The sequence below is a fragment of the Poseidonibacter ostreae genome (assembly GCF_009208075.1).
GTDB lineage: Bacteria > Campylobacterota > Campylobacteria > Campylobacterales > Arcobacteraceae > Poseidonibacter > Poseidonibacter ostreae.
Genome location: NZ_WFKJ01000018.1, coordinates 1 through 51,278 on the forward strand (window position 1 = coordinate 1; position 51,278 = coordinate 51,278).

The following is a 51,278-nucleotide window of genomic DNA, read 5'->3' on the forward strand; positions in this document are numbered from 1 at the left end:
AACCTGTAATATTTGCAACAAGTTAAATAAATTAAGCTACGTCATAATTTTGTAACTTATCTGTATACATGCCTAAAACTCTGAATAGTCTCTTTTTTAGACGAGAGCTTTTTTAATCAGAAAAGTTATATATTTTTAGAATCTTTACAAAGTTCAATAATCTCATGATATCTAAATTCATCAATTCTTGTTTTTATATCTTCTGTTAATTCTTTAGATAATTGTTCTTTATTTAACAATTCTAAAATTACTTTATTATCCATATTTTTACAAGCTTCAATTAGTTTTTCTAAATTTTCTTTTGAAATACTTTTATAATCTAGTTGTTTTGATTCTTCATTATTTTCTTCATATTTTAAATTTGCATCTATATGTTTTTCTAGCATTAATAAAAGTTCACCCTCTTCTATTGGTTTTGTCATAAAGTCATTTGCCCCATTATCAAAAGCATTTTTTTTATCTTCATTAAATACATTTGCAGAAACTACAACTATTGGTATTTTATTATCCTTTATTCTAATTCTTTTTATAACTTCTATTCCATCTAATTTAGGCATTAAAATATCCATAAAGATTAAATCAATATTCTCTTTTTTATAGATATCCAAAGCTTCAAGACCATCTCTTGCTTCATAAGTTTTAATTCCATAATAATGTAACAATTCAACAAGTAGTTTTCTATTTTCAATAATATCATCTACAACTAAAACTGTTTTTGTAAACTCTTTATTTTTAATACCAACAATCAAGTTTTTATCTTTTATTATTTTGATTAAGTCTTTTGTTGTATTCTTATAATCAACAGAAAAATAAAACTTGCTACCAACACCCTCTTGGCTTTTTGCATAAATAGTCCCACCCATTAAACTTACAAGTTCACTAGTAATTGATAAACCTAAACCTGTACCATTTTTATTATAATCTTCTTGTTTAATTTGCTCAAAAGGCTTAAATATTTTTTTTAAATCTTCTTGTTTTATCCCAATACCCATATCACTAACTTCAAAGAACAATTTATTCATACTTTCATATATATAAAGATTTATTTCACCTTTTTTTGTAAATTTCAAAGCATTACTTAAAAGATTAATTAATATTTGTTTTAATCTTTGTTCATCTAAAGTTATGTATTTAGGTAGATTATCATCATACTTAATATTAAATTTTAAACCTTTTGCTTTTGATCTAAATAAAAATAAAGCCTCTATTTCTTTAATAGTTTCATAAAAATCTATTGCTTTTGGAACAATTTCTATCTTACCTGCTTCAATTTTTGATAATTCTAAAATCTCATTTATTATATTTAATAGATAATTTGCACTCTTTCTTATAGTCTGAAGATTATCTTTTTCATTTGAATTTATATTTTTAGATTTTGAAAGTAGATTTGAAAATCCAAGTATTGCATTTAAAGGTGTTCTTAATTCATGACTCATTCTTGCTAAAAAGATAGACTTTGCTTTATTTGCACTTTGTGCATTTCCAATTGCACGTTTAAGTTCACTTTCACTTGCAATTAACTTTTGTGTATTATCTTTAAAAACCTTAACTGCACCTATCATATCTGCTACTTCATCTTGATATTTACTTTTATCAAGTTCTACATCCATATCATTTGATGAAAGTTTCAACATTAAAATTCTTAGTAAATCAATAGGATAAACAATTCTAAAAAGAACAATAAATGACGATAATAAAAAGATAATTATAGAAAATAAAACAATAACATTTACAGAAAATTCTAACTCTTTAACTTCTAATCTTGATTTATCTACTTCTGCTTTTGTTCTTGACTCAAAAGCCTTATAAAATTTATCTAAAGGTTGCATTATTCTAATCTTTGCTTCATGATATCTATCTGAATGCATAAGCTCTCGTGCAAGTTTAAAATCTGGTTTTTCTTTTATTGTATACTCACCTTTTTCATCTTGAAAAATACCTTTTATTGCATTCATAGCTTTGTGTTCTAAGGAAGTTAAAGAATCAGATTCTTTTTGTGATTGAATAAGTAAATCAAGCTCTTTTTTTGAGAAGTTTGCTCTTTTCATAAGTTCACGTAAAGATACCTTTTCTCCATCAAGTAAAGGCTCAATATCTTCCAAGGTATAAAAATCCCAAAAAATGCCTTTATATCTTTTAGGTCTAGGAAGTACTCCATTTCTAATATCAAGTACAGTTTTAAACTGTTTTTTAAACATATCATTACCAGTAATTACATATGTTCGTGCCATTCGTGTAAGGTCATCACTACTTTGTCTTAATTCTTGAGCTAATAATAAAGAGTTATACTGCATTTGATAGGCATTTTCTAATTCAAGTGTAGCTTTTTGGTATTTATTAACCATTACGGCTACAAAAATAAATGAAACTGTATTTAAAATAAACAGAAACATAAAAAGTTTCTTTAAATTCAAGCTATTTCCTTATATATATCTTATTTAATTTTTCTTATAATCTTAACGAATACGAAATCTATCAAGAGAAGATACAATGGATAAAAAATATACAATACTAATAATTGATGACAAGGCTGAAAATTTAAAATATTTAAAGGAAGTATTAAAAGAAGAAAAATATAAAATAAAAGCAACAATAGATGCACAATTTGCAATAGATTCAATTTTAGAAAATCCAGTTGATTTAATTCTTTTAGATATAAAAATGCCTGTATTAAATGGCTTCGATGTTTGTAAAATCATAAAACAAAACGACAAATTAAAAGATATTCCAATAATATTTATTAGTGCTCTTGATGATGTTGATATTAAAGTTAAAGCTTTTGAAAATGGAGGGGTTGATTATATTACTAAACCTTTTGAAGAAAGAGAAGTTAAAGCTAGAATTAAAACTCAATTAGAACTTTCAACAAATAAAAAAACTATTAGTACTTTATATAAACAGCAAGACTTTTTTTTAAAAAAAATCATTCATGAGATGAATACACCACTTGGAATAATTACTTTAAATGTAAATAGCTTAGAATCAAACCTAGGATTAAAAGATGAATTTGAAGCAATAAAAGCTTCTTGTAAATCGCTATCTTCAATTTATGAAGATATATACTATTTAAGTAAAAAAGAAAAAAGAATATTAGCATTAGAAGAAATTGATATGATGCTTTATTTATCTAAAAGAGTCTCTTTTTTTGATGAGTTAGCTACTGTTAAAGATATTGATATTGAATTGCATTTAGAAGATGACTTTTCTATAAATATGAATAAGTATGAGCTTGAAAGAGTAATTGATAATACACTATCAAATGCAATAAAACACTCATTTAATGAAACAACTATTGATATTTATTTAGAAAAAAATAGGGTTAGAGTTCAAAATTATGGACATGAAATAAAATCTAAAGATGAGATTTTTAAAGCTTTTCATCAAGATGATAATGAAAAAGGATTAGGATTGGGATTGAGTATTATAAAAGAGATATGCGAAAAATATAATATAAAAATAGAACTAGAAACAAATAAAAAGTATACAGAGTTTTCTTATGATTTCTCACATATTATAGTAGGATAGAGAATGAAAGTTTTTTTACTAGAAGATGATTTTGCATTAAATAAAATTATTACAAATTCACTTAAAAATAGAGGTTTTTTTGTCCATAATTACCATGATGGATATAAAGCCGTAGAGATGATTTTAAATAATTCCTATGACCTTTTTATTTTGGATTTAAATGTAATTGGCTTTGATGGCCATCAAATTTTAAAAATTATTAGAAAAAACAATAAAGACATACCTGTTATAATTATTAGTGCTCAAATTGATATTGAAAATATACAAAAATCATATAATCTTGGCTGTAATGATTATATAAAAAAACCTTTTGATTTTGAAGAGCTATTTTTAAGAATACAATACCATGTGCAAAAACTAAAAGTTACTGACAAATTCTTAACAAACTTAGATAACTCATTCTCATATGATTTATTAAAACAAGATTTATACTATAAACAGCAAGCTATTGAATTAAGTATAAAAGAGAAGCTTTTAATGACACTTCTTGTTCAAAACTTAAATAAGGTAACTTCAATAGAAATGATTCATGAATATGTTTGGGACTCAAAAGAGATGGAAGCGGTTAGTATGAGAAGTTTAATTCATAAGTTAAAGAAAAAACTTAAAAATGGTATGATAATAAATGTAAGAGGTGAAGGCTATAAGCTAATTAAACACTAGCTCTTTTATGTTTTATTAAAAATATTATAAAAAAGAGGTATAATCTCGTAATTATTACAATAGGAGACATAATGTCGCAAGAAGAAGAAATCCAAGTAGACGAAATTCAAGAAGAAGCTACTGAAATCATTCCAACTCCAGCTGTTGAAAAAAAAGAGTGGGATGTTCCAAAAAAACCAAGAAAACCAAAAATTACAAAGCTTAACAAAAAAAGAAAAGCTAAAAAAGAAGATAAAAAAGCTTTTGAAAAAAGAAAAGAAGCTAAGAAAAAGAAAGCTAAGAAAAAATCTAAACTTAAAAAAAATCATAATAAATAAGCATTAATAACATGCTTATTTATAGATAATTATCTATTATGTAAGAAACCTCATCAACTAATCTACATTTATCTTTTGGTAATGTTCCAGCTAGTGCTAAGCTATTTGAAGCATGATTTGATCTAAATATGACTTTATTCATAGGATTTAAAAGTTCTAAAAAGTACTTTTGTTCTTTAAGCATTTCTTTAGTAGACAATAACTCAAACTCTCCATCAAAGTTTTTAATAAACCTCTGTTTTGTATGTTGTTCAAGCATTAATTGTAAAGTAGAAAGATATGTTATTTTTATTTGATTTAAGATTTTTGCAGTTTCTTCAATATGCAATTTTGAATATTTTTTTCCAGCAACTCCAAGTATTACAGTTACTGATATTTTCATTCCTGCTTCATAAGCTTTATTTAAACCATCACACATTTTTTGATTTGAAATTGGTTTTTGTATTCTTTTTAAAACTTCATAAGAACCACTCTCAATTCCATAGTAAATTAAGTTTAAACCTTTTTCTTTTAATAATTTAAGCTCATCTAAACTCTTATCATGTAAATTAAAAGCAGAGGCATAAATAGAAACTCTTCTTAACTTTGGAAACTTATTATATGCATATTCTAAGATTTTTATTAAATGTTCTGTGTCGCAAGCAAGTGCATCACCATCTGCTAAAAACATTTTATTTGCATCACCATAAGAAGTTGCCATTTTATCAATATCTAAAAAAACTTCTTCTAATGGTCTTACTACAAACTCTTTTGATTCATACATAGTACAAAAGGTGCATTTGTTAAAACTACATCCTAATGTTGCTTGTATGATAATAGAGTTTGCTTCTGCAGGTGGTCTATATAAAGGTTGGTTATATGCTATCATTTAGCTGTTAAATCTACAACTTTTTCTTGTTTATTATGTTTTTCTTCTATTTCTTGCTTTCGTTCATCTTCCATCTCTTCATACTTCTGTTTTTTCCCAAATAGATACTTTTGAGATGTTTTTACAGAAAGATATCTAACTCCCAATAAAAAAACAATAACTCCAGCTAAAACAAATAAGTTTAAATTAACTGCACTTGAAAATAGCTCTTCAATTGTAGATAAATTCTCTTTATTAACTTTTACAACATTTACAATAAACTCTCGTAAAGCTAATATTATAAAGGCATCAACTAATAAAGATAAAGCAACTCTCTCTTCCCTGACATAGTTAACAACAGCTCTTACAATTTCTAAAAATATAATAAAATAAAGCATATAGATAATAAAATCCATAAGCATATTTGTTACAAGTGCTATTATAAAAAGAACACTTGCTATTGATATTTCTATATATAATTTATCAGAAAAAAAGTTTAATATTGTCTTTTTCATTCTATCCCTATTTTATATTACTTCTTTGATTGCTAACCAATTTTGTGGTATTTGACTACTTGGCTGATTTGTCATAAAAATAATAGCTGCAATCATACCTCTAGCACTAGAATCTCCACCTGCTTTTGCATTACAAATTAACATATCTTTTAAGTTTGAATACTTACTTAAAAGATGAATGATTCCTGAGAATCCCTCTGCTACATCACAAGCAGGACCAAATTCTCTAATTGTTTCAAAAGTATCACCTGCTTTACTATCAAGACCTTTTTGAACAAACTCTTGTATATTTCTATTTGATTCTTCTTTTATACTCTCAATCGCACTTATTACATCTTTTCCATTTAAGCATGATAATAATACTTTTGCAAAAAATAGTGTTGCACTTACAGATTTTTCTGAGTTATGAGTAAGTTTTACAAATTTTTCTACATTTTGTAAAAACTCTTCTTTTGATTTTGAAACTAATAGTAAAGGTGCAATTCTTCCAACTATTGATAAGTCTGTTGAATTTGAACCACTAGGAGTTACATTGTTTTTAATATTCTCTAATGTTTCTCTAGTAGCTCCATCTATATAACCATTATAAGATTTAACTTTTTCTTGCCAAAAAGATAAATACTCTTTTTCATCAAAAGCATCTTTATCTTTTACAAATTCATAAAGCCAATAAGTTTGATCTCCATAATGAGTAAATTCACCAGCATTTTTACCTTTATGCCAAACAGACAAAGGTTTGTTTAATTCATTCCAATTTAAATCATTATCTTTTAATTGTTTTTCATCATAGACCCAATGTGCACCTAAGCAGTATGCATCTGTAACTAATGATGTTAATATTAATTCTTCTATTTTTTTTCTATCAAACATATAAAATTTCCTTTTTATTTTTTATAAGGTTTTTCTACAATATATCCAAAATCAATTATTTTTTCTTCACTTGGTTTTAAAGTTATATCATAGCTTATTTTACCATTATCTTCTTTTTTTGTGTAGTTAGTGTTAGGAATTAAAGTAACTTTAATATCTTCATGCTTACTAACAGGTAATCTCTCTACTAAAGTTATAGTTTTTTCTTCTTTGCTATTATTTGTAATTGTATATTTCCATAATTTTTCTGTTTTTAATTTTGACATTGAAAAGAATGGTTTTTCTTTCATATCTTTGATTAAATCTTTTTTTACATCAATAAAACTATCAATTCCTAAATAAAGAGAAGTTTTTTTGTCTTTTTTTATTTCACCTATATATGATTGACCTATAAATGTTCCATCTAAATAAAGCTTAGTATTTTGAGTACTATATAACTTATCACTTTTAAAATCTACTTTATAAAATGCATTTGAACTTGAGTAACCATCTATTTCAATCTCATTTTTAGCTTTATATGAGTCATTTGAAAAAGTAACTGCATTTTTAATACCACTTAATAAATCAATATGTGAAGCTTTAAAAAATGCTTTTGTTGTTGTTTCATTATATGAAAAAGATGGAGCAACTCTAGAAGACTTCATCATAGCAGGTGCTGACATTTCCATAACTGCATCTGCTTGTGCATATGTTTTTTTCATAATTCGTGGGCTTACTATATCTAAATATTGAGGTCTAAATATTTGTGGATTTACTGCATTTGTATAGTTATAAGTATACATATTTATATTAATATTCTTAAAATCATATCCTGAAGCTTGTGTTATAAAAGATTTGTTTTTTATTTCTACTTTTTTATCTTTTGAACTTGTGTTTATTTCATAAAAACTATTTTTTGATATATTAAATGTAGGATATGAAACTACTAAATTTGAGCCATTTTTACAAGTAGCATTATAATTTAATTTTGAATATACATTTGAATTCTTTTTATTTGTTAATTCATTTAGTTCTTGATTATATTTTCTTAATTCTAATTGTAGTTTATAAACTAAATTATAGTTTGCTTCAACCTCTTTTTGAGTGTAAGTAGAAACTTCTTTTATATTTTTTAAATTTACTGCATCTTTTTCAAACTTGATTGAACTTAAATTTTGTATTACATTTTTTACACTTGTTATTTCATTTGTTTTAAATGCAATTTTTTGTTTGTACTCTTGGATTTTTGATGATATTGTATCACTTGAATAGTTATTTGAGATAATTGAAACATTTGATACTTTACACTCACCATTATTTAAAAACCTAATATCTTCAAATCTAACTTTTCCTATTAGGTCTACACTACTATCATTAGTATTTAATTTCTGATTTATAAAAGTTCTATTTTTATAAATATCTAAACTTTTTACATCTATATTTGCATATACACCTGTACTTAATAATGAGACGATTAATAAACTATTTATTTTTTTCATGACTTTTACCTATTCCAATTTTTATAATTTGTAAATGACGGAAACTGTTTAAGAAACTCTTCTTTATCAAAGGAAAAACAGTAAGAATCCATATATGCATTTAATAAATCATAAGATTTTTTAATCTCTAAAAACTTTTCAGGACTACCTTCGGGCATATCAGGATGGTACCTTTTTGATAGTTTTAGATATTTTTTCTTTACTTCATCTTTTGATAAACGAGATAAGATACCTAAGGTATCAACAGCTTTTTCAAATTCTTCATAATCCATATAATATTTCCTTTAAATTATGAATAACATTCTACTATATTTTATTTAAACGAATATAGTATGTTATCATTGTGCAATTATTGTAAAATACAATTTAACATTTAACATAATATAAAAAGGATTTTTATGATTTATACACTATACCATGTACATGACCCTATGTGTTCTTGGTGTTATGCTTTTAAACCAACTTTAGATGAATTAAGAAAAAATTTAAAAGATAATATTAAATTAGTTCATGTTGTAGGAGGCTTAGCAAAACATTCTAATGAAGATATGCCACTTAATCAACAAGAAATGATTTCAAATATTTGGTATGAAATAGAAGCAAAAGTAGGAACAAAGTTCAATCATGATTTTTGGAAAAACTGTAAACCAAGACGTTCAACTTATCTTTCATGTCAAGCTACTATGCTTGCACGATATGATAATAAAGAAGATGAGATGATTGAAGCTATTCAAGAAGCTTATTATTTAAAAGCAATGAATCCAAGTGATTCATCAACTTTAGTACAACTTGCAAAACAAATAGGAATGGATGAAGTTAAATTTGAAAAAGATTTACATTCAGAGAAAATAGAAAAAGATTTAATGGATGAGTTAAATTTAAGACGTTCTATTAATGTTAGAAGTTTTCCCTCTTTAGTATTAAAATATAAAAAAGAGACATATCCAATAAATATCCAATTTGGAGACTATAAAGCTATGCTTGCTCAAATTGAAGATATGATTGAAAATACTTATTTTTAAAAAGAAAAGATAGATAATCTATCTTTTCTTCTTCATTTGTAATTACTTAATTAGTGGGTCAACTAAGTGTAATGAATACATTCCAATTAAACCTATAATTCCAGCAAGTAAACAATAATAAATAGTAGGAATTATTGTTCTTCTTAAAGTCTCACCTTCTTGATCAAGTAATCCAACAGTAGCAGATGCTGCAACAACATTATGAATGGCAATCATATTTCCTGCAGCTGCTCCAACAGCTTGTAAAGCTACCATAAACGCAGTTGAAATACCTAAAGCATCAGCAACTCCAAACTGATATTGAGCTAACATCATATTTGAAACTGTATTACTTCCTGCAATAAATGCTCCAAGTGCTCCAACCATTGGAGCAAATAATGGATAAATTTCACCAACAGAAGATGCTACAAAGTTTGCCATGGCTACAGGCATTGAATCAAATCCTGAATCATTAATTCCAGAGTTAATTAAGATTCTAACTAATGGAATTGTAAAAATAAGTACAAAACCAGCACCTAACATTACTTTTGAAGATTCACTAACAGCAGCACCTATTTCTTTTACTTTCATACCATGTAAGAAATAAGTAATTAAAACAACAAATACTAAAATTCCACCTGGTAAATATAATGGAGTAATAGAATAACCTAAGCCCTCACCTAAAATATCTTTAAAAGGAATAACCCATGATTTAACAAAAGCTTTTGCTTCATCAGATACTCTAGTTAATACTAAAATAGCAGCAACTAATACATAAGGAATCCATGCTTTTGTTAAGCTCATTGGTACTTTTGAACTAAGTTCATCTAATTTAAACTCAAATTTTGAAACCCACGAAACAGGCCATTTCTCTTTTGGAGCAAAATCCCATGTGTTTTTAGGAATTAAAAAACCTTTTTTAGCTGCAAATGTTACAATTGGAAGACCTACAAGTGCTCCTATTAATGATGGAAATTCTGCACCTAAATAAACACCTGTTAAAGCATAAGGGATTGTAAAAGCAATACCTGCAAAAATCGCAAATGGTAAAATAGATAAACCCTCACTCCATGATTTATTTTCACCAAAAAATCTTGTTAGCATTACAACCATAAACAAAGGAATAAAAGTACCAACAATTGCATGAGTAATTGCAACTTGTGATGTAATTACTGACAAGTATTCATCCCAAGAAGAACCCATAGTTTGTAAAGTAAGTCCAATTCCTTCTGAATCTAAACCTTTGTTAATACCTATTAAAATAGGAGTACCAACTGCACCAAATGAAACAGGTGTACTTTGAATCATCATTCCAACCATAACAGCAGCCATTGCTGGAAAACCAATAGCAACTAATAAAGGAGCTGCAATAGCAGCTGGTGTTCCAAATCCTGAAGCACCCTCAATAAATGAACCAAATAACCACGCAATAATAATTACTTGAACTCTTCTATCTGCACTAACGTTATTAAACCCTTGTCTAATTACTGCAATCGCACCTGAATATTTTAGAGTATTTAAAAGTAAAATTGCTCCAAATATAATCCATAAAACAGCAACTGTAATAAGTAGACCTTGAACTGTTGAAGCAAGAACTCTATTAAAAGAAACTTCCCAAACGACAAATGCAACCGCAACTGTTGCAATATAAACTAAAGGCATTGCTTTTTTAGCAGAAACTCTAAGTCCTACTAATAATATACCTGCTAATATGATTGGTAATGCAGCAAAAAATGCTTGTAAACCTATATCCATTAGATTCTCCTTGATTTAATTTCAAAAAAAGAATAATCCTTAAATATGATATTTTTATGATAAAAAATAAAATAGCAATAAAATAGCATTACTTTATATTTTAATTGATTACTTTTGTAACAAAACTACATTTATAATTTAAGTTTAAGATAAGTTTATATGTTTAATTTTATTCTAGAGTAAACAATACTATAATACCTGCTATTATAAAAAGGATTTATATTTTATGCCAAACAATACAGTTATATATATTTTTAATAGAATAGTTAGATTATCAATTTTATTTTTTATTCTTTATCTAATCTTTACAAATTTTGGAACTTTTTTAATGATTATAGGTATTTTTCTAATACTTGGATTTATGTTTGTTTATAATCTAAAAAAGAAAATGAAAACGAATGGTTTCAACTTCCAATTTAAACAAGGTGCAAACTTTAATCCAAATGACTTTGCTAATTTTAATAATGCAAACTTTAATAACTCAAATTTTAATGGTTTTGCAAATGCACCAAGAATGGATGAAGTACAAAAAGCAAAAGATTTCTTTGGATTTACACACTCACCTACAAAAGAGGAAATAAAAAAGAAATATAAAGAATTAGCTAGAAAATATCATCCAGATATAAATGACCATGACGACACTATGATGAAAGATTTAAATCATTATAAAGATGTTTTAATGAGTACTGTTGAATAAATAATGTTTATTCAACAGCTTAGAAAACTCTTCTTAATAGTTGTTATTCTTGCATCCATTTTACTTACATATCTTTGGTATGAAGACTATTCATTTGCTTCAAACCCTTTATCAAAAAACATACAAAATAAAATATATAAAAAGCATCAAGAGTTAAGAGTTTTAACATATAGACATTTTAATATAAAAAGAGTTTTTCCTATAATAGTTTCAGACCAATTAGACTCTAGTAAGTTTGGAATGGCAGTATATTCAAAAGATAGACAAATAAATATCTATTTGAATAAAAATAGATTTAAAGAGAATGAAAACTATATGATAGATGATGTTATGCCACATGAGTATGCTCACGCAATTATGTTTGCATTAGGAAACTTTTCAAATGAAAATAATGGCCATCCAAAAGTATGGCAAGATATTTGTAAAAAACTAAATGGTTTAAGATGTGATAGATTTGTAAATCATAAAGATATATTAATAGAAAAAACCAATATATTTAAATAATTTAAAATAATCTTCATACACAATAATTATACTTTTTAGATATACTATTGCTTTTTTAAAGGATATATATGAAATTTTTATTAACATTATTACTACTTACAAACTTTGCCTTTGCAAGTTATACTATAAAATATCAAGGCTTGACACTTGGTAATATTGAAAACTTTGATACTATAAAAGATAATTACTTAGAAGCAACAGTTACAAATAAAATTGCTAGACTTTTATTAGGAAAAGATAAGTTTGTATTTTACAATGAAGATTATATTGGTAAAAAAGATGATGAAAATACTAAATATAAAAAAGATAAATATGCAATAGTTTATATACTAAAAAAAGCAGCAGCAAATAATACAAAAGATGAAAGAATAGAAGTAAAAAAAGATAAGTTTATTGATGTTAAATTTGATAAAAACTTTAACTTTATTTATAACTCTAGAAATAGAATAAAAAGTAAAGGTTATTTTGAAATGAAAGATGGAGAATTAGAAACTTTAATAGAAGAAATCAACTCAATAAAGATAATCAAGAATAAGTAAATTTAAATAAAAAAACAAAATACCCTTGACAAAAGTTAAAAAAAATACTAAAATTCCGTCCTATTAAACGTCGGAGTGTAGCGCAGCCTGGTAGCGCACCTGGTTTGGGACCAGGGGGTCGAAGGTTCGAGTCCTTTCACTCCGACCATTTTCACTTCCCTTTTTTAAATCACAAAATTAACAAAATCAAAATATCAATTTATTAAACTAATATATAAAATATACTAATTAACAATAATTTAGGCTAAAATACAAATAAAAAGGAATGTCTAATGATTCAAAAAATTATACTAATATTTATTCTTTCATTTTCATTTTTAATAGCTAAGGAAAATAAAATGTCAATTTATGATTTTAATGTAAAAGATATAAACGAAAATGAAGTTTCAATGTCAAAATATAAAAACAAAGTTTTACTAATTGTAAATGTTGCAAGTAAATGTGGTTTCACTGGCCAATATGAAGGTTTAGAGAAATTATACCAGACTTATAAAAATGAAGACTTTATGATTTTAGGTTTTCCTTCAAATCAATTTTCAAATCAAGAACCAGGAACTAATAAAGAGATTCAAGAGTTTTGTACTTTAACTTATGGTGTAGATTTTGATATGTTTGCAAAAGTTGATGTAAATGGAGAAAATGAGATTCCATTATATACATACTTAAAAAAAGAAGCTTCAGGAATTTTAGGTACAGAGAGTATCAAATGGAATTTTACAAAGTTTTTAGTAAATAAAGATGGAAAAGTTGTTGATAGATTTGGTTCAACTACAAAACCAAAAGATATTGAAGATGATATAAAGAAGCTTTTAAATAAATAAATTAACACTATAAATGAAAATACAAAAAGTTAAAAAATACGATTTATTCAAAAACAAAGAAATTTTAAAGCTAGAAAAATTAAAAAATCAAGGTGTTTGTAATATTTTATATAAAATACAAACACCTAAAAAAAACTATATTCTAAGAGTTTTTAAATATACTCATACAAATAAACAATCAAGAAAAAATGAAATCAAGATACAAAATAAAGCTTATAAAAAAGGTTTGGCTGCAAAAGTCTATATTCATGATAAGAATAAGTCTTTAATGATTTGTGATTTTATAAAAGGTGGGCATAAAAAAAGACTAAAGAAAAAAGATATAAAAACTTTAGTAAAAACTCTTAAAAAACTACATAATATAAAAACTAAAAATAAGCCATATAAAATAAAAAACGATTTTATAAACTATAAAAAAATATTAAAAGATAAAAAATCAAAACAGATTATCAAAGCATCTTTAAAAGAATTCAAAAAAATCAAGAAATATAAGTTTGAGAAAGTTTTATGCCATCATGATTTAAATAAAGAGAATATTTTGTTTAATAAAAACAAGGTCTTATTTATAGATTGGGAGTTTGCATGTGTAAATGATAGATTTTTTGATCTTGCAAATATTTGTATTGAGTTTGACTTAGACAAAAAACAAGAAGAAAGACTTTTAAAAGAGTATTTAAAAAAAGTCAGAAAATCTCATATTAGAAAGTTAACTTCATATAAAATAGTATATAAAAACCTTTGGAGTTTATGGTTTAAAGCTTTAGAACAAAGATAATTGACCTATTTCTTTTTTCTCTTCTTTTTTTTCAGTTAATTTTCTAGAAACTTTTTTAATACAAATAACCTCATCAAATAAAACTTTATTTACTTCATTTGTAACTTCATAGATATCTATTTTTTCATTTGGGTATATTTTAAATAAACTATTTACTTCTTTTATATCATCACTCTTTAACCAAGTAGCAAAATCTTTTTTTTCTAAAACTACGGGCATACGATGGTGTATTTTTCCTAATTTTTCATTTGCATCACAAGTAATTAATGCAATTGTAACTATCTTCATATTTAATTGTTTATCAAAATATTCATCCCAAATACCTGCAAGCGCTAAATAATCATTTTTTATATCACTTACAAGATATGGCGTTTTCTCTTTATTATCTTTTTCCCACTCGTAAAAACCATTTATAGGAATAATACAACGTCTATATCTAAAGGAGTCTCTAAAAGTTTTCTTTTCATAAATACTTTCACTACGAGCATTAATGTTCATAGAAGCCTTAGAACTTGCCCAAGAAGGCAAATAACCAAAGTGAGTATACAAATAGTTACCATTGTTTAATAAAGCAGGTATAGGAGTTGTAGGAGGAATATTATATCTAGGGTTTAGCTCTTGTATCATATCATTTTGTATTAGACTTGAAGCATCAATTTTAAATGCTTTATCATCATAAATACTTAATCGTCCGGGCATATTAATCTTCTTATATTTTTTTTGAAGTATATAATAATAAAATTTAAATATCTTCATTTAGAAAAAGGTTTATTTTGGTAAAATTCGACAATGCAATTAGAAGAGAAACTAAAACAACTACCAAACGATGCTGGCGTTTATCAATACTTCGATAAAGATGGAAGATTACTATATATTGGAAAAGCGAAAGTACTAAAAAATAGAGTTAAATCTTATTTTAAATTTACTCCAAAACTATTGCCATCTGATAAATTAGGTCCTAGAATTTATAGAATGATTAGCCAAACAGCTTGGATTGAATGGATTGTTGTACCAAATGAGCATGATGCACTAATCTTAGAAAATTCTCTTATTAAACAACTAAAACCAAAATACAATATTTTACTTCGTGATGATAAAACCTATCCATATATTTATATTGATTACACTGAATTATTTCCAAGACTTGAAATTACAAGAAAAGTTTATAAAAACAAAAATATAAAATATTTTGGTCCCTACTCTACAGGTGCTAGAGATATGCTTGATAGTATTTATGAGATAGTTCCTCTAGTTCAAAAAAAATCCTGTATAAAAGGAAAAGAAGCTTGTCTTTTTCATCAAATAAAAAGATGTCATGCACCATGTGAAGGTAAAATATCAACAGCTGAGTATTCAAAGATAGTTGATACTGCAATTGATTATATCTATAATAAATCTAAATTAATTTCAAAACTTCAAGAAAAGATGATGGAGTATTCAGAAGATTTCAGATTTGAAGAAGCTATGAAACTAAGAGATAGAATAAAAACAATAGAAAAATCTCAAATTAAATCTGGTGTAGATTTAGCAACAAACGAAAATATTGACCTTTTTGCAATTAAAGCCTCAAATAAAAAAGCTGTAGTTGTAAGAATGTTTATAAGAGATGGAAAGCTAACCTCTTCATCTTATGATTTTATAAAAATCAACTTTTTAGATGAAGATTTGAATATAGATTTAGATGAAGCCTATAAAAGAGCTATAATAAACTATTATGACAATGAAATTCCTGTATTGCCAAAAGAAGTGTTAACTGGAATTGAACTTGAAGATAAAGAGGATATTGAAGAGTTTTTATATAATAAATTTTCTAAAAAAATAAAAATTGTACATCCTAAAAAAGATAAGAAAAAAGACTTAGTAAAAATTGCTTTAAATAACTGTGATGAACTTCTTAGAATTGATTCATCAAGAAATCAAACTACAATATATGATGAACTTAAAAAACTATTCTCACTACAAACTATACCATCAAGAATTGAATCATATGATAACTCACATATGATGGGACAAGCAACTGTTGGAGCTATGGTTGTATGGAATGATGAGATAAATGGTTTTGAAAGAAAAGATTTTAGACACTATAACTTAGAATCAAAAGATGAATACTCACAAATGAGAGAGATGTTAATAAGAAGAGTTGAAAGTTTTGAAAAAAATCCTGCACCTGATTTATGGGTTATAGATGGAGGTTCTACTCTTTTAAAATTAGCCTATGATATTGTAAATTCAAGTGGAGTAAATCTTGATGTTATTGCAATTGCAAAAGAGAAAGTTGATGCAAAAGCACATAGAGCAAAGGGAGCGGCTAAAGATATTGTTCATTATAAAGATGAAAAAGGTGAATATAGAGCTTTAAAACTAGAAACAAGTGATCAAAGATTACAGTTTGTGCAAAGACAAAGAGATGAAGCTCATAGATTTGTAATAAACTTTCATAAAAAACAAAAAAGAAAAGAAGATAAACAAATCTCACTACTTCAAATCAAAGGAATAGGAGAAGCAAAGGTAAAAAAACTTCTTTTATATTTTGGAGAATTTGAAAAAATCAGAAGCGCATCAATAGAAGACTTGAAAGAAGTTTTAAACGAAAAGGATGCTACTGTTATATCTAATTATTTTAAAGAAAATGAGGATTAAAATTGGCAAAAATTTTAATAAGTAAAGAAAATTTGTTTCATAATTTAGAACTTATATCTAATCATGCAGGAAGTAAAGAAAAAGTTGCAGTAGTTTTAAAAGATAATGCTTACGGTCATGGATTATTAGAAATTGCAAAATTAGCAAGTGAATTTGGAATTAAAAAAGCAGTAGTAAGAACACTAGATGAAGCACTTATTATAAAGCAGTTCTTTGATGATATATTAATTCTATCTCAAAGAACTTTTAATACTTATTCACATACTTTTCACATAGCTTTAAATTCTTTAGAAGATATAAATAATTTACCTATGGGTTGTAAAGTTCATATTAAAGTGGATACCGGAATGCATAGAAATGGAATTTTACCAAAAGAACTAAAAGAGGCTATTTTAGGGCTATTGAAGCGAAACATTATAATAAGTGGTATCTTTACTCATCATAGAAATGCTGATTGCTTGGCTACTGATTTTTTCTGGCAAAGTTCGGTTTTTAGGCAAGTTAAAGAAGATGTGAAAAGTATATGTGAAGAACTTTCACTAGCTATTCCTAGCTTTCATTCATGTAACTCTTCTGCCCTATTTAGACATAATAATTTTAATGAAGATTTTGCCAGAGTTGGAATTGCAACTTATGGATATATTGAAAATGATTCTACATTTAATTTACCCAATTTAAAACCTGTTTTATCTCTTTGGGCAAAGAAAATTTCATCTAGAGAATTAAAAAAAGGTCAATGTATTGGATATGGAGCAACGTATAAAGTAAAAGAAGATATGCAAGTATCAACTTATGATGTTGGATATGGAGATGGTTTTTTAAGACTAAATGAAAATCAGGATTATTCAACACCTAAAGGATATAAAATTCTTGGTCGTGTTTCAATGGATAGTATCTCATTAAATAGTAGTGATGAAGAAGTTTGTATTTTTGAAGATGTAAGAGAATTAGCAAAACTACAAAATACAATCTCATATGAAATAACTACAACTTTAAGTAAAGATATAAAAAGAGTAGTAATATGAAAAAAAAGCTTACATCTTTAGTACTTCTTTCTACTCTTATAAATGCTACAACATTAACAAGTTTAGATATAAGATATGAGTTAGCAAAAGATTATGCTTCAAAAAAAAGTATAAATTATGATATTAAAAAAGCATACAACCTTTTAGTTGATAATGTAAATGAAAATCATGCAAAATCTCAACTCTTAATTGGAAGATTTTTTTTAATTGGTCTTGCTGTTGATAAAGATTATGAAAAAGCTCTTTATTACTTTAAAGAAGCATCAAAACAAAAAGAGTATACAGCAAACTGTTATATTGCATATATGTATGCTAGTGGAAAAGGCGTATTTCCAAACTTTGGTAGAGCTCATGTATTTGCTAAGAGTGAATATAAACAAGGTAATAAGGTTTGTAAAAAAGTTTGGAGAGATTATAACTTAGGGAAATACCCAAAAGACAAAGGTTGGAATATAGGAAAATATAATAACCCTATAGAATAAGGTTTATTATATTGTTTTTATTTTCTAGTTAAATTACAGTTTTCAACAAGGACATTATCTAAATTATTAAATACCTCTTTTGTAGCTGCTTCAATATTAACTGATAAATCAGATAGAGTATTATTATCCTCTTTATTTGCATTTGCATTAATATAGTTTTGAACACCTTTATGAACTTTTTCATGTGCAATTTTTAATTGGTTCCAAGCATTTCCTGTAACAAATATTCTAGAGTTACTTTCACAAGAATCAATCCATTTTCCTAAATTACAAGAGTGACAATCAACTACTGTCCAAGACTCAAATGTATCTAGTTTTTTGAAGTTATTATCTTTAAAGTTAATATGATCATTTTTATATTTTGCAATATCAGATATAAGCTCAACATCACAAACTTGTTCTAGAGTACTATTATCAATTTGTGCACTTCGTGTAAGTTCAATTAATCTTCTAGATAAATCTTTAACCTCTAAAGATAAAGTATCAATAGAAGATGCTGTTTGTGCATTTTCCTGTGTAACCGTATCTAAATCATTAATAGCTGTATTAATTTGAATCATTCCAGACTCTTGTTCCTTACTAGAAATAGATACATCATCAATAATATTCTTTGTTTGAATAATTTTATCATTAAGTTCAATATATCCCTCAATCATTTTAGATGAAATTTCTTTACCATGTTTTGATTTAGAACTTGCATCTTCAACTAAAGCTTTAATATCTTTAGCTGCTTCTGCTGATCTTCCAGCAAGATTTCGAACTTCTGCTGCAACTACTGCAAACCCTTTTCCTGCCTCACCTGCAGTTGCTGCTTCTACTGCTGCATTTAATGAAAGAATATTTGTTTGGAACGCTATTTGATCAATTACTTCAATAGCATCATTAATAGCTATTACTTTATCATTAATCTCTTCCATTGATGAAGAAGTTAATGATGCTAACTCTTTACCTGTTCTTGAAGAGTTATTTAATTCATCTGATAAAGATGCCATTAAAATAATATGCTTATTATTTGATTGAATTGTAGCTGTTATTTCTTCTATTGAAGCTGCTGTTTCTTCAAGAGATGCTGCTTGATTTGTAGAAGAATTTGATAACTTTTGTGCTCCATTTGATAAGATATTCGTTGAACTTGATAATTCAGTTCCTGAATTTGTAATCATTGCAATTAATTGAGAGATATTTGAACCTAAAAGAATAGTAGAAGTAACTAAAGATCCCATATCTCCACCCATTTGATTTAACTCTTTTTCAGCAATTGTAAATTTATAATTTCCACTTGCATAAGCATCAAGTAATTTATTTATATGATCAAATTTTATTTTTGTATCTATTAACATCTCATTAATATTTGTTCTTAATGCTTCAACTTCTTTTGTTGCACCATGAGATTTTATAGTATAACAGAAGAAACCATTCTTAACTTTTTTCATTACATCATCAATCTCTGAAACAACAATTCTATCTTGTTCCATAGATTCAGATGTTCTTTTGATTTGTTTATTGATTTCTTCAGACATTTCAGAGAATTCATCTTTACCTTTTATAGTAAGTAATGTAATATCATCTTTTTCTCTTAGTGTATATTTAAAGAAATTAGATAAACCTTCTTTAAATGTTTCTAAAGAATTAATAATATTTTTCGTAATATATGAGGCAGTTATAAATACTATTAGTAATAAAATTAATGTAATTAAAAGTGTACTTATAAAAGTTTTATATAATGAATCTTCAATAGAAATTACATTCTTTATAAGTTCAGAAGATAAATGATCATCTACTTTTTTTAATAAATTTATTTTCTTTGTAATTTGACCAAACCAATAAGTTGGTTCATCACTAAATAGATTTATACCTAATTTATATAAAGCTACCATAGCAGGACCATCACTAACTTTTATAATTTTATCTAACTCTCGTATATCAATATTATTAGTAGACGCAGCTGCAACTTTTGGTAAGCCATCATGATATTTTGCAAAAGTTTGCTCTACTGTTCTAATTAGTTCTAGCTCAGCTGATTTAAGATTTGGAAACTCTTTATATTTATCTAATAACTTTAACAACTCATCATATTGAGCATTAACATTATTTTTATATTTTTCATCTCCACGAATAACAAAGTTTTTAAAGTTATGAATAATACCACCATATCCAATATACTCTCCAACAGAAGCTATTAATTTATGCTTATTAACAGAATTAAGTAAAGTAGCTCTTATTCTATTTACTTCATCAACTTCTTTTCCTTTTACTGTTTTATTAAAAAAATCAATTGAATCTTTTGTTGCATAATGTTTAAAAGTATCAAGATATGAGTCTTGTTCTGAAACAAGTTTTCCTAATTTTTCTCTCATTCCAGGAGCAAAAGAGTCTCTACTTAAAGTATTTGCTCCAACAGCACGTTCAATACCAGCTCTTTCTTTTGATAATAAAAAACTCACAAATGCAGTAATTCCTTGTGATAATTCTGTATTATCTGTAAGTTTAGAAAGAACTACAACACTATCAAGTAAGCTTGCATTTGTATTTGTATAATAAGAAATAGCTTTTCCAACTTTAATAGATTGAGTATCTACTTGTTTTCTTATTTGGGATATATTTTCTAATCTAGAAATTATCGTTTCTATATTTTTTTCTAAAACTTTAGAATTAAAAGATTTAGAAATATCATCTTTAAAACTCTTATATATCTTGAATCGTTCATTAGTAAGTTTTCTTTGCTCTACTAACTCTTTTGCAAATTTTTTGCCTTTACTACCAATAAAGCCAGCAGTCATTCCTCTTTCTTTTTGTGTTTCATGCAAAAGTGCTGAAATAGACTTTGAAAATTCTATTCCTACTTCTATTTTTTCTACTTTTTTTATTTCTTTATACATTGAAATATTTTGAGAAACTGCAAAAAACAACAACCCCAATAATGGTAAAGAAACAAGTAATAATAACTTTTTCTTTATGGTTAAATTATTAAATAAATTCATGACTATCCCCGTTTAAAATAAATTATGAGTACATTATAATTCAAAAATAATATTTTTAAGATAAATTTTTGCAAAAGATTTTTATATTTAATAGAAAATAATTATTTATAGCAGAAAATAATTATTTGATTTGACTAATGTCTTTTAATATATATTCGATTTTATTGTTATCAAGATATTTTGTAAATAATTCAAAGTTTAAAGCAACATCACTTTTATCAAATCCAGCTATTGAAATGACTACTTTTCTTTTCTTATCAATAATTTTAGGTAAGGATGAGAGTTCTAGTTTTTTTGATACTTCAATCATCACATCAATTAAATCATTTTCTCCACAAGAGGCAGTTAAAGTTAATCTATATTTTGATTTTGATATTGGAAAAAACTTTTCTAAAGCTTCAATAACCATAGATTGACTCATTGAGGGAAAACCTGGAGTAAAAAAGAATCTTTCCTCTAAATAAAACCCAGGAACATTGTTAACTACATTTTTTAATAGTTTTGCATTTGAAGGAAGATATGCCATATTAATTCTGTGAGGATAAGCTTCTTCTTTAAATTGATTTAAAATAAGTTGCTTTGCTTCTTCATGAAACTCCATCTTGTAATCTGTAAAAGCTTTCGCAGCTATTACTCTTGTGTAATCATCAGGAGTAGAACCAATTCCACCAAAACAAAACATTACAGAATTTTTATCAGCTTTAATAAGATTAAAAATATCATGCATTAAAGTTATATCATCTTCTATTACAAAAGAGGCTTTATGTTCCCAACCTCGCTTTAGAAGCTCGCTATTTAAAAAAGGGAAATGAGCATCAATACGACGTCCATTTAAAAGTTCTGTTCCAATAATTACACTATAGAAATTGACTTTTTTATTTGACATTAGATTTTAGATTGAATAAGTTCATCTATTTCATTAACAATAACTTCAATAGTTCTCTCACCATTAACTTTTGTTAATATATTTTTAGAAGTATAAAACGCTTGGATTGATTTTAAAGGATCTGTATATAATTTCATTCTATTGTTAAATATTTCAACATTATCATCACTTCTTACAATTTTGGCATCTGCAGCACGTCCTAAAACTCTTTGACAAGCTACTTCTTTTGAAACTGTAACTTCAATAACATTTATTAAAGAGACTTCAACTTCTTGCTCTAAATACTTATCTAATGCATTCATTTGTTCATCAGATCTTGGATAACCATCAATAATTACCACATCGTTTGGTGCATTTTTTATAGCAATGATAATTGTTTCAATCGCAATTTCAATTGGAACTAAATTCCCCTTTGAAACAAAAGAATCAATTATAGCTCCACGTTCACTACCACTTGCAATTTCTGCTCTAAACATATCACCTGTTGAATAATGAGTAATATAACTATGTTTTTGTGCAATTAACTCAGCATCTGTTGTTTTACCAGAACCTGGTGCTCCAATTATTAAAAATAGTTTTTTCATTTGTTTTCCTTACTTCTTGTACATATATCTTTTAAATTTTTGCTATTTTATCAAAAAAGAGCTTTTATTTTTTACACTTATCCTTGCATCCCTGCACTACTCATTCTTTTAGCTCTTGCTACATTATGATTAGTTCTTGGTACAACAATTTCTTTTTGTTTCTCTTTTCTTCTTGGGTCTTTTTCTACAAAAATTTTCTTTTTTGTAAAAGGATCCATTTCAGTATAATACATAACAGCAGAATAAGTTCCAGGCGTTGGAATAAATACTTGCGCTTGTTCTGGATTCATTTTTAATTCATGAGTCGTAAACTGTTTTAAATCATGCATATGCTTTTCTTCACATCCAGGGTGCGCTGCAATTAAGTAGTAAGTTAAGAACTGTTTTTTACCAGATTTTTTATTTAAATCATCATACATCTTTTTAAAATCTATTAGAGTTTGTTTCCCTGGTTTTCCCATATGATGTAAAACCTCATCATTAGTATGCTCAGGTGCTACTTTCATTTGTCCAGAGATGTGATGGTCAACCATCTCTTTTAAATATTCATGTCCATGCTTTTTATCAGCAGTAATTAAATCATACCGTACACCAGATGCTACAAAGGCCTTTTTAATTCCAGGTATCTCTCTTATATCTTTTAATAATTGTATATTTCTAGAATGATCAACTTTCATAGTACGGCAAAGTCTATGTGCATCTACACATCTTTTATTTTCAACACAAGTTCCAAGCTTCTCTTTTTTCTTACACTCATAACCGTACATATTTGCAGTTGGTCCCCCAACATCAGAAATTATTCCTTTAAAATCTTTTAAAGTTGTAAAATGCTTAGCTTCTTTTAAAATATTGTCTTCACTTCTTGTACGAATTGTTCTACCTTGATGTGCAGCAATTGCACAGAAGTTACACTCTCCCCAACATCCATGATGTGTCATAATTGAGAACTTAATAGTTTCTAAACACTTAACTTTTCCATGTTTAGCATCATAAGGATGAGCATCTCTTTGATAAGGGAAAGATGCAATTTTATCCATATCTTCTTCTTCCATATGGTCACTTGGTGGATTTTGTATTAAATACCTAGAATCTACACCTTGACATAATCCTTTTGAATATACAGGGTCATTATTATCATAAAAAGTTTTGAAAAGGTCAATATATTTTTCTTTTTCATCTAAACACTCTTGATGTGTAGGGATTTGAATATACTCTTCAACTGGTTCTTTTGAAATATAACAAAGACCATTAATAGATCTTGGATCACCACCATCTCTTAAAGTATTTCCTAAATCAATAATTGCTTGCTCACCCATACCATAAATCATATAGTCAGCTTTTGAATCAAATAAAATAGGTTTTCTTAACTTATTAGACCAATAGTCATAATGTGTTAGTCTTCGTAAAGAGGCTTCTATTCCACCAAGTACAATAGGCACTGTACCTTTAAAATATCTTCTAATTAAATTTGTGTATACCATAGTAGCTCTGTCTGGTCTTCTTTCATTTTTTCCACCAGGCGTATAATCATCAGAATTTCTAAATTTCTTAGTTGAAGTATAATTTGAAACCATTGAATCAATACTTCCACCACTAACTCCCCAAAAAAGTTTAGGCTCCCCCATTCTTTTAATATCAATATCAGAATTTACATCTGGTTGACCTATAATTCCAACTCTAAGACCTATATCTTCAAGTATTCTTCCGACTACTGCTATTCCCATAAAAGGAGAGTCTATATAAGCATCTCCTGTTATTAGTACAACGTCAAGTTCATACCAACCTCTCTCATGCATTTCTTCTAAAGTTGTTGGTAAAAATTTATTTGGTTTATTTATATTGCTCATTATAATTTCTTTATATTTAGATAGTATTTATTCTCGTATTGTGCCACAATACCTTTTAATATTACACAATAAACTTAAAGTTGAACTATTTTTGTGTTAAATTATCATCTATTTTTTTAATATCTAAAATCATTGCAACTTTTGATTCATTATCCTCTTTAATATCTACTAAACTTTGAATTAATGTACCTGTGCCTAAGAAATGATTTTCAATATGTTGAATAGAACTTTTTTTAGCAATTGAAATATTTTGTAGAGTTGAAACTAAAATACCAATACAATGCTCAACATTATCTTTATCATATTCAAAAAGTATAATATTATTTAGTTCCTTATCTTCAATAGATTCATTAACAAAACTTCTTATATCAAGAACTGAAATTAATTTCTCTTTATATAAAACCATTCCTTTAAAAGGATTATCTTTATTCATATCTATTGACTCTTGTAACTCATCAATTACTAGTGATTCTAAAACATTTTTTGCATCAACTGCTAAAAACTTACTTCCTATATTAAAAGTAGCAAGCTCAATACTATCTTTATTGAAAACTTGAGTATTATTTAAATTTGTAGACTTATATTCGTTTTTATATATTAATTTATTAGAGATATTAATATCACCAATTTTAATAAATACAAAACATAAAACATCATTGACATAATCATCAACCCTACTTTTATACTCTCTGTAGCCTTGGGAACATCTAACACCAACAGCATAATAACATCCATCAAATTCAATAATCTCACTATATTTATGCCCATTTTTTACATTAAAAAACTTATCTTCTAAATTTAAAAAAGCACCAACTTTAAAGTCTTGATTAGTTGAAGATATTATTTTTTTAGACCTATTAGTAAAAAAAGCAAAAACTCCTTCTTTTTTTTCATGATTACTATCTTTAGGAAGTGTTTCTTCTAACATTGAGTTAAATTGAGGTGTAGAATCAAAAACTATTGCAATACCACCATTAATCTTTTTTTCATTTTTTAAAGATCTGATTGCGCTTGAGTATACATAAGTTGATTCATTTTCATAAAGATTTGATTTTTCAAATTTTGAAACACAATATTTTGAAGTATCTTCAAGTTTAAGTGTTTTTTCAACCCATTCGCAAGATAAAACTTTTCCAATTAGATAATCATCTTTAGAATTAGAAACGGCAATAACTTTTCCATTTTTATCAAAAACTAAAAGATTAGTATATACAGTATATAAATCATTAATATATTTTAAAATTGATGATATTTCATCTTTTTTATAAGATATTGAATCTATATCATCAAAAGCCTCTCTAAAATATGAGGTTAAAGCCCACCATCTACAATCATTTGCTCTTTCATATAAGTTTCTATCCATTATATCTATTGCTAAAGAAGATAAAAACTCACTATCTTTCATAATAGAAGAGATAATAGTTTGGTTCAGATTTGATAAAGATGAGTTAGCTTTTGTACCAGTAATACCAATTTCATTAAGTAATGATTTTGAAAAGTCTCTATTTGATGAGTTAAGTTTACTCTGAGAAATATTACCATTCCAAATAACACGACTTAAATTATCTTGAATAGTTTTACTATTTGTAAATACATCTTTTAAATCAGAAGAAAAATGCTGTTCATTTTGCATCATTGATTCAATAATATTTTCATCAATATTTAGTGTATTTAATTCATCACTTAAAAAGGCATACTCTAAAGGTATCATAATATGTCCATACCATTTAAGTCCATTAAAACCCTGATATCCATTTGTTTTACATGTTTTTGCTACATAATCTCTTCCTGCAAAGGTTACTATTTTATACTCTTCATCTAAAACAATAGGAAGTTTTGAACCTAAAGGAATATACTCTTTATCACTTGAGGCAATTACTATACCATCTTCATCTAAAATTGTTAATGCTTCTTTATTTCTAGTTTCAATTAAGTTATTAAAAATACCTTTCATCTCATCAGTAAATCTAAAACATAAACACAAAACTCCTAACTCTTCAGATTTTGGGTCATTTGTTTGTGTTACTTTATATGAATAGACTAAACTTCTTTTATATTGAGGAATAAAATCATGATATTTATATGTTTCAACATATTCATCACTTGTATTTAAAACTTTTTGTATAAAAGTATTTTCAATTTTATCAACTTTTATATCATCATTTAATCTTGCTAACACTTTTCCATTTTTATTTGCTAATACAATATCAAAATAAACCGAATAATTGGATACATACTCTTTAAATCTTTCTTGAATTTGTTTTCGGGCAATAACACTATCTTTATTATAATCAGATACATATGAGTTTATAAAGTTTCTAATATCATCATCTGTTGCTAAAAATCCAATATCTGCAGTTCTTTCAAAAAGATTTCTAATTACTATATCAATAGCTACTTGAGATTTAAACTTCATCTCTTGTGTAACTTTCTTAATTGTTTGTTCACTTAGATGATTTAATAATGTTGATGTAAGATTTAAAAAATTATCTTTTGTTTTACCAATATCAATATTAATATCACCTAATTGACCAAGTAAAGCAAAAATATCCCAAGAAGAACTTAATCGACCTAACTCTTCACGATACTTTTCAACATCTTCTATATGTTTTATTATTGGATAAATCTCTTTTTTGACATTTATCCCTTTATAATTAATAAGTTTACTTGACATTCTTATACTCCTACTATATGTAGAATTATACATTTTTTTAAAAAAATAATATTTTAATGACTGTATAAATAGTATGCAGTATAGTTAAATAATATACTAGTTTATTTACTTGCTTAAAAAATTTTGAGTAATATTAGATAAATTGAAAAATAAAAGTTCTTCATATACATTATAAGTTTTGACTGGAATATTTGAATTACCTGATAAAGATTTTGCATATAATAGATTTTCTCTTTCTTGTGTAAAGATTACTTTTATCTCATTAATTCTTACTTCTTCAACCAAAGGTTTTATCTCTAAGGCACTTAAAACTCTTTTCTTTTTTTTATAAACATTAATTTTAAATCGTTTTGTAAAATAATCTAATCTTTCATCAAAAACAAAAATATTATATATTTCACTTTGTATTAATCTTTTTTTTGTTTTTAAAAAAGATTTATCTAATTCTTGTAAAAAAAGTTCATAGTTTGCTTTATATTCATCTTTATTATATGAATCAATTTCAGTTAAGACAGCATAAATGTTTTTTGCGACAGTTCTTAATAATATAGGATCAAGCCAAACATATGGATTATCAACACCTTTATATTTTAACTTCTCAATATTATCTGACATATTTACAATATTTAATTTATTATTAGCTTTTAAAAACATTTTTTCATATTTTTTCTCTTCTTTTAAAGAAAATGTAAAATATGCTCTTGTATTTGATAAAGATTGAATTTCACTAGAGCTAAGTTTCAAGTTTTTATTAGAAAAACTATTTGAAATAGTCTTTATACGAATATGATTTTTACCAATTTTTTTAATTATATGAGCCTCAAAAGGTAAAGTAGTAGTAACTTGAAATTTTGAGAAAAGTAGAATTGGAAGTAGTAATAATAAAAATTTATACATTACTACCTCCTCTTTTTAGTTCAGTTTTATGATAGTTGTTCAGTTTTTCTTATTCTTAAACTTAAATCTTTTAACTGCTCAGCATCAACTGGTGATGGAGCACCTGTTAATAAACATTGAGCTTTTTGAGTTTTAGGGAATGCAATAACATCTCTAATAGAATCAGTTCCAGCTAAAAGCATAATTAATCTATCAAGTCCCATTGCAAAGCCACCATGTGATGGTGCTCCATATTGAAGTGCATCAAGTAAGAAACCAAATTTCTCTCTTTGCTCTTCTTCAGGAATTCCCATTAGTTCAAATACTTTTGCTTGAATATCTTCTTTATGAATTCTGATAGATCCACCACCTAATTCCATACCATTTAAAACAATATCATATGCAATTGATTCAATAGCTTCTAAATCACTCGTATCTTCTAATGATTTAGGCATTGTAAATGGATGATGAAGTGCTTTAGTTTTTCCATCTTCAGTTTCAAACATAGGGAAATCAACAACCCATAAGAACTCATAAGCATCTTGGGGAATTGAGTTTGTTTGCTCAGCTAGGAAAAGTCTAAATCTTCCCATGTAATCCCATACAGTCTTCTTATCCCCTGCTCCAAAGAATACAACGTCACCAACTTCAAGTTCTGTTGTTTTAACGATTTCTTCTAAATCAGACTCTGAGAAGAACTTAGTTAATGGACCTTTAAGACCATCTTCTTTCATTTGGAAGTAACCTAAACCTTTAGCTCCAAACTTTCTAACATAATCTTCAAAACCTTTCATTTGTCTTTTAGAAAATAAGTTATCTCCATTTGGACATTTAAGTGCTTTAATTCTGTTGTTCTTTTTATCTTTTGCAATATCAGCAAAGATTTCATTTGTAGAGTTAGCAAAAATATCAATAACATCAACTAAAGGCATATCAAATCTGATATCAGGTTTATCTGAACCATAAGTTTCCATTGCATCCCAGTATCTCATTCTTGGGAAAGTTGATGGAACTGGTTTTCCACATTTTGTAAATACATCAGTAATTACTTTTTCAGCTACTTTAATTACATCTTCTTGATCACAAAATGACATTTCAACATCTATTTGAGTAAATTCAGGTTGTCTATCAGCTCTTAAATCTTCATCTCTAAAACACTTAGCAATTTGGAAATATTTATCAAATCCAGATACCATTAGTAATTGCTTAAATAATTGAGGAGATTGTGGAAGTGCATAAAACTCTCCACCATGAACTCTTGATGGAACTAAATAATCTCTAGCTCCCTCTGGTGTAGATTTTGTTAAAATTGGAGTTTCAACATCTAAGAAACCTAATTCATCTAAAGTATTTCTAACTTGAATAGCAGCTTTAGATCTTAATTGAAAAATTTCAAAAGATTTTTTAGATCTTAATTCTAAGAATCTATTTCTTAATTTAATTTCATCATTAACTTTTTCATCATTTAAATCAAAAGGCATTGGCTTAGATTTATTTTCAATAGTTAATTCACTTAAAACAATTTCAATTTTTCCTGTAACTAAATTTGGATTTTCTAATCCCTCACCTCTAGCTCTTACTGATCCCTTTGCTACTAATACAAACTCATCTCTAACTGTTTCTGAAATAGGAAGAATAGCAGGATCTGCAACTAGCTGAACTAAACCACCCTTATCTCTTAAATCAATAAATATAATTCCACCGTGATCACGTCTGCTGTTTACCCAACCTGCAACAGTAACTTCTTGACCGATGTTTTCTTCTGTAACTTCTGTACAATAATGTGTTCTCAATTCAAACTCCATAAATATAAATATCCGCGATTTTATCTAAATCTTACTTAATTTCTAAAAATCCATAAGCTGTTGTTTTTAATAGTTTTGGTTCATACATTACTTGATTATCTTCAACTCTAGTTGTAATTAAACCTGAAATATTCTGATCATATAGATAATTTACTCCAACTAAAGTAGAATAATCAACCCAATTATAAAGAATATCAGAACCATAAGAAAGAACTGTATCTCTTAAAGTATCGTCAACACTATCAATAGAGCTTGCAAGAACTAAATTTGATCTATCTTTTTCTTGTGTTAATGTTAAAACTTTGGGATTATAATTAATTTGAGTTGATAGAATAACCTTTGGATATATATTATAAGCTCTTAATTGTGATAAAAGTATTGATGTTTTAACAATAGATGTATTTAAAAATAGTGTAGAGTTTTTAATTCTATAATCTTTTACAATACCTTTAAAGTAATTTCTTTTTTTCTTTATCTCTTTTACTACTTTTATATCAAAAAAAGTTGTATCATAAATAGTTTTTATTTTATTTGTTAAAAATGATTTTTCATAAAACATCGTATTATTTGTATTTGAATACTCAAATAATTTATTTACCTGATCTTTATATGAAATTGCTCCATAAATAAAGTTATTGTTATGACTTACTAAATTTTGTTTATTTGTTAAAGGTAAATATACTTTTAAATCACTTGTATCTGCACTATGTAAAAACTCAGTAACTCTAGGCGTAAACAATGCAATAACATTTGTAAATCCAGCTTCTTTAGCATCATAGAAAGCTTTTTGTATACTTTGTTCATCTTCAGATAAAGTATCAAATACTTTTAATTCATACTTGATTTTTTTATAATCAAAATATCCTAAAACTGTATTAATAGAAGATTTTGCATATTTAGCAACTATTTTTGAAGGGTAAATAACTGCAAGTTTCATTATTTCACTATTATCAATAATAGGCATTTCATCTTCTATAATTGGATCTTCAATTATTGGCTCAATCTCTTCTTCAATAGGCTTAATTACTTCTTCTTTTTCAATTGGGGTACCAATATCAGTTTTATCAGGAAGTTTAATTTCCACCTCTTGTTTAGTGCTACATCCAACAAAAAAGAATGTGATTAATAAAAAGGATAATAAATATTTCAATTTGATAACTCCAGTATATTTTTAATTCTAAGCATATCATAATATGCATCTTTTTTAGAAGATGGATTTCTAAGTAAATAGTTTGCAGAAAAAGTTGGAACTAATTTAATATTTCTATATAAACACTCTTTCCCTCTTGCTTGTGAAAACTTATCTTTCTCATTAAATAAATAAGAGTATGTATTCTCACCCAAAGATACTATTAGCTTTGGTTTTACAAGTTCAATTTGCTTTAATAAATACTCATTACAAGACTCTATATGTGATTTATTTAAACTATTTGAACTTTTACATTTTACTAATGTTGTTATATAAACATCTTCTTTTTTTATATTTAAAACATTTTCAATCATCTTTGCTAATAATTCCCCTGATTTTCCTGCATAAAAAAAGCCTAAATCATCTTCGCTATTTGATGGTTCATCACTTATAAACATAATATCAGCTTTAGGGTTTCCCATTCCAAATAAAACATTTTTTCTAGTTTTGCTTAACTCACATAAATAACAGTTTTCTACATTTGATTTTAATGCAAAAATATTATCAGGTAGTTTCATATTTTTTATATCAGGGGGTAATAAATCTAAAGATTTATGAAAAGAATAACCCATTGATTTTTGTAAGTGTAAATTATATAAAAGTTTTTGTTTTACTAGTTTTGTCATAATAAATTGTACAAAAAACTTTCTTTTATGATTATTTGTTCCAATTATATGAACATATTTAAAATTATATTTGACTTTTGTTCCATTATTTTGTACAATTACTTCAAATCAAATCAGGATACATAATGACAGCACCTAGTTTAAGAAAATTAGAAGTTGATTTAAATGTAAATAAAACTACTTTGCATAATTGGAAAAAAAATCGTCCTAAGCTTTATGAATTCATTATAGAGTCGTATAAAGATAGAGAAATATTAAAAAAACATTTAGAATCAATGATTAAACAAAAAGAGTTAATAGAAGAAGAAATCGATATTACTAAAAATAGAATAATTTAATATATAAACTTATGGAGTCATAGTTTTAATATGACTTTTTAAAAGCACGCGAAATATTTGAAACTACGGCTTCATAATTTTGTATATTAGTATTTGAAATTTTATATTGTGAGATTTTTAAATTATTAAATAAGAGATATAAATAAGGAAAGAATTCCTTATTTAAAAAAGATATAAATTATTTATATCTATGAGTGATTCTACCTTTATCTAGTGAATAAGGTGTAATCTCTACTTTTACTTTATCATTTGGTAAAATTTTAATATAATGCATTCTCATTTTTCCTGAGATATGACATAATACCATATGACCATTATCTAACTCTACTTTAAACATTGCATTTGGTAATGCTTCAGTTACTTTACCATCAATTACAATTACATCATCTTTTGCCAATTTAATCTCCCTAGTCTACTGTACTTAATATTACTGCTTTACCATTTATAACGGCAACTGTATGCTCATAATGACTTCCTCTTAATCCATCTTCAGAAACAACATCCCATTTATTATCTAAAATAACTGGTTCTCGCATCTTTTGACAGATCATAGGCTCTAAACAAAAAACCATTCCATTTTTAATCTTTGGACCTGAGTTAGTTTTTCCATTACCAATATAGTTTGGAATTTCTGGTTCATCATGAGGTTTTTTACCTATTCCGTGACCACAAAATCTTACTAGTGGTTGATAACCTCTACTAACAATAAAATCTTCAATTAATTTAGAAAGTTCTTTAAATCTCATACCCTCATGAATAGAATCAATAGCATGATATAAAGAATCTTTTGCACAAGCAATTAAATCTTCATCTTCTTTTGATATTTTACCAATAGGCATTGTGATTGCAGCATCTCCATACCAACCATCAATCTCAGTTCCAATGTCGATACCTAAGATATCTCCTTCTTTTAAAACTACATCTGATGGAATACCATGAATAATTACTTCGTTTAGAGAAGTACATATAGCATTTGGGAAACCGTATAAGCCTTTGAAAGATGGACGAGCATTTAGATTATCTAAAAACTCTTCACCCATAGCATCAACTTCTTTTAAAGTCATACCAGCTTTAACGTTTTCTTTAAGATAGTTTAGAGTCTTCGCAACTGCAATATTTGCAGTACGAAGTTTCTCAATTTCATTTAATTTTCTTAATGGGATAGCCATAAGTTTTATAGACCAACCGCACTAAGCGTTTCATATTTATTTGTATATTGTTGTGCTTCAATTTTTCTCATAGTATCAATAGCAACTTGTACAACAATTAGTACAGCAACCCCTCCAAAATAGAAAGGTACTCCCATAGCTTTAACAATAAGCCATGGTGCAGTTGAAATTAATCCTAAATAAATTGCACCCCAGAATGTTAATCTACTTGCAGTTTCATTTAAAAACTCAGCTGTACTAGCTCCTGGTCTTACACCTGGAATAAAGCCACCTTGCTTTTTTAAATTCTCTGAAATATCTTTTGCATTAAAGGTAATCGATGCATAAAAGAATGCAAAGAAAACAACAAATAAGAACATAAATACATTAAATGTATATGATGCAGGACTTAAATAATCAGCAATAACTAAAAGATACTCATTTTGAGAACCTTGTAATATTGTTGCTGGGAACATAAGAATTGCACTTGCGAAAATTGCTGGAATAACACCTGCAAGGTTAACCTTGATAGGAATATAATTCATAACTCTTTTCTTTTGGTTTTGCATCATTACTTTTCTTGAATACGATACAGGAACTCTTCTTTCACCTAACTCAACATATATAATTGCACCAACAGTTGCCATAATAATAACAACAATTGCAATTACAGTTAAGAAGTTCATTTGTCCACTATTAACTAAATCGATAGTTCCACCAATTGCACTTGGGATTGCAGAAACAATACCAGCAAAAATAATTAACGAAATACCGTTACCAATACCTTTTTGTGTGATTTGTTCACCAATCCACATAAGAAGCATTGTTCCAGTTAACATAGAAATTGAAGATACAGCTACGAATGTATCCATATCAATAGAAATTGCACCTTGACCACTTTGACCTGTTAAAGAATTAAGACCCATTGATACACCAATAGATTGAATTAATGTAATTACAATAGTAGCATATCTAATGATTTGCATATATTTTTGCATACCATCTCGTTCTTTTTTCATTTTACCAAGTGCGGGGAAAGTAGCTGCAAGTAATTCCATAATAATTGAAGCTGTAATGTAAGGCATGATTCCAAGTGAAATAATAGATAGTCTTTCAACTGCATTACCACTGAACATATTAACAAGACCTAAGGCATTGTTTGCGTTAGAATCAAAAAATTCTTTAACTACGTCTATATTAACCCCAGGAACTGGCACATAAGCCAGTAACCTGTAAAGAAATATAAAACCTAATGTAATAAGAATCTTATTTATTAGATCTTTACTCATGGTTATTTACCAGTAGTTGTAACGTTTTCGTCTTTAATCTTAGATGCTAAATCTTTAGCAGTTGATCCAACTAATTTAACTTTCACAACTGATTTAGATAATTTATATACAGACTTGATTGACTCAACTGTAATATCTTCTAAAGCTGCAACTTGTTTTATTTTATCAACATTGATAGAATAAGGTTTTGCAACTCTTGAGAAGAATCCAGTTTTTGGCATTCTTTTTTGGATTGGCATTTGCCCACCCTCAAAGTGTCTCTTAATTTTATATCCAGATCTAGATTTTTGACCTTTTTGTCCTCTAGTAGAAGTCTTACCCATTCCTGAACCTTGACCTCTACCAACTCTTTTAGTGTTTTTTGTACTACCAGGTGCTGGTTGTAAATTATTTAATGCCATAAATCTATCCTTTAATTCTAGCTAGTGCTTCAACAGTAGCTTGTACTAAGTTATTTGGATTATTAGAACCTAAAGATTTCGCAATAATATCTGTAACTCCTGAAAGCTCAAGAACTGGTCTAGCAGCTCCACCAGCAATCAGTCCTGTACCTTCAGATGCAGGCTTAAGTAAGATTTTACTTGCGTTATATTTATGTTCAATATCATGAGCAATAGTTGTACCATGAATATTTACTTTTACTAAAGATTTAAATGCGTCATCTAATGCTTTTTTAATAGCATCAGGAACTTCTTTAGCTTTACCAGTTCCAAAACCAATAGTACCTTTTTTGTCACCAACAACAACTAAAGCAGTAAATCTGAATCTTCTACCACCTTTAACAACTTTAGTTACTCTACCAATTTTAACGATTGCTTCTTCAAAATCTTCTCTATTAACTGCCATCATTAACCCTTATAATTTGATACCGTTATCTCTAAGTGCGTCAGCGAATGCTGCAACTACACCATGATAAAGGTAACCATTTCTATCAAATACTACTGTATCAATTCCAGCAGCTTTTAAAGTTTCAGCAAATGTTGCTGCTACTTTTACTGCATTTTCTTTATTCACGTTTAAATTCATTGTTTGAGAATTAACTGCTGCTAAAGTTTTACCTTCAACATCATTAATTGCTTGCGCACTAATATACTTATTAGATTTAAAGAAAGAAACTCTTGGTAACTCTGCTGTTCCAAAAATATTTCCTCTAACTCTTTTTTTTCTTTTAATTCTTAATGAATTCTTTTTTGCTAAATCTTTTGCTCTACTCATTGTATCATACCTTACTTAGCTGTTTTTCCGGCTTTTCTAACGATATGCTCGTCAGTATACTTCACACCTTTACCTTTGTACGGTTCTGGTTTTCTGTAGCCTCTAATTATTGCAGCAGCTTGACCAACTTGTTGTTTGTCAGCACCTTTAACGTGAATTAAGTTCTTTTCAACAGTAATTTCTAAACCTTCAGCGATTTCGAAATTAATTGGGTGAGAGTAACCTAATTGTAATTCTAAAACTTTACCTTTAACAGCAGCTCTATAACCAACACCATTGATTTCTAATGATTTTTGAAAACCAGTATTTAATCCATCAATAGCATTGCTTAATAATGCTCTATATGTTCCCCAGAAAGCAGCAGATTCTTTTTCTTCTCCAACTTTTCCTAAAACAACATTGTTATCAGCAATTTCAACAGAAACTCTTCCGTGTGTTTCAACAGAAGTAGTTTTGTTACCTTTTTTTACATCAATAATAGTACCATTAACTGATACTTCTATTCCAGCTGGAATAGCGATAGGTTTTTTTCCAATTCTAGACATTATCCACTCCTACCAAACTGTACAAAGTACTTCGCCACCAACTTTAGCTGCGTATGCTTCATCATTAGCAATAACACCCTTGTTAGTAGAAACGATAATAGTACCGTACCCGTTTTTAAACGATTTAATTTCAGAAGCGTTTTTATAAACTCTTCTTCCTGGTTTAGAAACTCTAGTAATTTCATTAATTACTGATTTTTCATTGTCATCATACTTCAATTCAACTTGAATTGTTTTTTTATTATTTTGTCCGTCAATAACTTTGAATCCAGTAATATACTCTTTTTGTTGTAAAACGTTTAAAACGCCTACAACAGTTCTTGAGTGTAATAATGTTGCAACATCTAATTTTCTTAGAGCTGCATTTCTAATTCTTGTTAAAGCATCTGCGATTATATCATTCATCATAGCTTAAATTCTCCTACCAACTAGCTTTTCTAACACCAGGTAATAAACCTTCGTTAGCCATTTTTCTTAAACAAACTCTACATAAACCAAAATCTCTGTATACAGAGTGAGGTCTACCACAAACAGAACATCTTGTATATGCTCTTGAAGAGAACTTTGGAGTTCTCTGTTGTTTTGCAATCATAGATTTCTTTGCCATTACGCTCTTCCTTTAGTAAATGGAATTCCTACTAACTCTAATAATCTAAATGCTTCCGCATCATTAGTAGCAGTTGTAGAAACTGAAATATTCATACCATGAGTTGTGATGATGTTATCATATACAACTTCTGGGAACATTAATTGTTCGTCTAAACCAAAGTTAAAGTTTCCTCTACCGTCAAAACCATTTTTATTAAGACCTCTAAAATCCTTAACTCTTGGTAATGCAATTGAACAAAGCTTATCTAAGAAAGTGTACATTTGTTCACCTCTTAAAGTAACTTTTACTCCTACAGGGTAACCTTCTCTTACTTTAAAACCAGCAACTGATTTCTTAGCAATAACTTTAACAGCTTGTTGACCAGCTATTAAAGAGATAGTATCTTGAATGTTTTGCATTAATTTACTATCTTTCATTGCTTCACCAGCACCAACAGAAATAACAACTTTGTCTAACTTTGCAGTTAACATTTTGTTTTTTGGAAATTCTGTTTCTAAAACTGGTTTAATCTCTGCTTTATATCTTTCTAATAATCTAGCTGCCATTTTACTCACCTTCTACTTTTGCTACATTTGAAATGTCAATTGGCATTTCTTTGTTTACAAAACCACCATCAGGGTTTTTCTCTTGATCAGGTTTAACAGTTTTTTTAGCAACTTTACAATCTTTAACGATTACTTTGTTTTTTGAAGGTAATACTTGTAAAACTTCACCAGTTTTACCTTTGTCATCACCAGCTAAGATTTTAACTGTATCACCTTTTTTAATTTTTAATTTAATTGCCATATTATAATACCTCCGGTGCAAGTGAAACGATTTTCATGAAACCTGAATATCTAACTTCTCTAGCAACTGGTCCGAAAATTCTTGTTCCAATAGGATCTTTTTTAGCATCTAAGATAACAGCTGCGTTATCATCAAATCTAATTAAAGAACCATTTTCTCTTTGAACTTCTTTATGTGTTCTAACAACTACTGCTTTAACAACTTGACCTTTTTTAACTTTACCAGTTGGTAAAGCTTTCTTAACTGAAGCAACAATAACGTCACCAACAGTTGCGTATCTTCTCTTAGATCCACCAAGAACTTTGATACACATGATCTGTTTAGCACCAGTGTTGTCAGCTACGTTTAATCTAGTAAAACTTTGAATCATTACTTAACTCCTGTAGCTACAATAGTCTTTAATCTAAAAGATTTAGTTTTAGATAAAGGTCTACATTCAACAGCAATAACTTTATCACCAAGTTTCATTTCATTTCTTTCGTCATGAACTAAATATTTCTTAAATCTTTTTACCATTTTGTGGTATCTTGGGTGAATAACTTGTCTAGTAACTAAAACAGAAGCTGTTTTGTCTCCAGAAATTTTAACCACTACACCTTGAATCTCTCTTTTATGTGTCATTCTATAGATCCTTAGTTAGCTTTTACTGCAGTAATAGCTGTTTGAATTTTAGCGATGTCTTTTTTCGCTACTCTTAATTCAGAAGTATTTGTTAACTGCATAGTTTTTAGCTTAGCTTTTAATTCAAAAAGAAGCACCTTTTTTTCTTTTAATAATTCTGTAAGCTCTTGTAAGCTTTTATCTTTTAAATCAATATAGTTCATTTTCGCTATCTTTTGTTACAATTTTTGTTTTAAATGGTAATTTGTGCATTGCTAAAGTTAACGCTTCTCTTGCAAGAGTTTCGTCAACACCAGCCATTTCAAAACAAATTCTACCAGGCTTGATATTCATAACCCACTTATCAACAGCACCTTTACCTTTACCCATTCTTGTTTCTAATGGCTTAGCAGTTAAAGGTTTGTCAGGGAATACCATAATCCAAACTTTTGCTTGTCTTTTTACTTTTCTAGTCATTGCAACTCTTGAAGCTTCAATTTGTCTAGAATCGATTCTACCATGTTCTACAGCTTTAAGACCGATCTCACCGTAAGCTAAAGAGTTACCTCTAAAAGCTTTACCTCTGTTTCGACCCTTCATCATTTTTCTGTATTTTGTTCTTTTAGGCATTAACATAATTATTTACCTCTTCTCTTTTGTGGTCTTCTTTTTGGTTTTTCTTCTTCTTTTTGTTCAGCAGGAATACCTTTAGCAAGTACCTCACCTTTGAAGATCCAAACTTTAATACCAATACAACCATAAGTTGTATGAGCTTCAGCAAAACCATAATCGATTCTAGCTCTTAATGTATGTAAAGGAACTCTACCTTCTAAATACCACTCAGTTCTAGCCATTTCAGCTCCACCAAGTCTACCAGAAACAGAAACTTTAATACCTTTAGCTCCGCCTTTAAGTGCATTTTGCATAACTCTTTTCATAGCTCTTCTGAATGCAACTCTTCTTTCTAATTGTTGTGCAACATTTTCAGCTGAAAGTTGACCAGATAATTGTGGCTTTCTCTCTTCTTTAATATTAACAGCAATTTCTTTTCCAACTAATTTTGCTAAGTTTGCTTTTAATTTCTCAACGTCTGCACCTTTTTTACCGATAACGATACCAGGTCTTGCAGCAACAATTGTTACTCTAATTTTCTTAGCAGTTCTTTCAACGATAGTTGAAGCTACACCAGCATAGTATAATTCTTTTTTAACATACTTTCTGATTTTATCATCTTCAGCTACATTTGCAGGCATATTAGCAAATTTTGGGAACCATCTAGAATCCCAGTTTCTGTTTATACCTAATCTTAAACCTATTGGATTAACTTTTTGACCCATTACTTATCTCCTTTAGTAGCTTCTGCAACTTCAATCATAATGTGTGCAGTTGGTTTATGCTTTGGTGAAGCAGAACCTCTTGCTCTTGGAGTAAATCTTTTAAGTACAGGACCGTTATCTACTCTAGCAGATGTAATTACTGCATTTTCTGGTTCTAAACCTGCATTTGCAACAGCAGATGCGATAACTTTAGAAATAATACCAGCAGCTTTGTTAGGAGTGAATTCTAAAGATGCAATTGCATACTCAGCGTTCATACCTTGAACTTCTCTAGCGATTAATCTAGCTTTAGTAGGTGAAAGTCTAATAAATTTTAATATTGCTCTAGCCATCAATTACGCCTTTCTTTGAACAGAACCTTTATGGCCCTTAAACGTTCTAGTAGGTGCAAATTCACCTAATTTATATCCAACATGATTCTCTGTAACATTTACAGGAACGAAGTTTCTTCCATTGTGCACATTAAAAGTTAATCCAATCATATCAGGTAAGACCATAGATCTTCTTGACCAAGTTTTGATTGGTTTTTTGTCATTAGCTTCAACAGCTTTCATAACTTTTTTTAATAAGTGTGCGTCTATAAATGGACCTTTTTTTATTGATCTTGACATTTTAAACCCTTACTTCTTTTTTCTTGAAATGATTAGTTTATCACTAGCTTTTTTCTTTCTAGTTTTATAACCTTTAGTTGGCATACCCCATGGAGTAACAGGATGTCTTCCAGAGTTAGTCTTACCTTCACCACCACCATGTGGGTGATCAATTGGATTCATTGCAGAACCTCTTGTTTGTGGTCTCTTACCTAAGTGTCTTTGTCTACCAGCTTTTCCAATAACCATATTAGAGAAGTCTTCGTTTCCAACAATACCAATTGTTGCAAGACATACAGAAAGAATTTTTCTCATTTCACCTGAAGGAAGTCTCATAATTACATATTTGTCTTCTCTACCCATGATTTGAGCATATCCACCAGCAGATCTAGCTATTTGTCCACCTTTACCTGGTTTCATTTCAATATTATGAACCATAGTACCAATAGGAATATTGATTAATTTCATAACATTACCTGGTAAAATATCAAGTCCAGATTCAGCAGCTTGTACTTTATCTCCAACTTTTAAACCAGAAGGTTGTAAAATATATCTTTTATCACCATCAGCATAAGTAATTAAACAAATTCTACAGTTTCTGTATGGGTCGTACTCAATAGTTGAAACAGTCCCTTGAACACCGAATTTATTTCTTTTGAAATCAATAATTCTATATAATTTCTTAGCACCTGCTTCTTTATGTCTTGAAGTGATTCTACCGTTATTATTTCTACCAGCTGCTGCTTTAACTCTTACAAGTAAAGATCTAACTGTTGGTTTAGAAGTAATATCAGAAGTATCCATTACAGACATGAATCTTCTAGCAGGAGTTATTGGTCTAAATTTTTTAATTGCCATTCATATCCCCTTAAGCTGAAAGGTTCGCTATTTCAGCGCCCTCTGGTAATGTTACATAGAATTTTTTGAAATCTGGTCTAGCACCTAATTTCCCTTTAAATCTTTTAACTTTTCCGTTTTGTCTTAAAGAATTTACTTTTGATGGAGTAACACCGAAATATTCTTTGAATACTTCTTTTAAACCATTTTTAGTCATTCTTGGACTAGTTTGAACAACGATTACACCATTTTCTTGAAGCTCAATCGTTTTTTCTGTATATAATATTGCTTTAATATCTGTTATATCTGCCATCTTAAGCCTCTTTTGTTAATGATTCAAATACTGATTTTTCAATTAGTACTGAATGGTATGCTGCAATTAAATAAGCGTTAACTTCTTGCTTTTCAATCATGTAACAATTTTTAACATTTCTAAACGCTAAGTATGTTTTCTCATCAATTGTATCAACTACAACAAGAGTATCTCTTTGGTTTAATTTAGCTAAAATTGCTAGTGCATCTTTAGTTTTTCCAGATTCAACCGAAATTGAATCAGTTACAAATAAAGAACCGTTATCAGCTTGTGCATTTAATGCAAAACTTAATGCTAACGCTTTTTGTTTTTTATTTACTTTTTGTACATAGTTTCTTTTAGTTGGACCAAAAACTTGACCCCCACCAACGAATAAAGGAGATCTTTTAGAACCCCATCTAGCACCACCAGAACCTTTTTGAGCTTTAGGTTTTTTACCACCACCTCTAACTTCTGATCTATTTTTAACTCTAGCTGTATTTGCTCTTTGAGCAGCTAAGTATGATTTAGCATATAAGTATAAGTTGTGAGAATTAATCTCAGCAAACTTAGCTGGTAATGCTACATCACCATTTGCTTCAAATTTGTCATTTAATACTATTGCATTACTCATTTAGCAACCTTTACTTTACCTAGTCTACCATTAGCTCCAGATACTGAACCTTTAACTACTAAAATTCCAGTTTCAGCATCAAATGAAACTACATCATTTTTAACACTAACAGTTGTATTTCCGTATTGACCTGGCATTTTCTTACCTGGTTGAACTCTACCTGGCCACTCAGCATTACCGATTGAACCAGTTCTTTTACCCATTCTATGACCATGTGATGCTCTACCACCAGCAAAGTTCCATCTTTTAACAACACCAGAGAAACCTCTACCTTTACTGTTAAAAGTTGTTTTTAATACTTTTGCTTCTGATAAACCACTTACATCTAAATCACCCGCTTCAGTATTTGCTACAGTAATAGTTGCAAATCTGTTGAATTCTTTAGATAAGTCGAATTTCTTTTGTTGACCTTCAATTGTCTTATTCATCTTTTTACCAGATGCATAAGAAACAAATGCTACACCGTCAGTCACTTCACATACCTTAGTATCAAGAACTCTTAAAAGTGTAACAGGAACAGCAGGAACAGAAACTGTTCTACTCATACCAATTTTTTCTACGATAAATTCCATTTAGTACCCTTTCTTATTCTTGACCCATAGATCTAACTTCAACATCAACTTCTGGAGCTAAGTCAAGTTTCATTAATGAATCTACAGTATCTGGAGTTGCAGCTATAATATCAATCATTCTTGAATGAACTCTGATTTCAAATTGCTCTCTAGAATCCTTATTAACGTGTGGACCTTTTAGAACTGTATATCTTCTAATCTTTGTTGGTAAAGGTATAGGACCTCTCAACTCAGCACCAGTTCTCTTAACAGCTTCAACTATTGAAGCAACACTTCTATCTAAAACTCTGTGATCGTAAGCTTTTAACTTTAATCTAATTTTTTCCATTTTTTTCCTTTAAAGAACTCGTTAGACATACGATAAATCGCACTCTAACCCTTTTTATGGACGCGGATTATAACTTATTTTTGATTAGATGTCAAGTATAATGGGGTTTGCTATTGAAAAAGTGCTAATTTGTTTCCTTTTAAAAAGGATAACTATTGCACTATATAGATATGATTAAGAAAGAAGTAAGTTTAAAGCTTAATATTAACTTTTTATACTTTCTGAACAATACATACAAAAACTTAAACCTTTAATAGTCTCTTTTTGACATTTACTACATTTAGTTTTTAATTCATTTTGGCAGTTTGGACAAAAGTTCATTACATTATAATCTACTTTATTAAAACATTTATTACAGATGTTTTTATTAAAACTTTCGATTTTAGAAATACTATTATTTTCTAATTTCTTATTATTCTCTCTATATCTTTTTTGTATTTTAACTATTAGGTATCCAAAGATTAGTACTAAAATTGCAATTACAAGATAATAAACAACAAAAGGCACTTCTAACTCATAAAAGAATTTTAGGACTTTTTCTATAAATATCTTTGGCATTAATATATAAATCAATGCCAAGAAAGAAATAAGTGTTGGAATAAATATTACTACTGTTATATTTTTAAACATTATATATAATGTATATTTTTCATTTTTAAGATATTTTTTCATTAAATAAAAAGATATCAGAAGTAATGGAAGTAAAAATAGTAGTGTAATTAATTCTCTTTTAATATCATATGATTTATTTAAGTTCTTATAGTCTTCTTTTATTTGGTTTTTATTATCTTTTACAAAAAGAACTAATTCTTTAACACTTTTAGAATTTTTAAATTGTTTTGATATATCTTCTTTTTGTTTTTTTAGTTTTTCTTTCTGTTTTAAATATAGATTATATTTTGCTTTTATATTATTAGATGAGATATCATCTTTAATTATTGATTTTGAAGATTCTTGAAAACTCATCTTTTCAAAAAGTACTGTATTATAGTTTTCTCTTAAATATGTTAATTCATTACTTACTTTATTTAACTCAGAATTTATCTTTTTTTGTTTTTCTCTTAAATCTTTAATCTTATGTTCAGTCTTTACATTTTTAAGTTTAGTATATAAAAGAGTATTACATCTTTTATCCATTTCTTCATTTTTAATATTTTGATATTTATTACTGTAATTTTTTGATGAATAAAAGTAGTTATTAAAATCATCAACTTTATTTGTGTTTATAATAGTTCTACAACTAGATGGAAATGTTACTTTTGGATTATTTAAAACTTTTATTTGAAAGTCAATACCTAAACCAAGGGTTATAAAAATAAAAACATTTAGAAAGAAGATAAAAAGTATAGTTAACTTTGATAGCTTTTCTTTTCCTTTATAAATAAAGTTATTTGAATAAAAGTTTTTGATTAAATTTTTCATTTGTTTATATAAAATATTTTGAAGAATTGTTTTTTAATTTTGTATATATATCCTCAAAGTTTGCAGGATAGACTCTTGTACCACCAATTGAACTTATAAAGTTTGTATCCCCTAACCATCTTGGAAGCATATGATAATGAACATGTTGTTCTATTCCTGCACCAGCAGCCTTTCCTAGATTCATACCAATATTTACACCTTCACAAGACATGACATCTTTTAAAAGCTTTACGCCTTGCCTTACTCGAATACTAAGCTGTATCCAAACATCATCAGGTAGTTCTTCTATTTTATCTGTGTGAAAGTGTGGGATAACCATCATATGACCTGGAGAGTATGGGAATTTGTTCATAACAACATAACAATACTCATCATGAAAAAGAACTTGTAGTTTTTCATTCTCTAAATTTTTAGAAATGTAACAAAAAATACAACCCTCTATTTTTTCTTCACTTACATATTCATATCGCCATGGTGCATATAAGTGTTCCATTTTATATCCTAAATAAAGTTTGGTGCATCATTTGCAAAAAGAATTAAATCCCCTACTCTTGTTTGCTCTGCTAATGTTGTTTCCATTAAAGATTTATCTTTTAAAATAAATACTTTTTCACTAGAAATATGTGCACTTAATAATTGTGTATTTAAACTTCCAGTTAAAATTACATAATCAAACTTTTCATTTATCTCTTTTGCTAATAAAATATTTGCTTCATCTGTTGATTCAACTAAACCTGGAGTTATTATAACTTTACGACCTTCATATGTAGAACAAATATTTACAGCTTCAAGCATACCTTCTAAATTACCATTAAAAGAGTCATCAACAATAACTTTTCCACCAGCTTTGATAAGCTGTAATCTATGCTCAACTTGCGGTAAACTTTTTAAAGCTAATTTAATTTCATCAATACTCATACCTAGTTCGTATGCTACTAAAATTACTGCTGTTAAATTTATAGCATTAAAACTTCCAAGAATTGGAGCATGGAAATGTTCTAGTGTTCCATTTACTTCAACATCAAACCAAATACCATCTAGTGAGCTTTTTGTAATATGCAAATTATTTGGAAACTTTGTAATTGTGTCATAATCTTTAATAGGAACACTTTCGTGAACAAAACCTTTTTGCATTCTAGGAGATTTTAATAACTCCATTTTTGTATGAATAATGTTATCTAATGTTTTAAAGTACTCAATATGCTGTTCCCCAACACTTCCTATTATACAAATTTGTGGTTCTAAGAATAGTGCTATTTCTTCAATATCACCTTTTTCTCTAGCCCCTGCTTCTGCTATATATATTTGTGTATCTAAAGGAATATCTCTATTTACATCTAGAACAATTCCACCTATTGTATTAACAGAACGTGGAGTTTTATATGTTTTATACTTATTTTTTAAAACATGATGTAAATAGTTTTTGATAGATGTTTTTCCAAAAGACGCAGTAATTGCAATGATTTTTAAACCTGCAATACTATGAACTCTTTGTTTTCCTTTATGTTTAAAAGATATGAAAAATATTTTTTCTAAAACAAAAGAGCCTGCATATGCAATAATCAAAGGTATGAATACAAATGTACTATTACAAGATGGATTTGCTAAACATAAAGCAGATATTGCAAAAGTTGCAAATAATAAAATTGCTAAAAATCTTTTTACTCGTGAAGTTAAAACAACAGGACGATCAAGTTTTCTATTCCACATTATAAAGCTAGTCATAAATAGAGCATAAAAATATATTGAATAATATAAATCAGGAATTAAATAAAATAGTACAATTGGTGTTATAAAATAAGTAATATGCCATTGCCATTTATGATGTTTTAAAATAACTCTTTCTAGTCTATAATTGTACCACTGTAAATTTGTGATTAGGTAGTAACCTAAACTCATTATTAATAAAATTTGTGTAAATAAATTAAAGTATTCCATTTTCTACTCTCTTAGCTATATCTTTTGCATTTTTTACAAAAAAGTAATGGTCTCCATCATAAGATATAAAAGTTGATGAATTAATTAAAGATGCAATTTTTTTCCCAGATTCTAAAGATGTAGCACTATCTTTTTCACCCCAAAAAATCAAAGCATTGTTTTTATAATTTTTAAATGAATTTGAAAAGTCTTCATTCACAACATTTTTAAATGTTGCATACATTCCCTCATTCATAGAACTTACATCAGAGCTTCTAAACATCTTAGTAATTTTTCCTAAACCTAGAGCATTAAAAAACTTTGCAAATGCAATTTTTGCTTTTACTGCACAAGATTTTTCTTCTAAAATTCCAGCAGAACTTAAAAGAACTAAATTTTTAGGATTAAGTGAAGTTGCAACTTTTCCACCATATGAATGACCAGCTATTACATCTTTTGTTGAGTTAAGAAGAGTTAAAAACTCATTTGTGATTTTTACATAATCTTCTGTTTTAAGCTCATACTCATTTGGACTTTTCCCAAATCCTGGCAAATCAATATAAATATGTCTAAAGTCTTTTAAAAAAGGTGAAAAGACATTTTTCATAATATCTTTATTTGACCCCCAACCATGTAAAAATATAATATCTTTTTTACATGAGGCATTTAGAATTTCATATGAAATATCAAATGTTTTATTATCAACTGTTAAACTTTTTGAAGCCAAATTTATTTTCCTTTACTTGCATGAATTTTATTTACATATTCATAAGTAACTGGTATATGTTTTTTCTTTGGTAATGTTGTTGCAACACTTTTAAATAGTGAATTGAAATCATCAAATAAATAGTTAGCCATTGAACCTGGAATTGAATTTATTTCATTTAGATAAACTTCATTATCTACAACAAAAAAATCACATCTAATAATTGAACCTTCAAATAAATTGTTGTAAATTCGTTCAAAAGATTCTTTTACTTTTGAGTTTAATTCCGCACCTAAATCAACTTCAACTGCTTTTGAAGTTCTAGAAAAATCTAAATATTTTTTATCAAAATCTAAAAATTCTGTTTTTTGAGGCTCCTCAATAATGGAGAATTTAAACTCTCCATTTACCTTTGTACCTGCTAAATTATACTCTTTAACACCAGAAATAAATGGTTCAATAATAATTGCATTATCAAACTCATAAGCTACATCAAGAGAGTATTCTAATTCTTCTTGTGTTTTTACAATAGATACACCAATTGAAGAACCTAATTTTACAGGTTTTACAATTACAGGGAAAGTATCAACTACAACTTTATCACCCTTTGTATAATATTTATAATCAATAGTTTTAACATCAACACTTGAAGCATAACCTTTTGTCAAAAACTTATTAGAACTAACTACACAAGCTTCTGTTCTTGGAGCAATAAAAGGAATATTATAAAATTCTAACACCGAAGATAAAATTCCATCTTCACCATCTCCACCATGAGAAAGGTTTAAAACTACATCAAAATCAATAGGTTTATCTTTACCTAATAATCCAGCTTTTTTTGAAAAACCATTTTTACAAATATTAACTTTATCACATTTTTTATACTCAGCTGAACTAAATAATTTTGATTTTATTATATTTGTTGGAATATGGTAGAAGTCTCTATTTTCATCTAAAAATATATAAACTAATTCATCATTTAAAACATCTTTCATTGCAATTGAACTTACTATTGAAATTTCATGTTCAAAACTAACTCCACCAAAAACTATAGCTATTTTCATTAATTTCCCTTGATTTTATTTTTGTAATTTTTTTAATGCTTCTTTTACTAGGTCACTTGTAGTTGTAGAAACACATGTTTTTAGTATTTTAGCTAAAACATCTTTTTTAAAGCCTAAAGATTCTAATGCAAGAGAAGCTTCTAATAAAGATGAGTTATTTGAACTAGTATCATCTTCAACATTTAAATCTATAATTGAACCTGAAAGCTCTACTAAAATACGGCTTGCACCTTTAGGTCCAATTCCCGGAACTCTTTTTAACATTGAAACATCATTTTCATTTACAATTTGGGCAAAAGAAACGGGAGTAAATGTTGAACAAATAGCAAGTGCTACTTTTGGACCAACTCCGTTTATTTTTATAACAGTATCAAAAAGTTTTTTTTCATTTGGATCTAAAAAGCCATATAGTGTTTGAGAATCTTCTCTAATGATATGAGTAATGTCTAATGTAACATCATCATTAATAATTTTTGAACTACAATTTAATGAAACAAATATTTCATATATGATTCCATTAACATTTAGTTTTAATAACGTTGGTTCTTTTTTTATTATTTTACCTATAAGGCCTACTATCATTTAATTCTACTCTTTTTCTAATTCGTTGTTATTTTAATACTATATAAATATAAATCATTATATAATAATTGTACTTAAACTAAAAGGCTAGTATCATGTTAGAATTAATAACTAAAAAGATTAGTAACAAAATTATTTTTGCACTGTTTTTTTTAATGACCATTAGTAGTATTTCTATTGTATTATTGACAACTTCAAAAGTTTCAGAAGATTCAATAAACAAAACAAAAGAAAATCTAGAAATGTTAAATGCTGCAATGTTTCAAAGTCTTAGAAATGCGATGAATACAGGAGATCCAGACCAGATTGAAAAAGCAGAAGATGATGCTAGAAAAATCAAAGGTGTAAAAAGCTTACATGTTGCAAAAAGTAAACCTTTAATGGAAATGTATCCATCTGACTCTACTTTTACAACTGACAAAGATACACTACAAGCGTTTAATAGTAAAAAATCTGCTCTTTTAGAAACAGAAAACTCAAATGGACATAATCTTAGAATGATTAAACCAATGATTGCAACTCCTGATTGTTTGATGTGTCATGCAAATCAAAAAGAAGGTGATGTAATTGGTGTAATGGATTTAACATTCTCATTAGATGAAGCTGATAGTCAAATAGCAGAATTAGTTTTATATATCTCAATAATTTCTGCTGTATTAGGTCTTTTAACAATTACATTGATATTCTTTATTGTAAAAAAAGCTACTAATCCAATTGCAAAATTAAAAGATGGATTTAATAACCTTTTAGAATCAAATGATCCATCAATTACACTTCAAGTAGAATCAAAAGATGAAATTGGTGAAGTATCAAAACTATTTAATTCTTATATGGATAAGGTAAGAGCTGGTCTTAAAAAAGATGCTATTGTAATTGAAGAAGCAAGTGATATTTTAGAAAAAACTGGAAATGGTTTCTTTGTATATCAAGTTGAGAAAACTGCATCAAATCCTCATCTTGAAGATTTAAAAAACAGATTAAATGAAATGATTAGAAATACAAAAACTACACTTGATAATATTAACCTTACACTTAGAAAATATTCCGAGTCAAAATTTGATTATAAAATTGATGATGAAGGAATTTATGGGGATTTAGGTTCTTTAACTGCAGGAATAAAACTTGTAGGAAATAATACTTCTGAAATTTTAGCAATGATTATGAATACAGGGGATTCCTTAAATCAAAATACTGCTGTATTATCAAGTGCTTCAAATAACTTATCAATTTCATCAAATCAACAAGCTGCTTCTTTAGAAGAAACAGCTGCTGCTTTAGAAGAGATTACATCAATTATTACAGCTAATACACAATCAACACTTAGAATGTCACAATTAGCTCAAAATGTAACAGGATCAGCAAAATCTGGTCAAGAATTAGCAAATAGAACAGCTGCTTCTATGGATGAGATTAATGTTCAAGTATCATCGATTAATGAAGCTATTGAAGTTATTGATCAAATTGCTTTCCAAACAAATATTCTTTCTTTAAATGCAGCTGTTGAAGCTGCAACTGCTGGTGAAGCTGGTAAAGGTTTTGCTGTTGTTGCACAAGAAGTGAGAAACCTTGCTAATAGATCAGCAGAAGCTGCTAAAGAGATTAAAAATATTGTAGAAGCTGCATCTTCAAAAGCAGAACAAGGGAAAATGATTTCAGGAGAGATGATTGATGGATATAATCAATTAAATGAAAATATATCTAATACAATAACTATTATTGAAGAAGTTGCAACAGCATCTAAGGAACAAGAAAAAGGTATTATTCAAATTAATGATGCAGTTAATACTTTAGATCAAGCAACACAAAAAAATGCACAAGTAGCAAATGAAATTTCAGATATGGCAAGTAATATATCAGATATGTCAAATTCACTTGTAACAGCTGCATCAAGAGCTTCGTTTATAGAAGAAGCTCTTGAAAAAGTTTGTGATGTAGATTTAGTTTATGATACAGCACAAATAAAAGTAGACTTACTTAATACAAAAGATGAAGTTTATGCACAGCTTGGAACTTATAGTTCATGGGAAGTAAAAAAGAACACTAGTCTTGAAAAATGGTCTGATGCACATATGAATTCAGGTAAAAAAATTGATATGGAAACAATGAATACAATTGACAATTTAAATAAACAATTCCATAAAGATTTACAATCTTTAGTAGATGCAAATGCAAATAAAGAAGATAATAAAGTTTTAAATGAGAAAGCAAAAGAAGTAGAGATAAATTCTCTTAGAATATTTGGTAATTTAAATAATGTAAAAAGAGATGCTTGTAAAAAATAAGAAGCAAATAAAAGGAGTTTCAAACTTCTTTTATTTTATTTAGTAAATTTAAGATTGCATTTGTTTTATAAGAGCTTCAACTTCCTCATCATTTAGTATCTCATCGCAAGAATCAATATTTTTAGCACTAGGAGCAAAACCAAACTGTTCTTTGTCTATATTATTATGTTCACAAACAAAGTTTACAACTCTTTCTATTTTTTGTCTATATAAATCTTGATGTTGTAATAAACCTAAAGATTCAGAAACTTTAGAATTTATT

60 protein-coding genes, 1 tRNA gene and 1 pseudogene are annotated in these 51,278 nt (G+C 27.6%); 15 read left to right on the plus strand and 47 right to left on the minus strand.

The genetic code is table 11. The features are described 5' to 3' along the window. Nucleotides 1-125: 125 nt before the first annotated feature. The gene (locus GBG18_RS07115) at nt 126-2,414 is read right to left on the minus strand and encodes a response regulator (protein ID WP_152189723.1); all 2,289 of its coding nucleotides are present in this window, start codon (nt 2,412-2,414) and stop codon (nt 126-128) included. A 76-nt stretch (nt 2,415-2,490) separates the two neighbouring features. On the opposite strand from GBG18_RS07115, the gene GBG18_RS07120 reads away from it, so the two are divergent. From GBG18_RS07120 to GBG18_RS07130, 3 genes are all read left to right on the plus strand, one after another. After that, complete coding sequence (locus GBG18_RS07120) at nt 2,491-3,525, plus strand: hybrid sensor histidine kinase/response regulator (protein ID WP_152189725.1); 1,035 nt, start codon at nt 2,491-2,493, stop codon at nt 3,523-3,525. Nucleotides 3,526-3,528: 3 nt separating this feature from the next. Continuing rightward, nucleotides 3,529-4,188, plus strand: a complete 660-nt coding sequence (locus GBG18_RS07125; protein WP_152189727.1) for a response regulator transcription factor — start codon at nt 3,529-3,531, stop codon at nt 4,186-4,188. Between the two features lie 71 nt (nt 4,189-4,259). Next, complete coding sequence (locus tag GBG18_RS07130; protein WP_152189729.1) at nt 4,260-4,505, plus strand: hypothetical protein; 246 nt, start codon at nt 4,260-4,262, stop codon at nt 4,503-4,505. Nucleotides 4,506-4,524: 19 nt separating this feature from the next. Here GBG18_RS07130 and GBG18_RS07135 read toward each other — a convergent pair whose 3' ends face one another. The 5 genes from GBG18_RS07135 to GBG18_RS07155 are packed head-to-tail and all read right to left on the minus strand — an operon-like array spanning nt 4,525 to nt 8,487. Continuing rightward, a complete protein-coding gene (locus GBG18_RS07135) occupies nt 4,525-5,373 on the minus strand; it encodes a radical SAM protein (protein ID WP_152189731.1) in 849 nt (282 codons plus the stop codon). After that, nucleotides 5,370-5,867 carry a phosphate-starvation-inducible PsiE family protein gene (locus GBG18_RS07140; RefSeq protein ID WP_152189733.1) on the minus strand — a complete coding sequence of 166 codons (498 nt, stop codon included), beginning with the start codon at nt 5,865-5,867 and terminating at the stop codon, nt 5,370-5,372. The genes GBG18_RS07135 and GBG18_RS07140 overlap by 4 nt, the downstream gene beginning before the upstream one ends. Nucleotides 5,868-5,879: 12 nt before the next feature. Further along, complete coding sequence (locus GBG18_RS07145; RefSeq protein WP_152189735.1) at nt 5,880-6,737, minus strand: ADP-ribosylglycohydrolase family protein; 858 nt, start codon at nt 6,735-6,737, stop codon at nt 5,880-5,882. A gap of 14 nt (nt 6,738-6,751) precedes the next feature. Next, nucleotides 6,752-8,215 carry a DUF4139 domain-containing protein gene (locus tag GBG18_RS07150; protein WP_152189736.1) on the minus strand — a complete coding sequence of 488 codons (1,464 nt, stop codon included), beginning with the start codon at nt 8,213-8,215 and terminating at the stop codon, nt 6,752-6,754. Between the two features lie 5 nt (nt 8,216-8,220). Then, nucleotides 8,221-8,487, minus strand: a complete 267-nt coding sequence (locus GBG18_RS07155; protein ID WP_152189738.1) for a DnaJ domain-containing protein — start codon at nt 8,485-8,487, stop codon at nt 8,221-8,223. Between the two features lie 126 nt (nt 8,488-8,613). On the opposite strand from GBG18_RS07155, the gene GBG18_RS07160 reads away from it, so the two are divergent. Next, a complete protein-coding gene (locus GBG18_RS07160) occupies nt 8,614-9,237 on the plus strand; it encodes a DsbA family protein (protein WP_152189740.1) in 624 nt (207 codons plus the stop codon). Between the two features lie 42 nt (nt 9,238-9,279). Here the strand turns inward: GBG18_RS07160 and GBG18_RS07165 are convergent, their stop codons facing one another. Then, on the minus strand, nt 9,280-10,971 hold the full coding sequence (locus GBG18_RS07165) for an L-lactate permease (RefSeq protein WP_152189742.1): 1,692 nt from the start codon (nt 10,969-10,971) through the stop codon (nt 9,280-9,282). A gap of 226 nt (nt 10,972-11,197) precedes the next feature. Between GBG18_RS07165 and GBG18_RS07170 the strand changes: the two genes are divergently transcribed. From GBG18_RS07170 to GBG18_RS07195, 6 genes are all read left to right on the plus strand, one after another. Continuing rightward, nucleotides 11,198-11,668 carry a DnaJ domain-containing protein gene (locus GBG18_RS07170; RefSeq protein WP_152189743.1) on the plus strand — a complete coding sequence of 157 codons (471 nt, stop codon included), beginning with the start codon at nt 11,198-11,200 and terminating at the stop codon, nt 11,666-11,668. A gap of 3 nt (nt 11,669-11,671) precedes the next feature. Continuing rightward, nucleotides 11,672-12,172: a SprT-like domain-containing protein gene (locus tag GBG18_RS07175; RefSeq protein ID WP_152189745.1), complete on the plus strand. Its 501-nt coding sequence runs from the start codon at nt 11,672-11,674 to the stop codon at nt 12,170-12,172. Between the two features lie 68 nt (nt 12,173-12,240). Beyond that, on the plus strand, nt 12,241-12,711 hold the full coding sequence (locus tag GBG18_RS07180) for a hypothetical protein (RefSeq protein WP_152189746.1): 471 nt from the start codon (nt 12,241-12,243) through the stop codon (nt 12,709-12,711). Between the two features lie 71 nt (nt 12,712-12,782). Beyond that, nucleotides 12,783-12,859, plus strand: a tRNA-Pro gene (locus GBG18_RS07185). A 190-nt stretch (nt 12,860-13,049) separates the two neighbouring features. Further along, nucleotides 13,050-13,532, plus strand: coding sequence for a glutathione peroxidase (locus tag GBG18_RS07190; RefSeq protein WP_152189819.1), 483 nt, complete (start codon nt 13,050-13,052; stop codon nt 13,530-13,532). A gap of 13 nt (nt 13,533-13,545) precedes the next feature. After that, nucleotides 13,546-14,307: a choline/ethanolamine kinase family protein gene (locus GBG18_RS07195; RefSeq protein ID WP_152189748.1), complete on the plus strand. Its 762-nt coding sequence runs from the start codon at nt 13,546-13,548 to the stop codon at nt 14,305-14,307. Here GBG18_RS07195 and GBG18_RS07200 read toward each other — a convergent pair. Continuing rightward, nucleotides 14,293-15,006 (minus strand): SOS response-associated peptidase, encoded by a 714-nt coding sequence (locus GBG18_RS07200; protein WP_193311091.1) that lies wholly within the window; start codon nt 15,004-15,006, stop codon nt 14,293-14,295. The genes GBG18_RS07195 and GBG18_RS07200 overlap by 15 nt on opposite strands. A gap of 90 nt (nt 15,007-15,096) precedes the next feature. Between GBG18_RS07200 and uvrC the strand changes: the two genes are divergently transcribed. The 3 genes from uvrC to GBG18_RS07215 are packed head-to-tail and all read left to right on the plus strand — an operon-like array spanning nt 15,097 to nt 18,454. Beyond that, complete coding sequence (gene uvrC, locus GBG18_RS07205; RefSeq protein WP_152189752.1) at nt 15,097-16,947, plus strand: excinuclease ABC subunit UvrC; 1,851 nt, start codon at nt 15,097-15,099, stop codon at nt 16,945-16,947. A gap of 2 nt (nt 16,948-16,949) precedes the next feature. Then, nucleotides 16,950-17,972, plus strand: a complete 1,023-nt coding sequence (locus GBG18_RS07210) for an alanine racemase (RefSeq protein WP_152189754.1) — start codon at nt 16,950-16,952, stop codon at nt 17,970-17,972. Further along, nucleotides 17,969-18,454 (plus strand): tetratricopeptide repeat protein, encoded by a 486-nt coding sequence (locus GBG18_RS07215; protein ID WP_152189756.1) that lies wholly within the window; start codon nt 17,969-17,971, stop codon nt 18,452-18,454. The genes GBG18_RS07210 and GBG18_RS07215 overlap by 4 nt, the downstream gene beginning before the upstream one ends. Before the next feature lie 17 nt (nt 18,455-18,471). On the opposite strand, the gene GBG18_RS07220 is transcribed toward GBG18_RS07215, so the two are convergent. The 9 genes from GBG18_RS07220 to GBG18_RS07260 all read right to left on the minus strand — a co-directional run bounded on the left by GBG18_RS07220 (nt 18,472) and on the right by GBG18_RS07260 (nt 31,922). Then, nucleotides 18,472-21,435: a methyl-accepting chemotaxis protein gene (locus GBG18_RS07220; protein ID WP_152189757.1), complete on the minus strand. Its 2,964-nt coding sequence runs from the start codon at nt 21,433-21,435 to the stop codon at nt 18,472-18,474. A 121-nt stretch (nt 21,436-21,556) separates the two neighbouring features. Next, nucleotides 21,557-22,321 (minus strand): competence/damage-inducible protein A, encoded by a 765-nt coding sequence (locus GBG18_RS07225; RefSeq protein WP_152189759.1) that lies wholly within the window; start codon nt 22,319-22,321, stop codon nt 21,557-21,559. Further along, the gene (locus GBG18_RS07230) at nt 22,321-22,905 is read right to left on the minus strand and encodes an adenylate kinase (RefSeq protein ID WP_152189760.1); all 585 of its coding nucleotides are present in this window, start codon (nt 22,903-22,905) and stop codon (nt 22,321-22,323) included. The genes GBG18_RS07225 and GBG18_RS07230 overlap by 1 nt, the downstream gene beginning before the upstream one ends. 77 nt (nt 22,906-22,982) lie before the next feature. After that, entirely contained in the window at nt 22,983-24,752 is a 1,770-nt protein-coding gene (locus tag GBG18_RS07235; RefSeq protein ID WP_193311092.1) for a YgiQ family radical SAM protein, read from the minus strand. Between the two features lie 85 nt (nt 24,753-24,837). Continuing rightward, nucleotides 24,838-27,426: a chemotaxis protein CheW gene (locus tag GBG18_RS07240; protein WP_152189762.1), complete on the minus strand. Its 2,589-nt coding sequence runs from the start codon at nt 27,424-27,426 to the stop codon at nt 24,838-24,840. Nucleotides 27,427-27,531: 105 nt separating this feature from the next. Continuing rightward, nucleotides 27,532-28,323 (minus strand): metal ABC transporter substrate-binding protein, encoded by a 792-nt coding sequence (locus tag GBG18_RS07245; protein WP_152189764.1) that lies wholly within the window; start codon nt 28,321-28,323, stop codon nt 27,532-27,534. Nucleotides 28,324-28,349: 26 nt separating this feature from the next. Then, complete coding sequence (gene aspS / locus GBG18_RS07250) at nt 28,350-30,095, minus strand: aspartate--tRNA ligase (protein WP_152189766.1); 1,746 nt, start codon at nt 30,093-30,095, stop codon at nt 28,350-28,352. Between the two features lie 43 nt (nt 30,096-30,138). Further along, nucleotides 30,139-31,257 carry a hypothetical protein gene (locus tag GBG18_RS07255; protein ID WP_152189768.1) on the minus strand — a complete coding sequence of 373 codons (1,119 nt, stop codon included), beginning with the start codon at nt 31,255-31,257 and terminating at the stop codon, nt 30,139-30,141. After that, a complete protein-coding gene (locus GBG18_RS07260; RefSeq protein WP_152189769.1) occupies nt 31,254-31,922 on the minus strand; it encodes a uracil-DNA glycosylase in 669 nt (222 codons plus the stop codon). The genes GBG18_RS07255 and GBG18_RS07260 overlap by 4 nt, the downstream gene beginning before the upstream one ends. A gap of 125 nt (nt 31,923-32,047) precedes the next feature. On the opposite strand from GBG18_RS07260, the gene GBG18_RS07265 reads away from it, so the two are divergent. Beyond that, the gene (locus tag GBG18_RS07265; RefSeq protein WP_152189771.1) at nt 32,048-32,260 is read left to right on the plus strand and encodes a hypothetical protein; all 213 of its coding nucleotides are present in this window, start codon (nt 32,048-32,050) and stop codon (nt 32,258-32,260) included. A gap of 178 nt (nt 32,261-32,438) precedes the next feature. On the opposite strand, the gene infA is transcribed toward GBG18_RS07265, so the two are convergent. The 29 genes from infA to ruvA all read right to left on the minus strand — a co-directional run bounded on the left by infA (nt 32,439) and on the right by ruvA (nt 48,734). Then, nucleotides 32,439-32,657, minus strand: coding sequence for a translation initiation factor IF-1 (gene infA, locus GBG18_RS07270; RefSeq protein WP_121627057.1), 219 nt, complete (start codon nt 32,655-32,657; stop codon nt 32,439-32,441). A gap of 10 nt (nt 32,658-32,667) precedes the next feature. After that, the gene (map, locus tag GBG18_RS07275; protein WP_152189773.1) at nt 32,668-33,429 is read right to left on the minus strand and encodes a type I methionyl aminopeptidase; all 762 of its coding nucleotides are present in this window, start codon (nt 33,427-33,429) and stop codon (nt 32,668-32,670) included. A 5-nt stretch (nt 33,430-33,434) separates the two neighbouring features. Further along, nucleotides 33,435-34,697: a preprotein translocase subunit SecY gene (secY, locus tag GBG18_RS07280; RefSeq protein WP_152189775.1), complete on the minus strand. Its 1,263-nt coding sequence runs from the start codon at nt 34,695-34,697 to the stop codon at nt 33,435-33,437. Nucleotides 34,698-34,699: 2 nt separating this feature from the next. Next, nucleotides 34,700-35,098, minus strand: coding sequence for a 50S ribosomal protein L15 (gene rplO / locus GBG18_RS07285; protein WP_152189776.1), 399 nt, complete (start codon nt 35,096-35,098; stop codon nt 34,700-34,702). Between the two features lie 4 nt (nt 35,099-35,102). Then, nucleotides 35,103-35,543, minus strand: a complete 441-nt coding sequence (gene rpsE / locus GBG18_RS07290) for a 30S ribosomal protein S5 (RefSeq protein ID WP_152189778.1) — start codon at nt 35,541-35,543, stop codon at nt 35,103-35,105. Between the two features lie 9 nt (nt 35,544-35,552). Then, nucleotides 35,553-35,912 (minus strand): 50S ribosomal protein L18, encoded by a 360-nt coding sequence (rplR, locus tag GBG18_RS07295; RefSeq protein ID WP_152189780.1) that lies wholly within the window; start codon nt 35,910-35,912, stop codon nt 35,553-35,555. A gap of 11 nt (nt 35,913-35,923) precedes the next feature. Further along, on the minus strand, nt 35,924-36,457 hold the full coding sequence (gene rplF, locus GBG18_RS07300; protein ID WP_152189782.1) for a 50S ribosomal protein L6: 534 nt from the start codon (nt 36,455-36,457) through the stop codon (nt 35,924-35,926). 9 nt (nt 36,458-36,466) lie between these two features. Continuing rightward, the gene (gene rpsH, locus GBG18_RS07305; RefSeq protein WP_152189784.1) at nt 36,467-36,865 is read right to left on the minus strand and encodes a 30S ribosomal protein S8; all 399 of its coding nucleotides are present in this window, start codon (nt 36,863-36,865) and stop codon (nt 36,467-36,469) included. A 13-nt stretch (nt 36,866-36,878) separates the two neighbouring features. After that, nucleotides 36,879-37,064 (minus strand): type Z 30S ribosomal protein S14, encoded by a 186-nt coding sequence (locus GBG18_RS07310; protein ID WP_076084983.1) that lies wholly within the window; start codon nt 37,062-37,064, stop codon nt 36,879-36,881. Beyond that, on the minus strand, nt 37,064-37,612 hold the full coding sequence (rplE, locus tag GBG18_RS07315; RefSeq protein WP_152189786.1) for a 50S ribosomal protein L5: 549 nt from the start codon (nt 37,610-37,612) through the stop codon (nt 37,064-37,066). Before rplE ends, GBG18_RS07310 begins: the two co-directional genes overlap by 1 nt. 1 nt (nt 37,613) lies before the next feature. Continuing rightward, entirely contained in the window at nt 37,614-37,853 is a 240-nt protein-coding gene (gene rplX, locus GBG18_RS07320; RefSeq protein WP_152189787.1) for a 50S ribosomal protein L24, read from the minus strand. A 1-nt stretch (nt 37,854) separates the two neighbouring features. After that, the gene (gene rplN, locus GBG18_RS07325; RefSeq protein ID WP_076084974.1) at nt 37,855-38,223 is read right to left on the minus strand and encodes a 50S ribosomal protein L14; all 369 of its coding nucleotides are present in this window, start codon (nt 38,221-38,223) and stop codon (nt 37,855-37,857) included. Further along, the gene (rpsQ, locus tag GBG18_RS07330; RefSeq protein WP_152189789.1) at nt 38,223-38,474 is read right to left on the minus strand and encodes a 30S ribosomal protein S17; all 252 of its coding nucleotides are present in this window, start codon (nt 38,472-38,474) and stop codon (nt 38,223-38,225) included. The genes rplN and rpsQ overlap by 1 nt, the downstream gene beginning before the upstream one ends. 11 nt (nt 38,475-38,485) lie before the next feature. Next, a complete protein-coding gene (rpmC, locus tag GBG18_RS07335) occupies nt 38,486-38,677 on the minus strand; it encodes a 50S ribosomal protein L29 (protein WP_152189790.1) in 192 nt (63 codons plus the stop codon). After that, nucleotides 38,664-39,089 carry a 50S ribosomal protein L16 gene (gene rplP, locus GBG18_RS07340; protein WP_152189792.1) on the minus strand — a complete coding sequence of 142 codons (426 nt, stop codon included), beginning with the start codon at nt 39,087-39,089 and terminating at the stop codon, nt 38,664-38,666. The genes rpmC and rplP overlap by 14 nt, the downstream gene beginning before the upstream one ends. A gap of 2 nt (nt 39,090-39,091) precedes the next feature. Further along, nucleotides 39,092-39,790 (minus strand): 30S ribosomal protein S3, encoded by a 699-nt coding sequence (gene rpsC, locus GBG18_RS07345; protein WP_152189794.1) that lies wholly within the window; start codon nt 39,788-39,790, stop codon nt 39,092-39,094. Continuing rightward, nucleotides 39,790-40,122 carry a 50S ribosomal protein L22 gene (gene rplV, locus GBG18_RS07350; RefSeq protein ID WP_152189796.1) on the minus strand — a complete coding sequence of 111 codons (333 nt, stop codon included), beginning with the start codon at nt 40,120-40,122 and terminating at the stop codon, nt 39,790-39,792. The genes rpsC and rplV overlap by 1 nt, the downstream gene beginning before the upstream one ends. Nucleotides 40,123-40,125: 3 nt before the next feature. Further along, complete coding sequence (rpsS, locus tag GBG18_RS07355) at nt 40,126-40,401, minus strand: 30S ribosomal protein S19 (protein ID WP_152189798.1); 276 nt, start codon at nt 40,399-40,401, stop codon at nt 40,126-40,128. 9 nt (nt 40,402-40,410) lie between these two features. Beyond that, on the minus strand, nt 40,411-41,238 hold the full coding sequence (gene rplB, locus GBG18_RS07360; protein WP_152189800.1) for a 50S ribosomal protein L2: 828 nt from the start codon (nt 41,236-41,238) through the stop codon (nt 40,411-40,413). A gap of 10 nt (nt 41,239-41,248) precedes the next feature. Beyond that, complete coding sequence (locus GBG18_RS07365; RefSeq protein WP_076084950.1) at nt 41,249-41,530, minus strand: 50S ribosomal protein L23; 282 nt, start codon at nt 41,528-41,530, stop codon at nt 41,249-41,251. Between the two features lies 1 nt (nt 41,531). Next, complete coding sequence (gene rplD / locus GBG18_RS07370; protein WP_152189802.1) at nt 41,532-42,143, minus strand: 50S ribosomal protein L4; 612 nt, start codon at nt 42,141-42,143, stop codon at nt 41,532-41,534. Then, nucleotides 42,140-42,715, minus strand: a complete 576-nt coding sequence (gene rplC, locus GBG18_RS07375; RefSeq protein ID WP_152189804.1) for a 50S ribosomal protein L3 — start codon at nt 42,713-42,715, stop codon at nt 42,140-42,142. Before rplC ends, rplD begins: the two co-directional genes overlap by 4 nt. A gap of 13 nt (nt 42,716-42,728) precedes the next feature. Beyond that, nucleotides 42,729-43,043 carry a 30S ribosomal protein S10 gene (gene rpsJ / locus GBG18_RS07380; protein ID WP_071627220.1) on the minus strand — a complete coding sequence of 105 codons (315 nt, stop codon included), beginning with the start codon at nt 43,041-43,043 and terminating at the stop codon, nt 42,729-42,731. A gap of 204 nt (nt 43,044-43,247) precedes the next feature. Then, the gene (locus GBG18_RS07385) at nt 43,248-44,465 is read right to left on the minus strand and encodes a zinc ribbon domain-containing protein (RefSeq protein ID WP_152189806.1); all 1,218 of its coding nucleotides are present in this window, start codon (nt 44,463-44,465) and stop codon (nt 43,248-43,250) included. Between the two features lie 4 nt (nt 44,466-44,469). After that, on the minus strand, nt 44,470-44,958 hold the full coding sequence (locus GBG18_RS07390) for an HIT family protein (RefSeq protein WP_152189808.1): 489 nt from the start codon (nt 44,956-44,958) through the stop codon (nt 44,470-44,472). Between the two features lie 8 nt (nt 44,959-44,966). Next, the gene (locus tag GBG18_RS07395; protein WP_152189809.1) at nt 44,967-46,403 is read right to left on the minus strand and encodes a Mur ligase family protein; all 1,437 of its coding nucleotides are present in this window, start codon (nt 46,401-46,403) and stop codon (nt 44,967-44,969) included. Continuing rightward, a complete protein-coding gene (gene estV / locus GBG18_RS07400) occupies nt 46,390-47,109 on the minus strand; it encodes an EstV family lipase (protein ID WP_152189811.1) in 720 nt (239 codons plus the stop codon). The genes GBG18_RS07395 and estV overlap by 14 nt, the downstream gene beginning before the upstream one ends. Nucleotides 47,110-47,111: 2 nt before the next feature. Further along, nucleotides 47,112-48,152: a D-alanine--D-alanine ligase gene (locus GBG18_RS07405; RefSeq protein WP_152189813.1), complete on the minus strand. Its 1,041-nt coding sequence runs from the start codon at nt 48,150-48,152 to the stop codon at nt 47,112-47,114. Nucleotides 48,153-48,167: 15 nt separating this feature from the next. After that, on the minus strand, nt 48,168-48,734 hold the full coding sequence (gene ruvA, locus GBG18_RS07410; protein WP_152189815.1) for a Holliday junction branch migration protein RuvA: 567 nt from the start codon (nt 48,732-48,734) through the stop codon (nt 48,168-48,170). A gap of 95 nt (nt 48,735-48,829) precedes the next feature. Here ruvA and GBG18_RS07415 point away from each other — a divergent pair, with 95 nt between their 5' ends. Beyond that, nucleotides 48,830-51,016, plus strand: a complete 2,187-nt coding sequence (locus GBG18_RS07415; protein WP_152189817.1) for a methyl-accepting chemotaxis protein — start codon at nt 48,830-48,832, stop codon at nt 51,014-51,016. 48 nt (nt 51,017-51,064) lie between these two features. Here GBG18_RS07415 and GBG18_RS07420 read toward each other — a convergent pair. Beyond that, nucleotides 51,065-51,278: pseudogene (locus GBG18_RS07420) on the minus strand (hypothetical protein); the annotation flags it as partial.

Coding starts and splice junctions, on each gene's coding strand:
- GBG18_RS07120 (WP_152189725.1), top strand. CDS start 2,491: ATGGATAAAAAATATACAATACTAATAATTGATGACAAGGCTGAAAAT.
- GBG18_RS07125 (WP_152189727.1), top strand. CDS start 3,529: ATGAAAGTTTTTTTACTAGAAGATGATTTTGCATTAAATAAAATTATT.
- GBG18_RS07130 (WP_152189729.1), top strand. CDS start 4,260: ATGTCGCAAGAAGAAGAAATCCAAGTAGACGAAATTCAAGAAGAAGCT.
- GBG18_RS07135 (WP_152189731.1), bottom strand. CDS start 5,373: ATGATAGCATATAACCAACCTTTATATAGACCACCTGCAGAAGCAAAC.
- GBG18_RS07140 (WP_152189733.1), bottom strand. CDS start 5,867: ATGAAAAAGACAATATTAAACTTTTTTTCTGATAAATTATATATAGAA.
- GBG18_RS07145 (WP_152189735.1), bottom strand. CDS start 6,737: ATGTTTGATAGAAAAAAAATAGAAGAATTAATATTAACATCATTAGTT.
- GBG18_RS07150 (WP_152189736.1), bottom strand. CDS start 8,215: ATGAAAAAAATAAATAGTTTATTAATCGTCTCATTATTAAGTACAGGT.
- GBG18_RS07155 (WP_152189738.1), bottom strand. CDS start 8,487: ATGGATTATGAAGAATTTGAAAAAGCTGTTGATACCTTAGGTATCTTA.
- GBG18_RS07160 (WP_152189740.1), top strand. CDS start 8,614: ATGATTTATACACTATACCATGTACATGACCCTATGTGTTCTTGGTGT.
- GBG18_RS07165 (WP_152189742.1), bottom strand. CDS start 10,971: ATGGATATAGGTTTACAAGCATTTTTTGCTGCATTACCAATCATATTA.
- GBG18_RS07170 (WP_152189743.1), top strand. CDS start 11,198: ATGCCAAACAATACAGTTATATATATTTTTAATAGAATAGTTAGATTA.
- GBG18_RS07175 (WP_152189745.1), top strand. CDS start 11,672: ATGTTTATTCAACAGCTTAGAAAACTCTTCTTAATAGTTGTTATTCTT.
- GBG18_RS07180 (WP_152189746.1), top strand. CDS start 12,241: ATGAAATTTTTATTAACATTATTACTACTTACAAACTTTGCCTTTGCA.
- GBG18_RS07190 (WP_152189819.1), top strand. CDS start 13,050: ATGTCAATTTATGATTTTAATGTAAAAGATATAAACGAAAATGAAGTT.
- GBG18_RS07195 (WP_152189748.1), top strand. CDS start 13,546: ATGAAAATACAAAAAGTTAAAAAATACGATTTATTCAAAAACAAAGAA.
- GBG18_RS07200 (WP_193311091.1), bottom strand. CDS start 15,006: ATGCCCGGACGATTAAGTATTTATGATGATAAAGCATTTAAAATTGAT.
- uvrC (WP_152189752.1), top strand. CDS start 15,097: ATGCAATTAGAAGAGAAACTAAAACAACTACCAAACGATGCTGGCGTT.
- GBG18_RS07215 (WP_152189756.1), top strand. CDS start 17,969: ATGAAAAAAAAGCTTACATCTTTAGTACTTCTTTCTACTCTTATAAAT.
- GBG18_RS07220 (WP_152189757.1), bottom strand. CDS start 21,435: ATGAATTTATTTAATAATTTAACCATAAAGAAAAAGTTATTATTACTT.
- GBG18_RS07225 (WP_152189759.1), bottom strand. CDS start 22,321: ATGTCAAATAAAAAAGTCAATTTCTATAGTGTAATTATTGGAACAGAA.
- GBG18_RS07230 (WP_152189760.1), bottom strand. CDS start 22,905: ATGAAAAAACTATTTTTAATAATTGGAGCACCAGGTTCTGGTAAAACA.
- GBG18_RS07235 (WP_193311092.1), bottom strand. CDS start 24,752: ATGAGCAATATAAATAAACCAAATAAATTTTTACCAACAACTTTAGAA.
- GBG18_RS07240 (WP_152189762.1), bottom strand. CDS start 27,426: ATGTCAAGTAAACTTATTAATTATAAAGGGATAAATGTCAAAAAAGAG.
- GBG18_RS07245 (WP_152189764.1), bottom strand. CDS start 28,323: ATGTATAAATTTTTATTATTACTACTTCCAATTCTACTTTTCTCAAAA.
- GBG18_RS07260 (WP_152189769.1), bottom strand. CDS start 31,922: ATGACAAAACTAGTAAAACAAAAACTTTTATATAATTTACACTTACAA.
- GBG18_RS07265 (WP_152189771.1), top strand. CDS start 32,048: ATGACAGCACCTAGTTTAAGAAAATTAGAAGTTGATTTAAATGTAAAT.
- map (WP_152189773.1), bottom strand. CDS start 33,429: ATGGCTATCCCATTAAGAAAATTAAATGAAATTGAGAAACTTCGTACT.
- secY (WP_152189775.1), bottom strand. CDS start 34,697: ATGAGTAAAGATCTAATAAATAAGATTCTTATTACATTAGGTTTTATA.
- rplO (WP_152189776.1), bottom strand. CDS start 35,098: ATGGCATTAAATAATTTACAACCAGCACCTGGTAGTACAAAAAACACT.
- rpsE (WP_152189778.1), bottom strand. CDS start 35,543: ATGGCAGTTAATAGAGAAGATTTTGAAGAAGCAATCGTTAAAATTGGT.
- rplR (WP_152189780.1), bottom strand. CDS start 35,912: ATGAGTAGAGCAAAAGATTTAGCAAAAAAGAATTCATTAAGAATTAAA.
- rplF (WP_152189782.1), bottom strand. CDS start 36,457: ATGTCTAGAATTGGAAAAAAACCTATCGCTATTCCAGCTGGAATAGAA.
- rpsH (WP_152189784.1), bottom strand. CDS start 36,865: ATGATGAATGATATAATCGCAGATGCTTTAACAAGAATTAGAAATGCA.
- GBG18_RS07310 (WP_076084983.1), bottom strand. CDS start 37,064: ATGGCAAAGAAATCTATGATTGCAAAACAACAGAGAACTCCAAAGTTC.
- rplE (WP_152189786.1), bottom strand. CDS start 37,612: ATGGCAGCTAGATTATTAGAAAGATATAAAGCAGAGATTAAACCAGTT.
- rplX (WP_152189787.1), bottom strand. CDS start 37,853: ATGGCAATTAAATTAAAAATTAAAAAAGGTGATACAGTTAAAATCTTA.
- rplN (WP_076084974.1), bottom strand. CDS start 38,223: ATGATTCAAAGTTTTACTAGATTAAACGTAGCTGACAACACTGGTGCT.
- rpsQ (WP_152189789.1), bottom strand. CDS start 38,474: ATGACACATAAAAGAGAGATTCAAGGTGTAGTGGTTAAAATTTCTGGA.
- rpmC (WP_152189790.1), bottom strand. CDS start 38,677: ATGAACTATATTGATTTAAAAGATAAAAGCTTACAAGAGCTTACAGAA.
- rplP (WP_152189792.1), bottom strand. CDS start 39,089: ATGTTAATGCCTAAAAGAACAAAATACAGAAAAATGATGAAGGGTCGA.
- rpsC (WP_152189794.1), bottom strand. CDS start 39,790: ATGGGTCAAAAAGTTAATCCAATAGGTTTAAGATTAGGTATAAACAGA.
- rplV (WP_152189796.1), bottom strand. CDS start 40,122: ATGGCTAGAGCAATATTAAAATTTATTAGACTTTCACCTACTAAAGCT.
- rpsS (WP_152189798.1), bottom strand. CDS start 40,401: ATGTCAAGATCAATAAAAAAAGGTCCATTTATAGACGCACACTTATTA.
- rplB (WP_152189800.1), bottom strand. CDS start 41,238: ATGGCAATTAAAAAATTTAGACCAATAACTCCTGCTAGAAGATTCATG.
- GBG18_RS07365 (WP_076084950.1), bottom strand. CDS start 41,530: ATGGCAGATATAACAGATATTAAAGCAATATTATATACAGAAAAAACG.
- rplD (WP_152189802.1), bottom strand. CDS start 42,143: ATGAGTAATGCAATAGTATTAAATGACAAATTTGAAGCAAATGGTGAT.
- rplC (WP_152189804.1), bottom strand. CDS start 42,715: ATGGAATTTATCGTAGAAAAAATTGGTATGAGTAGAACAGTTTCTGTT.
- rpsJ (WP_071627220.1), bottom strand. CDS start 43,043: ATGGAAAAAATTAGATTAAAGTTAAAAGCTTACGATCACAGAGTTTTA.
- GBG18_RS07385 (WP_152189806.1), bottom strand. CDS start 44,465: ATGAAAAATTTAATCAAAAACTTTTATTCAAATAACTTTATTTATAAA.
- GBG18_RS07390 (WP_152189808.1), bottom strand. CDS start 44,958: ATGGAACACTTATATGCACCATGGCGATATGAATATGTAAGTGAAGAA.
- GBG18_RS07395 (WP_152189809.1), bottom strand. CDS start 46,403: ATGGAATACTTTAATTTATTTACACAAATTTTATTAATAATGAGTTTA.
- GBG18_RS07405 (WP_152189813.1), bottom strand. CDS start 48,152: ATGAAAATAGCTATAGTTTTTGGTGGAGTTAGTTTTGAACATGAAATT.
- ruvA (WP_152189815.1), bottom strand. CDS start 48,734: ATGATAGTAGGCCTTATAGGTAAAATAATAAAAAAAGAACCAACGTTA.
- GBG18_RS07415 (WP_152189817.1), top strand. CDS start 48,830: ATGTTAGAATTAATAACTAAAAAGATTAGTAACAAAATTATTTTTGCA.